Source organism: Paenibacillus sp. FSL R7-0273 (assembly GCF_000758625.1).
GTDB lineage: Bacteria > Bacillota > Bacilli > Paenibacillales > Paenibacillaceae > Paenibacillus_AQ.
In genome coordinates this window covers 817,501-875,171 of sequence record NZ_CP009283.1, presented here as the reverse complement: position 1 = coordinate 875,171, position 57,671 = coordinate 817,501, and the positions used below count along the sequence as shown (strand labels likewise).

The following is a 57,671-nucleotide window of genomic DNA, read 5'->3' as shown; positions in this document are numbered from 1 at the left end:
GCATCCTCATTGCGGGCAACAGGATTGCTGTACCAGATCTGCCCCGCCCGTTTATCCTTCACCGCTATTTCAGTCGTCTCAGCATTATAGTATAAGGACAGCTCCGCATCCTCCGCTGCCAGCAGCATGCCTGGCACACCGCCGGAGGAATCGGGCAGCGCGGCCAGCTCGCTTCCGGCCTCAAGCTCAGCCGTCACCTCCATATAGGCGGAGGCTTCAACCGCTTCCGCTCCGCGGGAGCCGGAGTATAATACAGCCGCGGCAATGATACAGAGAACTGCGGCACAGGCGAGCACCGCAGCCTTTAATTTACGTTTTTTCACAGATGCGGCCTCCTTCATGTACGGAAAATCAATTCACGGTAAATATTGATAAAGAATTCGGTAATCTGCTGAATCATGCTCAGGACAAGGGTTCCGAGGAATACAACAATGCCCATAACCACTATCGTCAGCAGCATCGTTACAACCGTTTTGAGCACAGTGTACTGATGAACGGTCATAATGCCGACGAACAGCAGCGCTATGAACCAGATGGATGCCACCGACATCATCAAATAGTAGAAGGCCGTTTCTTCCTCTGCCATAAACCGGCTGGCCACGACCATCGGGGTGTAAATAATGACAATGGGAACAAGCGCATAGCCCGTAGCCATCATGATCTCTTTGAATTTCCCCTCGCCGTCCATCAGCGTTGTTATGGCCCAGTTGGACAGGCACCACAGGAAAAACGGAAAAATAACGGTGATCAGCTGTGTAATACTGTTTAGATGGCGCGGGTCATTATAGTTGACCAGAAAACCTGCGAACTGATTCTTCAGGATCATGGAGATCACGACAAGCAGCAGAATGGTCAGTGTTACCCGCAGCTTTCCTTTGCCCTCATATTTCATATCCCAAAAGCTGTCAAACGGATGCACAATGAGGTGCAGCGGGAATTTAATGAAATCCTGCCTCATGGGCGTTCCCCTCCTTAAGGTTATGCGGAGCCTGGCTGGAAGCCCGGGATTGCCGTTTTCTTCTCCAGAAGCCGAAGATCCGGTAGGCAACCCATACGGCCACCAGCAGCATTACCGATGTCAGGAAGGTTCCGAAGTGCTCCTGCATCACTTCTCTGCGATACCGTTTGAAGGCTACGGAATAACCGTCCCGGTCCATCCCGAGCTTAAAATACTTCATCGCTTCCTTGTTGTTTTTCTCCATAAGCAGCGACTTGCCTATGCCAATATAGGCGATATCATAGTTGGCATTCAGCTTCAGGACCTCCCTCCATACGGGAACCGCCTGTACATCCTCACCGTTGTAATGATAGCCGACCGCTTCATTTACAATGCTGCCGAACCGGGTCGGCTTGAAGACCACGATATTGCCCTTCCCCCGGTCCAGCACCAGCTGGTTACCGCTGGCGTACTCAATGGCTGCCGGTGTTTTGAACGTCCCGGTCTGGTTGCCCTTGCCGCCATACACATAGAGAAGGTCGCCTTCATCGTTATAGGTGAACACCTTCCCCTGATTGGCGTCCAGCGCGCTGTACATTCCGTCAGGAAGCACCTTGATATCCGTGAACTTGGAAGGTCCCACCGATATCCGGTAACGGATATCCCCCAGAACATCGAAGTACCCGAACCGCTTCAGCACATCCTCACCGGAGGGATTAAGCCGTTTAACCGGCTCCTTCGAGCCCGGATCAATATTCGTCGCATACAGGAAGCCTTTTTCATCCACATCAATATTGGAGAACTCCGTGGGGACGAACAACGCCATCTGCGCCTTCTGCGCTTTGGTCGAGAACATCCGCCAGATATATTCGGTGTAGTCGCGCTTGACCTTGTTCGTGCCGACGTAGCCGATGAACACGCCGTTCTCATCGAACTGCATAATTCCCTCGAAAATACCCTTGGCAATAACATAGACCCGTTCCGCCTGGTCCACCGTCACCTTGACCGGGATAAACTTGAAGTCAGCCGGCAGGATATCCGACTCCGGCTGCTCAATCAAACGCAGCAGCTCCCCGTCCGGGGACAGCACGACGATACGCCCGTTGTCCGTGTCGGCCACGAACAGATTGCCTTCGTCATTAACATACAGCCCCGACGGATTCTTGAAGGTTTCTGCCTTCCCGCCGTTGTCAAAGCCGGTGATGACCTTATCTACCTTCCAGCCGCTGTCCAGGCAGATAATCCGGGCATTCCCGCTGTCTACGATATAGATTAGCCCGCTGTCCGCAACAACCATGTCGGCGGGGTCCAGAAAGTCACCCACCCCGAGATCCTTGCCTGTAAGCGTACGGTCAGGGATGTATGCTGCCGGAGCAGGCACGGCTTCCTCCCAGTAATTATAGTTATAGCTCTCATATGGCACGGCCTCGGCATTCACCGGCGCGGGAGCCGCACAACTCAGCAGCAGGGATGCCATTGTCCCCGCAAGCAGCCACTTTTTTGCAATCAACTGCCTTCCCCCCTAGTCCTTCATTCCTGAAGTAGCCATCGTCTCAATAATCCGGCTCTGTGAAAAAACAAACAGCGTAATCGGCACACTCATCAGGATAAGCGCCACTGCCGCCGCTGCACCGGAACGGGCAATGCCTCCGGCTACTACCTGGCCAGCCGCGAAATGAAGCGATTTCAGCTGTTCGCTGTAGATGAAGCCGTTGCCGTCGCTGCCCCACAGGATCTGAAACAGCAGAATAATCAGGGTCAGCCAGGCCGGCTTGACGTTAGGCATAACGATCGTCCAGAAAATGCGGTATTCGCTGGCACCGTCGATTTTGGCGGCCTCCAGCAGCACATCCGGAATCTGCTCCATGAACTGCTTCATCAGATACAGGCCCAGAGAATAGGCGAATGCCGGAATAATGACGGCCCAGTACGTGTCGATCAGCCCCAGCCAGGACATGATCATATAGTTGGGCATAGCCGTTACGGCCGGCGTGAACATCAGCGATAGAACGACGATGGTGAACAGCACTTTTTTGCCGGGAAAATGATGCTTGGCCAGCGGATATGCCGCTGCCGAGGCAAAGATGACGTGTCCGATAATACCTGCGCCTGTAATGAACACCGTGTTGAAAATATACCGGGAGAACGGTACCCACGAATTGCCGAGCAGGTTAAACAGATCCACAAAGTTATTCAGCGTCGGATTACGCACAAACAGCGTCGGCGGGAAAATAAAAATCTCATCCAGCGGCTTAAACGCATTGTTAATGGCATAAACCAGCGGCAGAATCATAAAGGCCCCGAAGAGTGTAAGCAGGGCGAATAAGGAAAATGTGCCCCAGGCTGAACGGTTCACCCGTTTTTTGGGCATCCGGACTGCGCGTCCGAGCCGCCTTCTGGTATTGGCCTGAAAGGGGATATTCAAGATTATTCGCCCACCTTTCTAAGGAGCTTTTGTACGATAAGGTTCGAGGCGACCATGATCAGGAACAGCACCGTAGCAATCGCTGACGCATATCCCATTTCAAACCGGGTGGTGCCAAAATCAATCAGATGCGTGACGATCGTCTCCGCCGCATAGTTCACACTCGGGAACCCGGCCAGGGCAATGGAGACATCGGCTACGGCAAAAGCGGTCGTAATCTGGATTACGGCGCCGAACATTAATTGCGGCCGCATCGACGGAAGCGTGATGTACCACAGCTCCTGCCAGCGGTTTTTGATTCCGTCGACCGCTCCGGCTTCATATAAAGTGCCGTCTACCGTCTGCAGGCCGGCGATGAATGCCAGGAAGCCGGTTCCCAGACTGAGCCACAGCTGCACCAGGATGATAATCGGCATAATATAGCCTTCCGTCTTCAGCCACAGGATCGGCTCCAGAATGAAGCCGAAGCGCAGCAGCAGGCCGTTCATAATTCCGTACCGGTCACCGGAGAAAATCATCAGCCAGATGAAGTATACGTTCCCCGAAATGGAGGGCGCATAGAAGACAAGCGTCATTACAGCTCTAAGCTTGGGTGACAGCTCGTTGATGATCCAGGCGAACACAAAACAGGCAATGTAGCTGATAGGCCCTGTAATCACTGCAAACAGCAGCGTATTTTTGAGGGCGATCAGAAAGACATCATCCTCCAGGAACAGGCGGGTATAGTTCTGCCAGCCGATAAACTTCGGAAATTCTAACATGTTGAAATATGTGAAGCTGAGCACAATCGACACCAGGACAGGCAACACCGTAAATACGGCGAACAGGATCATGTACGGTGCCATTAAAATATAGGAATGCTTATTGGCTCTTATCTCATGCCATTTCAGGCTCCACCAATTCTGCACGGCTTGCTCCTCCCCCTTGCTGCTATAGGCCAAACTCTCTGCGCTTGGTGCTGATCTCATCCTGGATATATTGAACGTAGTCCATGATGGATTCCCGGGCCTCCACATTGCCGACCACCGTCTTGTAGAAGGCATTGAATAAATGCCGTCCTGTGAAATATCCGCCCGGCACCTCAGGCACACCCTCGGCCCATTCGAACTGGGCTTTCAGATTATCGTAATCGGCAACCGGCCAGGGCAGACTGTCCAGCGCCTTGATGTTGGCGGTCGGATAACGTGCGGCGGCTCCCATCAGGCCTTCCATTTCGCGTCCAAACACGGTCTGCGTCTCCTCACTCGTCCACCATTTCATGAACGCCCAGGCCGAGTCCTTGTCTTCCGCCTTCTCCATCATAATGACGCCGCTCCCGCCGCTGGAGACCGTGCGGTCAATCGTACCATCCGGCTTCACGGTTCCCGGTATCGGTACGAAGCCCCACATCCCCCGGATTTCCGGAGCGAACACAGACAGCTGGTTGTAGACGGTATAATCCGCTATGCCGAAGGGCATTTCACCGGTACGGAACCGGTTCGCGAAGTCATATTCCTTTTCAAGCTTGTAATCGGTATAGAATTCCGTCCACTGCTTGAATGTTTCAATGCCGGTCCGGGAATCCAGATCCGATTCTTCCCCGCCGTTACGGTAGAACTGTCCGCCGTTCTGAAACAGCAGCGCCGCATACATGGAGTTAGGCGGAATATTCTGTCCTTGAACGGCAGACTGAATCACAACCGGCAGACCGAACTGCATGTGGTTCTTGCTGAGCACAGCCAGCAGGGTGGATACATCCTCCCAGGTCTGGGGGACCTCAAGCTGAAGCTCCTCCAGAATGTCCTTGCGGTAGAACAGCATATTGAAGGTCTGGGTCTCAGGCAGTGCATAGGCTCCGCCGTCATAGACAAACGGCACCATCGCGCTTTCGCGGAAACGGCCCTCTACCTCCGCAAAGTCTGCAAACTGCGTCAGGTCAGCCGCGGCATTACGCATAGCAAAGTTTACAGGAAGGTCCGTTCCGATCTGCATCGCAACATCGGGACCTTGCCCGGCCAGTGTGGCCGGCAGCAGCGTGGACATGTTCACCAGCTTCAGATTTACGTTGATGCCGGTTTCTGAGGTAAAGGTCTCATCGATCATCGCCTTCATCGTATTCGCCTGATCGCGTCCGCTGCCGATCCAGACCGTAACTGATTTTTGGTCATCCTCATCGGATACATTCCCGATCTGGTTGTAATCCGTGAAGAAGGAGGCCAGGAAGGTAGCTGTCTCGTGTTTGATTTTCGAGCCAAAGCCCATTCCCTTCTTCGGAAGCTTCCTATCCGGTGAGGCCACATACAGCGCATCAATCTCCAGCGGCTGCTCTCTGGCCTGCTGAACCCAGGTGCCAAGGCCCCCGGTATTCGTCTTGTAGGCGGTAAGCCTTCTCGGGATGGTATCCGGGTCCTCGATCAGCTCGCTGAGCTGCTGCGCCATCGTCTTAAGCAGCGCTTCCTGGTCACTGGACTGTCCCGACAGCTCTACCAGCCTTTTGGCGACGCTCCTCAGCCGGTCATGCTCGGTCCCGAACACCTCCAGCATATCCGGCACCTTCTTATCCAGCTGGTAATCGCGGTATTCATCCGGCTTCGTGCCGGTAATCATCAGAATTTTGCGGTACATCGAATTAAGGTTGTACAGGCTTTCCTCTACCTCACGGATCAGCGGGGCGAACTCGCCGAGGCTGACCTCAAGCCGCACCACATGCTTTCCTTGCTCGAGATTGTACAGATAGGGTTCATCTCCGCCCATAACATCCAGCCGGTAGCCGCTTTTATAGCGGAAGGGGACCATGGCCATTTCGGCAAACGGCACCTCACCATCAATGGTCAGCCTGCGGGTAGAGTAAATCCCCCTTACAAAATTTTGCTGTGTCTTAAAGGCCAGCTTATATAGCCCGGTCTCAGGAACATCGATCTCCCATTCGATCCACTGGCCGGGTATCCGCCAGTTAAAGCCGCCAATGGTGTTGATTTTTATTTTGGAAGAGCTGTAGGGATGAACAGCGGAGCTGGAACGCTCGCTGAGCGGATACAGGGTCGGCGATGATTTTGCTGCCGCCGCCTCTCCCTCAATGACCAGCAGCTGATTATCCGCAGGCTGCGCACCGGCGGCATCCAGCTGCTTTTTCAGCTCCTCGTAGGACAGCGGCTCAGGCTGCTTGTACAGCTTCAGCTGCCTGATGATAACCGGCTCCCTGGAAGACTCCAGCGCCAGCGTATGCGTGCCTTTGGAAAAATAAAATAAAAAGGGCTCATTCTCATACCCGTCAGAATCCTGAAACGGCTTCTCGCTCCAGCGGGGCTGCTCAAGCTGTCTGGGTCTCAGGTCATTCCCCTGATTATCCGTTTCCAGCTGATCCAGCTGATTCACCCAGATGCGGTCAAACTGCAGAAAGGCAGCTTCACGAAACGGGAGCTCTCCGTCAATGTACAATGCACGCTCGATGGCCGAGCTTTTGCCTGCAACCGGATAATACAGCATGGACAGATTGTAGAGACCGGCTTCAGGAACGCTGACCGTCCATTCAACCCTGCCCGACTCACCCGTGAGCAGGGATTCTCCGGACATCCCTTCATGGTCAGACAGCCTGCTGATTCCGCTGCCCTCAGCCAGGCTGTAGTCCCCAGCCTCAATAATGATTTCCTGCTCCGGTCTGGCAGCATCCTTATGCCCGGCCAGGTAAGCTGTATACTTATCCTGGTTAAAGGCTGCTGTTCCTCCCGCAGGCGATGCATCCTCCGCAGACTGTCCGGAGGATGCTGCCGCCTGCGTATTCTTTGCTGCCGGTACGGTCTGATCACTTGCATTTGCCTGTACGTTCAAGCCTGCCGGAAGCATCAGTAACAAGGCTAAAGCGGCAAGCGTTATATTCTTGGCCAGTTGAAAACGGCTAGTTTTACCGGTCACCAGAAGTCCTCCTTACAGCAGAAGCAGCAGTTCCCTTGTTCGGGAAGGCTGTCATGCCGTGGTGAAATCTTACCTGTATGCAGCAAGGGGAGCCCGCAGGCTCCCCCGCCGCAAAAGCGGCCCGGGCCGCTTCTGTTACTTGCCCAGCTTGGCAATGGAAGCCTCCGCTTCCGGTTTATACTTCTCGGCAGTCGCGGTAACCGACTGATTATCTACGATAATATCCTTCATAAAGCCGTAGGTCGGGAAATCCGGATAAGCGGTTTCCAGCAGAATCTGGCCGGTGTTGTTGATGTGATCATGCAGCATCGCTACATCCTCTTCATGGGCATAAATGCTTTCCAGCCATTCCTGGCTCGGGAAATCACCGGTCTGGGTAATGTCATACGTTTCCTCGAACGCCTGATAAGCAGCTGCCGGATCTTTTACACCCTTAGGAATAAAGAAGGCATTCTTTCCGTTATCCGCATACGTTACTTCCGGCGATCCTGACGGGCCGTTAGGGAACGGTACGATACCGAAATCAAAGGTCAGGTCGCCCAGATTCCATACCGGAGCCGGGAACATCGCCACATCGCCGTCTTTGAAGGTGTTGAACTCGTCATAGCCGACTTTGTCAGTACCTTTAACCTTCATGACATTCTCCACATTGTAGAGCCGGTTGATGAACTCCGCCGTTTCAATGACCTTTGGATCTGTCAGGCCTTGGGTGCCTGTAGCTTCATCAACAATTTTGCCTCCGTTGGCTGCAGAGAAATTACGGAGGATGTCGATAGCCCAGCCCGAGAACCCGTACGTATCGATCTTGCCGTCATTATCGGTATCCTTGGTGGCCTGCTTGGCGATTTCAATGAATTTATCCCAGGTCCATTGTCCGCTCGCATATACCTCCTGCAGATCCGGCAGGCCCAGCTTCTTGAATAAGTCGCGGTTGTAATGCAGGCCCGCGCCGCCGGTTCCCGGCTCCGCAAAAGCGTAATATTCATTGGCGATCTGCGGGGCCTTAACCAGCAGTGTCGCTTCGTTATTAATATTGGATTCAGCCGTTGTGAATTCGCTGACCTTCATCAGCTGCCCCTTGAGAATGGCCGGCCATGCCGAGTTGTACTCCATAATTACGATGTCGGCAAAGGGCTCTCCTGTAAGCGCAGTTGCTGTGAACTTGGGCATAAACTCTTCGAACGGAACATTTACAAATTCAAATTTGCAGTTGTATTTCTCCTCCACCTCAGCAATCTTGGCGAGCCGCTCCTTCTCGGAAGCAGAATTCCCCGCCGGCTTGAGGTCCCACCAGGCAGCAACCTTAATGACACGCCCGCCCATATCCACCGGTGCCGCAGTAGGCTCTGCAGTCGCTTCTGCAACCGCCTCTGTCGCAGCCGGCTCTGCAGTCGGATTATTTTTGGGACTGTTCGCCGCATTATTCCCGCCGCTGCAGGCTGTAAGCAGAAAGACCAGGCACAGCAATAAAACGGAATACCCCTTCACTCTTTTCATTCGTATAACCTCCCATGGTTTTAAAATGAAGCGCTTACAGACATGTATAAAAAAATAACAACATTCCAGGAAACCCGTTCTTTTCGGCATACCACCTTTTCTTTTGTTATTATTTTTGTTTTTATTTTGCATAACAAATATTACCACCTGTTAGGTAAACGGTCAATCACATTTTGACGGTTTTTTGGATTTAACGCGCTTTCATTTTCAATTTTATGTATCAAGACCTAATTTAATGAATAATTTATACAGTTTTTATTATTCGACAAATAACAAAAATAACATCTAACAAAACAAATAATCTTTATTCCGTTTTCCTCAGCCTCCTTTTTAGAACCTTTCGTTTCTATTTCCTGCGCAAAAAAAGATGTGTGAGTCCGGGCTTCTTCATGTAGAATTGTAAATGCGGCCTCCCATTGATGTTGACCAATCTGACTAGAGTAGGATGATTTTATGCGACGCAAAGTAACGATTCAATCTATAGCTGATTTCACCGGACTATCCAAATTTGCGGTTTCACGGGCCTTATCAAATAAACCAGGAGTCAGCACCCAGACCCGGGATACGATACTCAAAGCCGCCGGCCAGCTTGGTTATTTCAAGGACTCTCTGCCGGCGAAGGCACCGGGCGGACCGGTTGATCTGGATATGCGCAAATGGTCCGGGACCATTGTGATCCTGTTTCCTAACGTCCGCTACCAGAACCCGGAATCCTTATACTGGGGTCCGGTGTTTAACGGCATCTCCTCGAGGCTGGACCAGCGGGGCATCAACGTGGTGACATTAACCGAGCCCAAGGGTGACTCCCTGTTCTCGCTTCTGCATCCCGAGGCCATAATGGGTGTAATTACCGTCGGCTCGATCTCAACCCCCATTCTGCTGGAGATCAGGAGCCTTGGGATTCCTGTCATGATGGTAGATCATGCTGACCCCGGCTTCAAAAGCGATTCCATCTTTACCGATAACATGACTGTGATGAAGGAACTGATGGAGCTGGCCATCGGTAGGGGATATACCCGCTTCCAGTTCATCGGCAACATCCGCGATGCTGAAAGCTTCTATGAACGCTTCCTTGTCTTCCGTGCGGCACTGGAGGACAAGGGGATCAGTCTCAGCCAGATTCCTGCGCTGATCGCGCCTGAGATTGACCAGTTCAGGGAGACCTTCGCAGCTGCTGTTACCGAGCATGGCCTGCCTGATATTTTCATATGCGCCAACGATACCTATGCGCTGTTCGCGATCGAAACCATGGAATACATGGGCCTGCCTGTCCCCGCCAATCTGGCCTTCACCGGCTTTGATAACACCTATCCTTCACTGCCTCTTCTGGCTACCGTGAATGTTGATAAGGGACAGCTTGGTATGCGGGCGGTAGACCAGATGCTGTGGAGAATCCTTAATCCCGGTACAAGCTTTGAAAAAATCCTTATCCAGGCTGATCTGATCATCAAAGGCTGACACTTGGATCAGGATTCCGGTGCACCGCACAACTAAAAAACCTCTCTTTAGCAGAATGGATAGTCATACTCCATTTCACTAAAAGAGAGGTTTTGTTGCAGACAGACTCTTCTCAGGTCCCGAACCGCTGGCGGTACCCGCACTTGCGGCACAGCTCCTCCACCGCTTCCCTGCGGGAGAAGCCGTAGAACAGATTATTCGCACGCTCGCCCTCGACAATCTCGGAGAACGGCTGCTCATGCAGGTTGCCGAGGTTGATGACGCCCTCGCCGTCCAGACAGCACGGTACCACCGTGCCGTCGACCAGCACCGCTGCCTGGCTGCGCAGCGCATGGCAGAAGCCCTTGCCGTCATCCTCCGGCTCGTGCAGGGCCGGCCATCTGAACTCGTGGTCCTGGTTCAGATAGACGCGCGGCGCAATCTTGACGCCGCTGCCGGGAACCACCTTCTCTTCAATCCGGTAATCCAGATTGAAGGCCTCCTCCAGCACCACTAATGTCTCGCGGTTGCGCATCCGCGTCACGTTCGTCTGGTTGTCCTCCGTCAGATTCCACAGCCGGAAGGAGATAATGACGCCCTGCGCGGAGGCTTCGCGGACAAACGAAATAATCTCCCGCAGATAGCCCTCGCGGTTCTCCGAGCCCTCATGCCCGTCGAAGCTGTGCAGGGAGAAATTCATCTGGCGCAGCGCCGGCTTGCCGATAATCTTCGGTCCGGCTTTATGAATCAGCGTTCCGTTGGTCGTAATATTAACCTTGAAGCCTTTGGCATGCGCTGCATCCAGCAGCTCGCCGATCTTCGGATGCAGCAGCGGCTCTCCCTTAACATGAAGATAGATATGATTGCTGTGCGGCTTAATCTCATCCAGAATTTTGTTGAAGGTGTCCGGCTTCATGAAGTTTTTCTGCCGCTCCGTCGGCGGACAAAAGCTGCAGGCCAGGTTGCAGACGCTTGTAATCTCGATGTATACCTTTTTAAATGTCTTCAAGTGCTGCTCCCCATTTCCATTTCACTATAGATCACCTGCATAGCGGAGGCCGATCTGCCGTCTGGCCTCCTCCATAATCTCAGCTACGGCCAGCGAATTTCCGTGGCTGTTGATGCTGCTTTCGCGCTGGCCGTTTTTCAGCAGCTCAATGAATTCGTGCGCCTCATAATACATTGCTTCATACACCTGCGGCACCGTAAGCTCCTCAACCGTTCCGTCGCGGTAATGAATTTTGACCTGGTACGGCTGATTGATTTTATCGATGACCATCGTTCCGTTCTCCCCCTGAATTTCAGCAGGCAGATAGGAGTCGGAAATTTTGGAATGCATAATGACAGCATCCATATCCGGGTAGCTCATAACCATGCTGCCTTCACCGTCGACCCCGGAGGACAGCATATAGCCTGCCGCCTTCACCGCATCCGGCTTGCCGAACAACGCCACCATTGGATACAGGCAGTAAATCCCCAGATCCATCAGCGAGCCGTTGGAATATTCCGGATTAAAAGCATTCAGCACAGTCCCCTGGCGGTAAGCATCATAACGGGATGAGTATTGACAATAGCTCGCGAAATAACGCCGTACTGTGCCCAGCTTATACAGATTGTCTTTGATCACACTGAAATTCGGCATCATTGTCGATTTCATCGCTTCCATCAGCAGCACATCATTCGCGCGGGCCGCCTCGATCATGAGCTTCAGCTCTCTGCTGTTGGAGGCCGCCGGCTTTTCACACAGGACATGCTTGCCGTGGTTCATGCAGATGACCGCCTGCTCGGCGTGCATCGAATTGGGACTGGCTATGTACACAGCATCCACATCCTGGCTGGATACCATATCCTCCAGGTTAGTATAGATAGCGGCTCCCGCATATTTAGCGGCAAAAGCCTGGCCCTTTTCCTCTGTACGGGAGTACACCGCAGTCAGAATAAAATCCTCATTTTCCAGTCCAGCCTGAATAAAACGGTCTGTAATCCAGTTGGTGCCAACGACCCCGAAACGAATTGTCATGAGTGATCCCGTCCTTTGTCTTTTTGATCTATAACTGCTATTTTCTCATCCCATGTCAGGGATGTCCACTTTTTGAAGGTTAATTTCCGACAATTTCCGCTAGATTTTTTATGTGAAAAAAAGCACCTGCAGAACATCCGTATTTTTCCTGATAATCCCCCTCTAAAAAGCGGCTGTCAGCAGAATGCCCATCCTTTCCCAACGTTATTCAGCAGCACCTGAGCTGATCCCGGACAGTAAAAAAGCCCGCTCTTTTGAGAGCGGACCTTCTGCGTCCCTGTTATCCTTTTAGCCGAAAAAATCCTGCAGCTCGCGCACAATAGCCGCCTTGTCATGCTCCACAACTTTCATATGCTGCGGCATATCGAACAATGCGGAAATCTGCTGCGGGAATTCCTGCTTGATTCCGGTGAGGGCAATCGCCTCGTCAAATTTGGCAGGATGTGCGGTAGCGAACGTAATGGTAGCCTCATCCGGTCCGCTGAACGCCTCATAGGCGGCAATTCCGCAGGCTGTGTGCGGATCAAGCAGATAGCTGTACTCTTGTTTATATTTGCTGATGATGTCCAGACACTGCTGATTCTTCGCGCCAAGCGCGGAAAAATCAGACTGCACCTGCGCAAACAGTCCGCCGTCCACCGTAATTTTACCGTCTGCCGCAAGCCCGGCCATATACTCCGACAGCTTCACTGCATCCTCGCCCAGCAGATAATACAGATACCGCTCAAAATTGCTCGCCACCTGAATATCCATCGAAGGACTGTAGGTGCTCGTAAATTCACCCGGTTTGTATTCGCCGGTGAGGATGAAACGCTCGAGAATGTTGTTTTCGTTGGTGGCGATGATCAGCTTGTTGACCGGCAGGCCCATCTTCTTGGCCAGGAAGCCGGAGAAAATATTGCCGAAGTTGCCCGAAGGCACACTGATATTAATCTTCTTCTCACTGCTGTTCTCAATCTGCAGGTAAGCATAGAAGTAATAGACCGTCTGGGCCAGAATACGCACAAAGTTGATCGAGTTGATCGCCCGCAGGTGATATTTGCCTTTAAAGTCCAGGTCGGCGAACAGCTCCTTGATCACCTTCTGGCAGTCGTCAAAGTTACCTTCCACAGACAAATTCAGCACATTGCTGTCGTCCACGGTGGTCATCTGCAGCTCCTGCACCTTGCTCACCTTGTTATGCGGATGCAGAATACAGATTTTGATGCCTTCTTTGCCGCGTACGCCCTGAATCGCCGCTGCACCAGTATCCCCTGAGGTTGCCCCGAGAATATGAATAATCTCCCCGCGCACCTTGGCAATATAAGAGTACAGCTCGCCCATGAACTGCAGCGCCACATCCTTGAACGCAAACGTCGGCCCATGGAACAGCTCAAGCACGTAGAGAGAATCATTTAATTTATGGAGAGGCGTCACTTCCGGCGCGCGGAAATTGCCATAGCTGGTGTAGACCATTTCTTTGAGGTCATTATAAGGAATTTCATCATTGGTATAGTGTGAGAAAATCTCCAGGAACAGCTCCTGGAAGCTGAGCTTGCGCCATTCCTCCAGCGTATCCGGGGCAATTACCGGGATCTGGATAGGCACCATCAGCCCGCCGTCATCCGCCAGTCCCATCAGGACTGTATCAATAAAGCCTCTAGCTTCCACTTTTCCTCTTGTGCTTATATACTCCATACCTGTCTCATCCTCCTGGACCCCTCTTTATTTAACCCTCTAGGCCCGGTATGCTGAAAATGAAGCCAAGCTGCCGATGCCATCACACACTATATATTAACACGTTTAAGCGTTAAAGTCCGTTACTTCTGTGTCAACTTTGCCGAAAAAATATGGATGCCGCCCTTACTTCTTCTGCAGCTCTTTCCAGACGGTTTTGTTGCTGTACTTTTTCTCTGTACTTACATCTTCTCCGAACCATTCAGGAGCGGTGAAGCTCTCCGCTTCCTCCAGGGAATCGAACTCCACCTCAATTACTGTGAGCTGCAGCTGGGTGTAGACGTCGATCTCTACGGTGATGCCGTTCCATACTGCTGTGGTACGTGTTTTGACCAGGGGAACCGCCTTAACGGCCTCAATCATCTGGTTATACAGCCCTTCCGAGATGTCATATTCGATCTCCTTGCGGCTGATGCCCTTGCCGTCCTTAAACGTATGCGTAAACGTAACCTCGCCCGAGTCGAGATCGGTAATCTTGCGCACCCGCAGCTCCTGCCCGTCCTCAATCGCCAGATACGTCTGGTCAATGCTGTGCCGCGTAATTACTTTGAGCTCTCCGCCCTCAATCAGTTGCTCCGGATATTCCGGCAGCAGGAACTTGCGTTCAATCTCCATAGACATGCTGTCTCTCTCCTTCATGCGCTATACGGTACACAATATAAATGCACGATATACGATCCGCGCCGCGATGTTTTATATTATTTATCATCATAGGGGCAGGTCATACGTTAGTCAATCGGCGGGCGGGAAATTTGGGCGGACTTGCTTCGGACTTCTTCGGACGTGCTCGGACATGTTACGGACGCTATGGAGGTATTCTTACTCTCCTCCGATTTAAAAAACCTCCGCTGTCGCGCTAGTCTTTCGGGCCGAAACCCAGGAATATGCCTCGTTCTCCTGCTGGCTTCTTCAAAAATACGTCAGCTGGTTCAGCCTTGGACGGCGAAAACGAAACGAAATTCCAATCCGCTTGGTCGGCGCTCCCGGGAAGATTATCCCCCTAAACCAGGTACACAGGAATTTCAGGATAACTGCACTTTGTGCAACTAAACTGGCGGTTTTCGGCGTTTTTTTCAGAATAACTGCACTCTGTGCAGCTATTCCGGGCTGTTTCGGTGAAAAGCGGGCTTTTATGCTTTTTTAAGTGTACAAAGTGCAGCTATTCCGGAAATAAGAGGGTTTCTCCTCAATATAGCTGCAGTAAGTACACTTATTTCGTTTGACGGACAAATGTGCCCAGCCGAAAGTGTCGTATTAGCGGAGTAATGTTGTCAGGCCGGCGTTAGGGGATAAACATCAATGGCTCAGCAGCAGTAGCTCAGCAGCAGTGGCGAGATATTAACAACTCGACATTAGCAGCTCAGCATCAGCTACTCAACTTCAGCTACTCAGCATCTTCTAATCATCATCTTCTACTCATCATTAGCTACTCTACACCAGCTACTCAACACCATGCTACTCAAATTCAGCTACTTAACATCAGCTACTTAACATCAACAGCTCAGCATTAGCATCCAACTTCAGTTATTCAGCATCAGCTATTCAACATCAGCTATTCAACATCAACTATTCAACATCAACTATTCAACTTCAGCTACTCAACATCAACTACTCAACATCAACTACTCAACATCAACTACTCAACATCAATTACTCAACATCAACTACTCAACATCAGCTACTCAGCACCAGCGCTCAAGCTCAGCAATTCAGCATCTTCAAAATCAGCCTTAACAGCTCGGCATCGGCTACTAACCCTCTAAAATTAGCACTGCCAGCCCGGAATTAACGCCCAACATTGCTAATCCACCATTCCCACAAATTACGCCAAGTTACTACTGAGCAGCACAGACCCGGCAGCGGGTATGGAGCCTCTGTTACCTCTGCAATTTCTGTATTGCAAAAAGGGGCATCCCGCTTGGGACACCCCTCCTTTATCGCTCCGCCCTAATCAACGGCAGCGCCTTATCCTCACGTTTCACGCAGCGGAGCGGAAGCACCTTCCTCACTCGTCACCTAGCGGTACGCCAGCAGCTGCCCCCTCACGCTTCACCCAGCGAAACCGCCAGCAGCTGCTCCCTCACGCTTCCCCCAGCGGGAACAGCAGCGGCACTACCTTGCCCGCGACAACATCGATCAGCCCAAAGTCCGTAATCTTCAGCGCCGGACTTACCGGCAGCGAATGCGTGCTGATCGACATGATCGGGTTGTAGTGGTTGTAGCCCAGCGATTCCATCGCTGTGCGCAGCCCCAGCACGCGCTCCGCCGTCTCGGCGAGCGGAGCCTCGGTCAGGATGCCACCGACCGGCAGCGCCAGCAGGGCCAGCACTACGCCGTCACAGACGACGCAGAATCCGCCCTGCTCGGCAATAACCGTATTGGCGGCGAGCGCCATGTCCCCGGCGTTGTGTCCGACAACGAGCAGGTTGTGGTTGTCGTGCGAATACGTTGTCGCAATCGCACCGCGCTTGATCGTGTCGCCGACGATTAGGCCGTAGGCGCGGCCTCCGGTTTTGCCGTACCGCTCAAAGGTGGCGATCAGGCCGCAGCCGGTGTCCTGCCATTGCAGCAGGCCGTCCTTCACTTCGGCCTCGACATGCTTTTCTTCGGTAAACGTGGACACGTTGTTGACCGTCATCACACGGGCGCCGTAGCGGCCGTCCGGCAGCTCCGAGCGCACCGCGAAGTCACCGGCGCTAAGCGGCGCCAGCTGCACGCTCCGGTAAAAATGCGCCGGGAAGCGCGGCTCCGGCGTTGCTTGCACCTGCGGCCGGCTGCGGTCCCAGACCTGCGCGCCGCGCTTGTAAACCGCCTCAATCGTGAAGCTGCTGAGGTCAGACAGCAGCAGGTAATCGGCGGTTTTGTTCGGCGCGATCACGCCGCGGTCGTCCAGCTTCATCCGCCTGGCCGGCGTGTAGGTGGCCGCATAGACAGCGGCCTCCGGTGCCATGCCCATGGCGATGGCCTTGCGGACGAGATGATCCAGATGCCCGGTCGCTGCGAGCGAGTCAGTCATTACATCATCGGTCACGAAGCAGAAATGCTCGCTGACCGGATGCTGGATCAGGTAGTCGACAACCTCCGGTGTCATCGACTTCTCCTGAATCTCGATGAACATCCCGGCGGCAATCCGCGCAGTCAGGCCTTCAATGCTCTGATGGGTGTGATCCGAATCAATCCCGGCAAAGATCAGCTGATGCAGCTCGAGGTCGAGCAGCTTCGGCGTATGTCCTTCGATAACCAGACCGGGATACTTGCTGCGGACGTGCTGAAGAATCTGGTTGCTTTTACAATCGGGATCACGGATGACATCAACGAAGTTCATGACCTCGCCGAGGCAGATCATCTGCTCCGTCTCCATCAGCTCATCGATATCGGCAATTTCAATCGAGCCGCCCGTCGTTTCCAGGGGAGTTGCAGGCACCGAGCTCGGAATCGCATAGAACATATCCACCAGACAGTCCTTGCTGGCCCGGATCATCTCATGCACACCTTCAACGCCGAACACATTGGCCATCTCATGCGGCTCGGGAACAATCGTCGTTACGCCATGCTGCAGAATACCATAGGAGAACGTCTCCGGTGTAATCATCGTGCTCTCAATATGCAGGTGGATATCAATCAGTCCGGGCACCAGATACTGCCCCTTAGCATCAATCGTCTCTCTAGCTGCGAACGTTTCCGCACCAAGCTGGCCGACATAGAGAAAACGCCCGTCTTTTACCGCAACATTCGCTGTCTCAAACCGTTTATAGTAACTGTTGTACACTTTAGCGTTCAGTATAAGTTGATCTGTAATCATCATGTCTGCTCCTTATGAAGCGCTACTGCACCAGCACCAGCTTCTCTTTTGGAAAATAAACCGTAACCCGCTGTCCCTGCACGAATGGCTGCTCCATCTCCTGATTCACCGTGAATACACCCAGCTCCGTCTCCACCTGATACTGGTAGCTGCGGCCCAGATACGTGCTAATCTGCACCGTTCCCGGCAAAATATTACTGGCCGTGCCCGGCTCCGGGCTGGCTGCAAACAGCTGCAGATCATCAGGGCGGATCGCTCCAAGCAATCCTGTGTTACCGAGGCCCTCCGGCCGTTTGGCCGCCTGAAACTTCAGCGCTCCTCTGCTAAGCTCAATATCCGAACCCTCATCATTCCGTCCGTCAAAAGCGATAAAGTTCCCGAACCCGATAAACCGGGCCACGAACTCGCTGGCCGGGTATTTGAAGATGGCCGACGGCTTGTCTAGCTGCTCGATTTTGCCATTGTTCATCACCGCCACCTGATCGGAGATCGAGAAACACTCCTCCTGGTCATGGGAGACATATACGGTCGTGATGCCCAGCTCCTGCTGGATGCGGCGGATTTCCACGCGCATGTTCACCCGCAGGTTCGCGTCGAGGTTGCTCAGAGGTTCGTCGAACAGCAGCAGATCCGGCTCAATGACGAGCGCCCGGGCAATCGCGACCCGCTGGCGCTGTCCGCCGGACAGGGCTGCCGGAAGTCTTTTTTCAAAGCCGCCCAGACTGACAATCTCCAGCATCCGGGTTACCCGCTTCTTCACTTCCGCTTCCTTCAGCTTGCGCAGTCGCAGGCCGAACGCCACATTATCAAACACCGACAGATGCGGGAACAGCGCATAGCTCTGGAACACGAAGCCGAAATTACGCTTTTCGACCGGAACCTTGGTGTAATCCTTTCCCCCGAACATAAAAGCTCCCGCTTCCGCATTCAGAAATCCGGCGATCAGGCGCAGGGTCGTTGTTTTGCCGCAGCCGCTGGGGCCGAGCAGGGAAAGCAGTTGCCCTTTGGCCAGCGACAGATTGAAATCCTCCAGTATCAGACGGTTGTCATAAGCAACCGATACCTGCTCAAGACTTAAAAGTGACATTGCGTTATGCCTCCGTTATCCTTTAATTGGCTATCTTTTGGTGAAATAAGCGAATCCCATCAGCCGCTCGATGACGAACATCAGCGCTGCCGTCAGCACCATCAGAATGACGGAGATCGCGGCAATTGTAGGATCGAAGTAATTTTGCACATAGGTCAGCATTTGAATCGGCAGGGTACTGATCCCCGGACCGGTCATGAAGACGGAAATATCGACGTTGTTGAACGACTCCAGAAAAGCGATCAGAATCGCCGCCAGAATCCCCGAGCGGATGTTGGGCAGTACGATTTTGAAGAACGTGTACAGTCTCGAAGCTCCCAGGCTCTGAGCCGCCTCCTCCACCGCAAAATCGAAATTCTCCAGGCTTGAAGCAATGACCCGGATAATAAACGGCAGCATAATGACCGTATGGCCAATCAGCAGTCCGGCGTAAATCGGCAGCCCGTAGACGACAATCAGGTAGCGCAGCAGCGTGAAGCCCAGCACAATCCCGGGAATCAGCACCGGCGACAGGAAAATCGCATTCAGCGTATCCCGCCCGCGGAACCGGTAACGGCTCAGCGCATAGGCCGCAGGCACACCCAGCAGGAGCGCCAGCAGATTGCCGAGCAGCGAGATGATAATGGAGGTTTTGAAGGTGTCCATAAAGGCGCTGACCTCAAAAATATTCCGGTACCATTTCAGCGAAAAGCCCTCAGGGGGGAATTTCAGGACCGTGCCCGGCTCAAAGGAAGTAATCGAGATGATTACGAGCGGACCCAGCAAAAATATAAAGACCAGCAGTGTGTACAAGGACAGCACGCGGTTGCCTTCCTTCATGTTCTCACCCCTTCGGATTCAGGCGGTTGGCCCAGGCATTCATCAGCCCCACCACCACAAATGTAATAACAATCATAATGACCGCGATGACCGAGGCCGCCTGCCAGTCGTTCAGCGTCATAGCGTTCTGGTACAGGAAGGTGGAGACCACCCGTTCCTTACCGCCGAGCAGTGCAGGCGTTGTATACGCCGTAAGGCTGCCGACAAAGACGAGAATGCCGCCGATGATCAGGCCCGGCACCGTCAGCGGGAAGGTGATTTTGCGGAATGCGGCAAACGGGGAAGCCCCCAGACTGCGCGCCGCCCGCACCAGCTCGTGATCCAGATTCTCCATAACCCCGAGCAGCGTGATGATGATCAGCGGCAGGAACAGATGCACAAGCCCGATCATCATCGCAGTCGGCGTATAGAGAATATCCAGCGGCTTATCGATCAGTCCTATGTTGACCAGGAAGGAGTTGATCAGCCCTTTTTTGCCGAGGATAATCATCCAGCTAAACGAACGTACAACAGGGCTCGTCAGCAGCGGAAAAATCGACAGTGCCAGCAAAATGCTCTTCTTGCGGGCGCTTGCCCGTGAGATATAATAAGCTGCCGGATAGCCGAGCAGCATGCAGACCAGCGTCGTCACCACACTCACCCGGAGCGTAGTCAGCAGGATGCGGTTAAAATACCCGTCCCGGAAAAAGTGCAGATACCCTTCCAGCGTCAGCTTCCCGTCCTGCACAAAAGTCGAGGCAACCGTCAGCGTAATCGGGACCAGCATGAAGGCCGCCAGGAACAACAGGCCCGGCAGCAGCAGGTACAATGCTTTTTTATTCATTCTAATGACTCCCGTCCTTCTTCGGCTCTTGGTTCAAGCTGTTAATGAAGCATTCCAGAAAAGCGGGCGCATCCACCTCCAGGCAGACACCGGCATTCGCCGGCCGTCCCAGCCGGTTCTGGAAATCGCAGACGGTCTGGCCGTCGCAAAGGTCACTTCTTGTCTCAACATCCACATAATAATCACGCACAGTAACGAATGAGCGGTTCAGTGCCACACCCACCGCCAGCGGATCATGCAGCGCACAGGCCTGCACACCGTTCCGTTCCCAATATCGCGTGCGGTAATCTGCCGTACTCTTCTCCACATAATCGCGGATGACCGGATTCTGCAGCCTCGTTATATCGTCTGCGCTTAGCAGCGCCTTGCGTGTCACATCCAGCCCGACCAGCGTCAGCCGGGGGAACCCGGCCGCCAGCACCAACTTGGCCGCCTCCGGATCGACGTACATGTTGTATTCGGCCGTCGGCGTAATGTTGCCGAAGCCCTGCACCACACCGCCCATCACGATCACCTCGGCGGCATGCTGGGTCAGCTCCGGGCATTTGTGCAGCGCACGTGCCAGGTTGGTCAGCGGCGCGGTCATAATCAGCGTGACCTCACCGGGCTGTTCCAGCACCTGGCGGATGATGAAATCCTCCGCTCGCTCTGCTTCAGATTGCTTCGTTACCGTCATAGCGGTAAGCGCGCCGCCAATCCCGTCTGAGCCGTGTACACGATGCTCGAACACGCTATCCCGGACCAGCGGCTGGTCCGCCCCCCGGAAGACCGGAATCTGCCCGGACACGCCGAGCAGCTCCAGAATCTTGCAGGTATTCAGAGTCGCCTGGTTCAGCGAGACATTGCCGCTGACCGTGGTGATTCCGAGAATATCGAGCTGTCCGCTCGTTACAGCCAGCATAATGGCCAGCGCATCGTCCACTCCTGTATCGACATCCAGAATGACCTTTTTACGCGCTGTCATCCTTAGCCGCCGATCTCACGGTTGAAGCGGTCGGTCCACTCGGTAATGTGCTGGTTCACGAACGACATGTCCAGCTTGCGCAGCTGGCCGATAACATCCGCACCGTAAGTCACGCCTACCGCTTCTTCAGGTGTCAGCATTACGTTCATGTTAACCGGGGAATCCACCTTTGCTTTGGCGGAGGCATCCTGGACTTCCTCGCTCAGCTGCCAGTTGATGAACTCTTCAGCCAGCTCTTTATTGTCAGTGCCTTTAACTACGTTAACGGTGTTCATTACGGCATAAGCGCCTTCGGAAGGTGCAACGAATTTGGCATCAGGCACAGCCGCCTGAAGATCCTTGAAGTACATTTCCATGATCGGGCCGCCGGCGATTTCCTCCTGGCCGAACATGTTCACATACTCGGAGGTCTGGCCGTAGTATTTCACAACATTGCTGTCCAGCTCCTTCAGCTTCGTGAATGCTGTATCTTCATTGAAGTCTGCGTTGCCTGCAGCTAGGGATGCCGCATCAACGATCATCGGGCCTGCTGTAGCGGTAATCGCCGGCATCGCCAGGTTTTTATCAAATTTGGTCCACAGGTCACTCCATGCTGTTACTTCGCCTGAGGTCAGAGCCGGATTGTAGGCAATGCCCAGACGTCCGATTGTGTAGGCCGGGCCATAATCTGCGCCAAGCGGTGCTTTTGCGATATCATAAATGTTCTGGAGATTCGGGATCTTGCTGCTGTCGATCGTTTCAAATAAACCTTCATTGATCGCCTGCTGCGCGTAATAATCGGACAGGTAGACTACATCGACGTTGGAGCTGCCTTGACGGATTTTGTTCAGGCGCTCGGCGTTGTTGCCGATTTCCACGACGATTTTGACATTATGCTCTTTCTCAAAAGGCGCATAGACCGCTTCCTTGAAGAAATCCTCCGAGAAGCCCCAAGTGGAAATGACCAGCTCCGCCGGCTCTCCGGACGCTGTGTTTCCTGTTGCCGCATTGTCAGTACCTGTGTTGTTCGTTGCCGCATTGTTGGAACCGCAAGCCGCCAGCATTGAAGTCAGGGCCAGTGCAAGGCCGGTAGTCATGATCTTTTTCATTAGTAAAAACCTCCTGAGAATATAGTTGTGATCTATTTTTCCATAAAAAAAAGAAAGCATTCTTGTAGGAACAAGAACACTTTCCTTTGTGTAAACAAAGTTAAGAGCTACCCGTTATAGAAGGACGGTCTTCGCTTAAGATAGATCAAAAGCAAAAATCCGCAGATATGATGAAGCTGTTATTCGCCGGCCAGTATCATATTCGTAAAGGCCCACTGGGTCGGTGCATCGTAATCTCTGAGCAGAACCTCAATCGTCAGGCCCATCTCTTCTTCAAGCCGTTCTTTGAATCTTTTCTTAAACAGCAGCGACATCCGGAAGTCCACTTCCTGCTTAAGCTCCGGCGCCTCGCCCTCCAGGGCGGTTGACCGGGGAGATCTGCGGTGCTTGGCGTGAAAGGTAATGACCCGCTGATCGACAGTTACGCGGAGCAGGGTCGTCCCGAAACCAAACAATTCCTTGGAGATCTCATTGTAGATCTGGCACATCTTCTTCTTCTGCTCGCTGTTCTCCAGTTCTGCCATGGAACCACCTTCGAAAACCAGAATATCGTACAATCACATCGAGATTAATTGCTATTATACATAGTTAATGTATTTTCGGCAACAAAAAAACTAAAACTAACATGAAAGTAACGCTAAACACGAACAATGACTTGTTGGTGAGTGTTTATCATTACTCATTTTGCTAATTAGGCCATTTCGGCCGGGCGGGCTGAAATCAAAGGCATTTTTGCCTTTGATTTTGCCATTTTGGCCGGGTGGGCCAGAATCAGAGGCATTTTTGCCTTTGATTCGGCCATTTCGGCCGCGTGAGCTGGAATCAGAGGCATTTTTGCCTTTGATTTTATTGTTCCCAAGTAAAATTAAAAAAAGCCAGGTTTCCCTGGCTCATTCATAGCTATTCATTTAATTATTCATTTAATTAATCATGTTGTTTATTAAACTCATTAATCCTGTGCCTTCAAGTGGAAGCAGCCGCTCACATAGTCACGCTGGATGTCCGGCAGCGCCAGCCCGGCCTGCATCAGCCTGTCACCGCCGAAGACCTCACCGCTGTCCAGCACCGTGTAGTCGAGATCCGGGTTCAAGCCGCGGACCTTCAGGGTCCGGCGTGCCGGATATGGCACAGCCATTACGCGGAAGTAATAGACCAGCGCCTCGCGCTGATCGTCCGAGACGAACATCCACGCCGTTTCATTCCCCTCGAACGGGCTCTGCAGGCGGTACAGGTTACCTTGTTGTACTAGACTCCGGATTTCCTTGTAATTCGCAACCTGCTGCTTCACCAGTTCCTTCTCCTCGTCGGTGAACTTAGTCAGATCGAGCTCATAGCCGAAGTTACCGGACATAGCCACATCCCCGCGGAACGACAGCGGTGTAACCCGGCCGACCTGATGGTTTGGCACCGCCGAGACATGTGCGCCCATCGCGCTTATCGGGTACACCAGACTGGTGCCGTATTGAATCTTCAGGCGTTCCGCCGCATCGGTGTCATCGCTGGTCCAGGTCTGCGGCATGTAATAGAGCATCCCCGGATCAAAGCGGCCGCCGCCGCTGGAGCAGCTTTCGAACAGAATGTGCGGGAAATCACCCGTCAGGCGGTCGATCAGCTCATACAGCCCCAGCACATAGCGGTGGGCAGTTTCAGCCTGGCGCTCTGCTGGCAGCTCAGCCGAGCCGATCTCCGTCAGGTTACGGTTCATATCCCATTTTACATATGCGATAGGCACGCTGGAGAAAATTTTACTAAGCGCATTATACACATAATCCCGCACTTCAGCACGCGTCAGATCAAGCACCAGCTGCCAGCGTGCTTCCGTCCGCCGGCGTCCGGGTACATGCAGACACCAGTCCGGATGCGCGCGGTACAGGTCGCTGTCCGGCGAGATCATCTCCGGCTCGACCCACAGGCCGAACTGCATGCCCAGGTCATTGACCCGTTTGGCCACATCGGCCAGTCCGCCAGGAAGCTTGCGCAGATCCTCGGTCCAGTCGCCTAGTGAGGAGTTGTCAGCATCACGCTTGCCAAACCAGCCGTCATCGAGTACAAACAGCTCAATGCCAAGCTTCGAGCCTTCGGCAGCAATATCTACCAGCTTGTCAGCATTGAAATTGAAGTAGGTTGCTTCCCAGTTATTCACGAGAATCGGACGCTCTTTATCCCGGAAGGTTCCTCTCACAAGGCGGGTGCGGTACAGCCGGTGATACGTCCGCGACATACCGCCGAGACCTTCAGCGGAGTAGACCATTACCGCTTCCGGTGTCTGGAAGCTTTCTCCCGGGGCCAGCCGCCAGGAGAAATCAAACGGGTTCAGGCCAATGCCCAGCCGGGTATGGCTGAACGCATCCACCTCGGCTTCAATAGCGAAGCCGCCGCTGTATACCAGGGAGAAGCCATATACTTCTCCCTGGTGCTCGTCTGTTCCCGGCTTAGCCAGCGCGGCAAACGGATTGTGCTGATGGCTGCTCATGCCGCGGCGGGACTGCAGCGCTGTCGTGCCTTGCTCCAGCCGTCTGCGGGTGAGGTTTCCTTCCCGCGACCAGCCGCCGGACAGATAGATCAGGTCGAACTGTCCGTCTTCCGGGAAGTCGACGGAAGCACTCAGCGCGCGCAGAAGATCCAGCGGGGCCTGACCGTCATTGACCAGCTCCACCGAGCGGGCAATAACATCCGTGTCACGGTACACGGTATACCGCAGGATTACATTCAGCGATGCATAATCATCGCGCAGCGTAATCTCCAGCGTATCCGCTTCTTCCGGTAACTCCACATATACAGACGGAAGTCCGGCGAGCTGCGGCTTGCCTGCCAGCACACGGTATCCGGTGTACTGCAGCTCTGTAATTCGCGTGCCATCTTCGAGCTTCACTTGGTAAGCAGGCACACGGTAATCCCCTGTACCGTACTGCGGATATTCCTGCGGAAGCCGGTCAAGCGCAGTGCCCACACCCAGATGCGGCAGTCCTTCCAAATTGCCGTCATGGCGCAGCTTTTTTCCCCAGTATACGTGCATAGGATAGTTATTATAAAGGCCGATGATATAGCTCATGCCCTTGCTCTGCAGATGAAAGATTCCCTTGTCTTCCTGTACCCAAATCGCCATTTTCCGGCTCCTTCTCCCTAAACGTTAGGTTTATTTTCTCTCACTCAGCCAATATGCCCGTTCCAGAATTTAGTGAAAAATAGAGGGAATTTCCCCTCTAATCCGCCTCCGACAGCCTCCTTCGGCCCCTATCAGAGGGATTTTTCCCTCTATTTCGCCTCCGGCAGCTCCCTTCGGCCTCAATTAGAGGGATTTTTCCCTCTATTCTGCCTCCAACAGCCTCCTTCGGCCCCTATCAGAGGGATTTTTCCCTCTATTCCGCCTCCGACAGTCTCCTTCGGCCTCAATCAGAGGGATTTTCCCCTCTATTGAGACCCACAGCCGCATCTTCTACTTGGCGGGACTCTTACTAATTCCGCCAACACCCCCGCTCTGGTCAGCCACCTTGGCTCCCTGAGCGTTGTATCAGATTACTTTAAATAATCCGCCATTGAGCATACTTCCAGTCCTTGTGGAACAGCCGGAGTGAAGTCCGCCGTGCTTACTCCAGCACTTGTTCCAGCACTTGTTCCAGCTCCTGCTACTGTTCTAGCTCCAACTCCTGCTACCGCTCCAGCCCCAGCACTTACTCCAGCACCCGTAGCCGTAACTCCAGCGCCAGCAGCCCCACCTGCCGCAGCACCCCCGTGCTGCAGGAACTGCACCGTCTTCGCCTCGCCCGGAAGCAGGTCGAAGAAGTTGTCGGAGAAGATGCCCTCCTGCTCCGCCGTCAGGTAGACGCCTCTGGCCAGCACGTCGCTGCTGACAGTGAAGCTCACGCCGCCGCTGCCCGGTACCTCAGCCACCGTCAGAGCCGGCTGCTCCAGCTTCAGCTCCTTCGCCGCTGCGAAGTAGTGCTCCTTGCGCTCAAGCAGCGAACCGTCCGCCGCCTCCAGAGCAGCTACCAGAACCACTTGCTCCGCAGCACAGCCCGCCAGCAGCTCTGCCACCGGGACAGCGAACACCACCGCTGACGAATCAGCGGCCAGCTGGACAGGCTGCTTCCACTCCTTCAGCACCGCTCCGCTGAAGTTATGCAGCCGGACCACCAGCTCCCCGGCCAGCACTTCCCGCAGGTCAGACACTGCATGAACCTGCAGCTTTTCACCGTCCATCGCCTCAACAGAAAGCAGGACATCCTTGAAGCTCCGGCGCGCAGTATACTGCAGCGCCTTCCAGCGGCCGTAATAGTCCATCCCCGCCCAGGAGGCCACCGGCCAGCAGTCATTCATCTGCCAGTACAGAGTGCCCATGCAATACGGCTTGTTCCGGCGGTGGCTCTCGATCGCCATCCGCATGGCCTCAGCCTGCAGAATCTGGCTCATGTACAGGAACGATCTGAAATCCTTCGGCTCCGGCAGATAAATGTCCATATATTCTTTGATAATCTGATTACCGCGGCCGTTCTTCTGGTGGGCCAGCATCACCTCTGACTCCAGCTCCATATCCGCTTCCACCGCATAGGTCAGCACCGACTTCAGCTCAGGGAAGGACTGGAAGCCGTATTCGCTCATGAAGCGGCCAACCTTCACATTGTAATTCTCAAACGGCTCGATTCCGTGCCAGACGCCCCAGTAATGAATATCCCCGTCGCCTGCAATCCGTACAGAGTGCTGGTCGATATCATTAGTGAGCTCCCGGAGCGGAGAGGACGGCCAGTATACGATGCCCGGATGATGAGCTGCTACCGCTTCCGGCAGAATCCGGTGGAAAATATCTTCATAGGCAGTCCACAGCGTCTCCCGGATTTCCGCGCTCAGCTTCTCCTTCCAGCCCCAGCCCTTATTCTCCTCGAATTGCGCCCAGGCGGAGTCGATTTCATTGTTGCCGCACCACAGTGCAATGCAAGGATGATTGCGCAGCCGGCGCACATTATACGCTGCTTCCTTCCGCACATTCTCCAGGAACGCTTCATCTCCCGGGTACATGCTGCAGGCAAACATGAAGTCCTGCCACACCAGCAGGCCGTATTCGTCACACAGCCGGTAAAAAGCCTCTTCCTCATAAAAGCCGCCGCCCCACACCCGCAGCATGTTCATGTTCGACTCCACTGCTGAGGCAATCTCATGCCGGTAGCGCTCCTCTGTTACCTCTGTAATAAAGCTGTCGTTCGGAATATGGTTCGCCCCTTTGGCGAATACCGGCACACCGTTCAGCTCGAACCGGAAGGAGGCGCCTTTGGCATCCGGCTTACGGATCAGCTTAATCTCCCGCAGACCGGTCTTCACTTCTGCGCCGGACACCGCTGCCCCGTTCTCCAGCAGCTCTGCCCGGAACGACGTTAACTCCGGCGCTCCCAGCCCGTTGCACCACCAGAGTCGCGGCTGATTAATCACCAGCTCCAGCTCTGCCGTCTGCGTGCCTGCCACAAGCGATACCGCCCGCGTCCACTCCTGCCCTTCCGCAGTAAGCCGCAGCGTTCCTTCCCATGCTTCCGGTGCATCCACCTCCACAATTGCCGTCAGACGCGCTTCTTCCTGCTTAATGACATCCTGCCGGATGTACAGATCGGCAATTGCCGCAGCACCCCGTCCGGTAAGCACCGCTTCACGCCAGATGCCGCTGGTCAGAAAGCGCGGGCCCCAGTCCCAGCCGTAATGATAAGGCGCTTTGCGGGCAAACACGCTGATCCGCTGCTCCTGCAGGCCGCCCAGCTCAGACTGGTCATTCGGCGCAGGCAGGTCATAGCCGAGGCGCTCCAGCTTCGGCAGGTCCTCTTTTACGACAGAGCGGAATTTCACCAGAATTTCATTCTCACCGGTCCGCAGCAGGCCTTTAACATCCACCGTCCACGCCAGGAACATATTGTCTGCGGAAAGTGCATGCACATTGTTCACATATACATCAGCATAGGTGTCCAGTCCGGCAAAATTCAGCTCGGTAACCGTCAGGCTCTGCCAATCCTCATCCAGCTGAAGCACAGCTCTGTACTCCCAGTCCTTTTTATCAATCCACTGCAGCTCATGCTCGTTCTTTCCATAAAAGGGCTGCGGAATCAGCCCGTTGCGCAAGAGATCCGTATGCACCGTACCGGGCACGATTGCCGGAAACCATTTGTCCTCACCGCAGGCCCTGAATTCCCAATCTGTTAAAGCAAGCTGTTTGTGTGTCATGAGTCCTCCTAAAAGTTTTGTGAGCATACACTCCATTGATTTCACCTCGTACAAACTCACTCCGGAAGCATACGCTTAAGTTTTGTTAGCATACACTCCATTGATTTCGCTTCGTACAAAACTCACTCTGGAAGCATGCTCTTGAGTTTTGTAAGCGTACGCTTAAGTTTGTTGGCTGAAAGATAAAGGCTTTTTTCCAAACCCGTTCGATAACATTGTATTTTGTTATTAATTTGTTAGCAACACACTAATTATAATCCTAGAAAGAGAACAAATAAAGACAATAAATAATAATTCAATACATTTATCAGGCCGCTAAATCGCGCTATAATATCCATGTAAACGCTAACAATAATACGAAAAGGGGACATCACAATGAGAAATAAGTTATTTTCGTTATCTTTTGTTATCATTATGACTTTATCTTTATCCCTAACCGGCTGCGGTTCAAACAACAATAACAACAATACCGCCACAGCCACAGACGAACCGGCAGCAACTGCTGCTCCTGCTAACACCGGCGGAGAGGCAGCAGCAACCACTGAACCGGCAGCGCCAAGCGGTGCAGATATCAGCGGAAAAATCACCTTCCTGACCAACAGAACCGACATGATCGGCAAAGAGTACGACGAATATGTTAAGCGCTTTAATGAGAAATATCCGAACATCAAGGTTGAATTCGAAGCATCCCAGACTGACTACAATCAGCAGGCAAAGGTCAGAATGGCGAGCGGCGAGCTCCCTGATGTCATGTTCGTTCCGACCATCCCTAACTCCGATCTACCAAAATATTTTGCTTCCCTTGACGATCTTGGCCTGACCGACCAGATTACCTTTAAAGATTTCAAATCCTATGAAGGCCAGCTGTACGGCATCACCACAGGTAACTCTACTACAGGGGTTGTCTACAATAAAAAAGCGTTCGCCGATGCCGGCATCACCGAAATTCCTAAGACCTGGGATGAATTCCTCGCTGCCTGCGAAAAGCTGAAGGCTGCCGGAGTAGTCCCGCTCGCTTCCAACTTCAAAGACAAGTGGCCGCTTAACGACTGGGTATATTCTGTTCCCCGGATTATCGACGGCGACCCTAATTTCCCGAATGAAAAGCTGACCTCCGATACCCCTTTTACAATGGACAACGGTTACGGCAAATCGCTGAGCCTGCTTAGAGAGCTGAATGAAAAAGGCTACTTGGAAAAAGACATCAACTCCACCAACTGGGAACAATCGAAGAAAGACATCGCATCCGGCAAATTCGCCATGTACTACCTGGGCAACTGGGTTATCAACCAGGTTATCGGCGCAGGCACAACCTCTGACAATGTAGGCTTCTTCCCGCTTCCATACGACAACTCAGGCACAATCACAGCTCCGCTGAGCCCTGACTTCTTCTATGCCGTAGCCAAGAACAGCAAGAATGTAGACGCTGCCAAAGCCTTCGTCAAATGGATGATCGAGGAATCCGGTTATGAGGATTTTGCCGGCTTTATCTCCCCGCTCAAGGGCAGAGAATCCAAGCTCACCCAGTTAAAAGAATTCCAGGCAACCGGCGTAGTGCTGCAGGAAGGTACTGTAGATGACGCCCAGGTTACTGAAATCACCAACAAAGCACAGCTCGACCTGCCGGCTATGGCTCAAGAGTTCGTCCTGGCCAAAGATCCGCAAACCGTCTTCGACAAATGGAACAAAGCGTGGGCTAAAGCCAAAAAAGACCTCGGCTATTAATCCTGTAGACACGCTGCAGCTTAACTCTGTATAAACTTCGGCGCAAAATGGATTATGCCTTCTCTGGATAATCCATTTTGTCGTCATGGCAAAGAAACGCTTTTACGGAAAGAAGGTTGAAGACATGTTCGGCACATTATCCTATAACAAACAAAAGTTGATTATCATCATTTCCTTTCTGACCATTCCGCTGCTGCTTCTGGCAACGTTCACCTACTACCCTGCCCTTAAGCTGATCTATTACAGCTTCACCAACTGGGACGGCTACAGCCCGGAGAAACCGTGGGTCGGCCTGGACAATTACCGCGAGGTGTTCGGCAATCCGGATATTTTCAAGGTGTTCACACATAACTTTGCCTACTTTGTGATGGGGATTGTCCAGAATATCGTCGCCATCTACTTCGCTGTTGTACTGAGCAGTAAGCTGCGCGGCAAAAATGCCTTCCGCATCCTGCTCTTCCTCCCCTACATTATGAACGGCGTTGCGGTGGCCTTTATGTTCGGCTATGTTTTTGACACCACCAATGGTTCCCTGAACCTGTTCCTGAACAGCATCGGGCTTACCGGACTCGGCCAGACCAGCTGGCTCGGTACTGAAGGGCTTGTTAACTATTCGCTCGCCTCCACCGGCTTCTGGCGGTTCATGGGCTACAACATGGTAATTTATATCGCTTCTTTGCAGGCTATCCCGAAGGACATTTATGAAGCAGCCAAAATCGATGGTGCCGGCTCCTTCCAGACGCTATGGAGAATCACCCTGCCCAACATGAAGCCGGTTATTCAGTTGAACCTGTTCCTGACCGTTACCGGCGCGCTTGAAGTATTCGATCTGCCGTTCGTGCTGACCAAAGGCGGTCCGGCCGGCGCCAGCGAAACTTATGTGCAGAAGGTGGTCGACACAGCTTTTGCTTTTAACAATTACGGGCTGGCCTCGGCAATGAGCATTATCCTGCTCTTCTTTGTTGTCATAGTGCTGCTAGTGCAGCAGTTAGTGCTTAGCCGGGGAGGAGACAAATAACCATGACTCACAGCAAATTCCGCTCTGTCGATGTTTTTAAATACGTTACACTCCTGATTGGCGTGTTCGTCGTCCTTTTCCCACCTTATGTCGTTATCGTCAATGCGTTTAAGTCTACAGAAGAATTTAATTCCAGCAGCTCCATGGCTCTTCCGCAGAGCTTTCTGAATTTTGACAACTTTATCGCCGTGTTCCAGCGCGGAGGTCTGCTCAGCGGCTTCGGCAACGTGCTCGTGATCATCATAATTACATTGACCCTGAACATTCTGTTTGGCACAATGGTTGCATACGTGCTTGGCCGCTTCAATTTCAAACTGAAACCGCTTGTATTCGGAGCTTACCTGGTAGCCACCATCATTCCGAGCATCACCACTCAGGTTGCCACCTTCGGCATTATCAAAAGCCTGGGACTTTACAACACGCTCGGCGCTCCCATTGTGCTCTACATCGGTGCCGACGTCATCCAGATCATTCTGTATCTGCAGTTTATCCGCAATATTCCATTTGATCTCGATGAAAGCGCCATGGTGGAAGGGGCTTCCCTGTTCAAAATCTACCGCTCGATCATCTTCCCGCTGCTGACCCCGGCTACAGCCACACTGGTCATTCTGAAGACGATCAGCATCTACAATGACATGTACATCCCTTACCTTTATATGCCCAAGCAGAGCCTCGGCGTTGTTACAACAATCCTGATGCGGTTCCAGGGGGTCAACTCGGGCGAATGGAATCTGATCTGTGCTGCAATTCTGCTCATTCTGCTGCCGACGGTCATTTTGTACTTTTTCCTGCAGCGTTTTATTTTTGAAGGGGTTACGAGCGGCGCTGTAAAATAGGGGTGTACGGAAAGGAACAACGTTAGTGGTTTCCTATATCCTGAGAATTCCGCGCAGACTCTGGCTGTTCCTGGCCAACCTGCCGATGGAGCGCAAGCTGATCGTTGTCTTTATCTTTGTGCTTTCCCTGCCGATTACTTATGTCAGCTACCTGTCCTCGCGCTCCACCTTCCATTCGGTGCTCCAGAGCTCCACGAAGAGTGCCGGACAGATGGCGGGCAGCGCCTCGGACACCATCGACCGATATATCGCCGACTTAAAAAGATACACCGCCTTGCCGCTGTACAATACCGATGTTCAGTTTTATCTGGAGCAGCAGAACGCCGACTGGGAAAAGAACACCAGCATGTCGATGTTCCTAAGCTATTTGATCCATACCAAGGAAGAGATGACTGCAGTATACCTTGTGGATAAATACGGTTACGTTTTCTATGACCGGGCACCCGGGATTAATGAGCTGTTCCCGGCAGAACGGATGGCGCAGTGGCGGAGCCTGACGGAAGAGGCCGGGGTCGCTCCCGTTGTGCAAGGCCGGCACACCATCCGGGTGAATCCAGGCGAACAGCGGGAGGTGTTCAGCGTAATGCGTACAGTCTCCTCAGTCAGCATGCTGAAGCCAATCGGCATGATCATTTTTGATATCGACATTAAGCTGTTCAAGGGCATCGCCGATCCTGTAAATGCCGTCACTCAGGGCAATACAATCATTGTGGATGAATCCGGCGGACTGGTCTACGGCAGTGAAGCGGAGGATTCGCCGCTCATAGACAAGGATACGCAGAATGTCTCCCTGCTCCTGCAGAAGACCGCCGGGCCGGAGGGGAATTTTCAGATCCGGCTGGGGGCTCAGGATTATCTGGCTGTCTATACTGTATCTCAGCAGACCGGCTGGACGACCCTGGTCACGATTCCGCTGGAACGCATCCTCACTCCGGTGCAGAAAACCCGCAATACCCTGATTTTGACTACACTGGCGATTGTCGCCTTTGCTTTGGTGGTAGCCACCTTTATATCCCATGCGCTGACCAAGCCGCTGAAATCACTGGTCCGTCTGATGAAGCAGGTGCAGCACGGCAATCTCGATGTATGGCTGTCCCCTAAATATAACGATGAGATCGGAATGATCGGCAGCCACTTCAACCGGATGATCATCCGGGTCAAGGATCTGCTCCAGGAAGTGTCGCTGACGGAGAAACGCAAGCAGAAGGCCGATATGCGGGCTTTGCAGAACCAGATCAACCCTCATTTTATCTACAATACACTGGAGTCCATCCGGATGCTGGCTGAAGGGAGTGATGAGCCTCGTGTAGCGGAGCTGACCTATCTGCTCGGCCTGCAGATGCGCTACGGTATTGTCCGCAGCGAAGAGATGGTAACAATCCGCCATGAGCTGGATCATGTCCGCAATTATCTTAACCTGCTGCAGATCCGCTTCCCGGATAAATTCAGGCTGGACATTAATGTACCGGAGGAGCTCCTGCCGCTCCCGGTGCTTAAGCTGGTATTCCAGCCGGTTGTAGAAAACGCTGTTTTTCACGGGCTTGAGGCAAAAGATGGCCCGGGTACCCTCAGCATTACCGCGTGGAGCGAGGACGGCAAAACAGTATTTTGTGTTGAGGATGACGGTATCGGCATGGATGCTGAAACCCTGCGGCTGCTGAACAGTAACCTGCTGAACAGCAGCGACAGCGAAAAGTTCGGCATCGGGCTGCGGAATGTAAATGAACGGCTCCGCCTTCATTACGGCAGCTCCTCCGGACTTCAGGTCCATAGCGAGCCAGAGCGCGGCACCCGCGTTATTCTGAGGATTGAAGACCTCCCGGATGAACGCGGCGGGGAGTAACGCTGACGAACCAGGCTGAGGCGGGGCACGAAGGACAAAACCGTTGAGGAAAAAGGATGCCAGGAGAGGGGGAGACCGGAAATTGCTGCGTATTGTAATTGTAGATGATGAGGTTCTGATCCGCGAAGGTCTGGCCCGGATGATCAGCAAAGAGAGCAGTGCCTTCTGCGTTACCGGAATATATGCGGATGGCAGACAGCTGCTGGATGAGGTGTCTGCCCTGCAGCTGGATGTTGTCATCACCGATATCCGTATGCCGCAGATCGGCGGCCTGGAGCTGATTAAACAGCTGAAGGCCACTCACCCGCAGATCCGCACGCTGCTCATGAGCGGATTCACGGAATTCAATTATGCCCGGGAGGCGATCCGCAGCTCAGCTGTGGACTACCTGCTGAAGCCGATTAACAAGGAGCAGCTCTTTGAGGTGCTCTATTCGCTTGAGCAGGAGCGGAAGCAGCAGCTGGACAAAGAAAACCGCCAGCGTGCCGGCGTGCTGCTCTCCCTGCTGCAGATTGAAGAGCCTTCGGCAGCGCTTATTGGCGGTATTCTTCTGCCCCTGCCCTATTTCACAGTCACTGTTGTGAAGGGAGGACGCCCAGAAGGCGCTGCCGCTTATGCAGACCGCCTTCGCGAAGATCAGGGCATTATCTCTGATCTGCTTGAGGTTCATAAAGGCCTGCTGGCCTGGGTCCGCTATTCACGGGAGCCGCTCTCCCTGGCAGAGCGCCGGGAGCCGGCCAGCGGGATCGGGGCGGCTTGCCCGCAGCAGCGGCTGCATCTGGGTGTCAGCCGTTCTTATGATGATCCGGGCAGGCTGAATACCGCCTTTCTTGAAGCCAAGCTGGCCTGCGATGCCGGTATCTATAACCCCCGGCTGCTGCATTATGCTACTATTGAGGAATTGGAGACCGGCACTGGCACTGCAGCCGCAGCAGATCCCTTCCTTCCGGTCCGCGAGTCGCTCATTCATGAGCTGCAGATTCTGAATATTCCCGGAGTGCGGGAATGGATTCACAGGCTATTCATCGCCTTTGAGGCACAGCAGGCCTACCCGGAGCTTATCATCCGCTGCCTGCAGCAGGTTGAGGAAACGGTGCGCAATGAGCTGCAGGAATTTGAAGCGGCGCGCAAGCAGAAGACCCTTCCGCGGCTGGAGGAGCGAATCCGTGCCTGCATGAGCCTAGGCGAGATTGAAGAGCTGTTCACGTCCACTCTCATTGCTGTGCTGGAGGATATCCGCTCCCACCGGCTGGAGCTGGCCGGAACTGCGGTCGAAACCATAAAACGCTGGCTGACCGCCAACTATAAGCTTCATGCCGATTTGAATATGCTTGCGGGAATGGTGTTTTTGACACCCAGCTATCTAAGCAAGCTGTTCAAGCAGGAGACGGGGCTGACGCTGACCGATTATGTTACCGAAATCCGTATCCGCAAGGCCAAGCAGCTGCTCAAAAACGCCCCTGACCTGAAGGTGCACGAAATCGGCACCGAGGTCGGCTATCCCGACCCCGCCTATTTCAACAAGCTGTTCAAAAAAACCGTCGGTGTCACGCCGAACGAATACAAACGAATCTCCCACGTGTAAGGAGTCCTTTACTTGCAGCCACAGAATGACAACGATGAAATTCAGGTGTACGAAACCACCGAGCTCTATGGTGAAAAAGGGCGCTTCCGCGTCCTCCAGTTCTCCGGCGAAGCTATTCAGGGCGCGCTTGATCTGGAGCAGCCGAAACGGATTGTATTTGAATACCCGCGGGCGATGATTCACTTAATGGAATATAACAGGCCGCTGTTTCAGGATGTCTTCCTGATCGGGCATGGAATCGGTACGATTGCCGGTTATTTTGCGGAGAAGCGCTTTAAGGTGGCCGAGGTGAATGCTGAGGTCGTCCGTTACAGCAGATCCCATTTCGGCTACACTCAGGACAACGTTATAATCGGCGACGGCCGGAGCCTGCTTGAGGGAGAGCGGGACGGCCAGTATGATTACATTCTGCTGGACGCCTTCACCTCAGCCGGTACGCCGCAGCACTTGGTCTCCAGCGGATTTTTCGGCCTCACCCGCGCTAAGCTCCATTCCGGCGGCTCCATCCTCATGAACCTGATGGGCAAAAGCGACAACGACCACCTGATGAACGCCATTCACACCACACTAAGCGAGCACTTTCCTTATGTTGAAGCCTTCGCCCTGCCGGCTGAAGGTGCTGCGGATGTCCGCAACATCCTTCTGATGGGCAGCGCCCGTCCGATCCGCTACCAGGCCCGCCAGCTGGCCGGCTTCATCCCGGTCACCCTGGGCCAGGGGCATGTGATTTGGGATTGAGGGGCGGGAGGATTTGCCCATTCCGCCCGCGATCGGCGGAATCAGAGGCCTTTTTGCCCTTGGTTTGACCATTCCGCCTACAATCGGCGGAATCAGAGGCACTTTTGCCTTTGATTTGCCCATTCCGCCCGCAATCGGCGGAATCAGAGGCACTTTTGCCCTTGGTTTGACCATTCCGCCCACGACCAGCGGAATCAGAGGCACTTTTGCTCTTTACTTTGCCCATTCCGCCCGCCGCCTCCTCCCTTACCATACTCCCATTCCCACCATCACCTACGCCGAAACCAAAAAATGACTCCCGGCCATCCGGGAGTCAGCTCCAAATCCAATCTCTATCTCTATCTCTATCTCTATTTCTATCTCTATTTCTATCTCTATTTCTATTTCAATCTCGATCTTGATCTCTTACTCCAAACCTCTAAGAGGTTTGACCACCACTTGTGCAGAGCACCGCGGTTTGCCCATTCCGCCCACAATCGGCGGAATGGGAGGCGCTGCGCCGGAAGGCATACACGGCGCGAAAAACCCTCACACTAGCCCCGCAGCTGCGACAGAATCGAAGGATCCTTGATCTTCGTATCCTCCGCCAGCAGCACTACCTTGGACAGAATCTCTGCGGTCCGTGGGTCCTCGTCCAGGAACGGCAGGAACAGCCGGCCGCGGTGCTGGGAATGCACCGGAATAATGTGCAGCGCGCCGCTAGCCTGCTTATAGACCTGGCCGCTGCCCAAGTGTACGGCATATTCGCCCAGCTTGCCGTCGATCCGCGCGTAATTCCCCTCAAGCCGCACGTTTTCGATCTTCAGGAGACGCAGCGACTCATTGACGATCACCCGGCGCATTTCAACGGTCGTCAGGCTGGCCTCAGGATCTACTCCGCCTACGTGGGCAACGCTGACCACGAGATCTACATCGCGCATGACCTCGGAGAATATCAGCGGCGGCACCTGGGCCAGCGGAACATTTTTGTACGTTTTTCGGTCGATGAACTCCACGCTTTCCAACGCCGGCGCTTCCGTATCCGCCGGCGAGAACCAGTCCGCCATCGCATACAGCCGCACGATCAGATTGGCGCCGTAGTAGACCTTTTGCAGCCCTTCTTCGTAGCTGACCGTCCACTGCCGCTCGCGGAGCAGCGCCACTGTCTTGCGCGGCTGCACCTGATGACCGGCATAACGCTGAGACACCGTCGCGCTGGCCAGCTCATCTGCGTTCGGCAGGTACAGCTCGCGGAACACCTGCTTGAACGGCTGTCTGAGCTGCCGGTCGAACAGATCCCTCTGGTACTCGCTCCACTGCCCGCTTGTGTACAGATCCAGCGGATGCGCGATGTACAGCTCCGCATCCGGAGCGATTACCGCCTCCTCACCCGAAGGAGCGGCAAGTGTACCCGCCTCGGGCTTGAAGTAGCCGAGCGCCGTACCGCTGCGGAGAACCAGTGTCCGCAGCAGCGGTGCCAGCACCGGGTTACGGCTGAGCGAGCTGATCTCCTGCAGCGTGAAGCTGCTGCCGGCTTCCATCGACCGCTCCAGCTCCACCCGGGCGCGCCGGTACTGGCCGGTGAGCTCGCTGCGCGTTTCCTTAAGCGCTTCTATATATTCATGCTTCTTGAAGCGGGTTGGCACGGACTTCAGCTGCTTGCCTTTACTGATGACTTCCAGCTCGCTTTGCCCCTGATCGTCAATGGCCAGCCGGACAGAGGTATCCTCATCCAGCATATGCGCCTCGAAATAGGACCCCAGCTCATCCAGCTTCCGGGCTTCAATATCCCACATCAGCCGGGTAACATCGGCGTATCCGGCTGTGCGGGCCAGATTGCCAAGGGCAATCCGGGCAGCCAGCCCTTCGCTGGCCCGGCGCTGTGCACCGAAGGTTTTGCTCTCGGCCAGGAAGCGCTGGATCAGCTCGTACCGTTCCCGGACATCCTGCTCCCGGTCTTTCCCGAGCGGGATCAGGCTGTAGCTAAGCAGATGATCCTTATTCCGCTTCCCGGTTACCGATGCCTTCATATCCGCAAGGTTTAGCTTGCCGAGCGCCGCATCGGCGAACAGCTGGGACCGGCGGTGGTTGGAGCCGGCTGAGATATATTTGGCGCAATCATAGAGCAGCGCAAAACGCTTTTCCCCCAGTGTGTTATAAGCAGACAGGAACCAGTTGCCGTCAAACGCCCCGTCATTGAAATCCTGCGCCGTGATAGGGGAATAGTGGGCGACCACCGTTTCTTTTTCTGCCGAGAAGCTCTCATTGATGTGGGCATGGAAGTACCAGGCGGCACTCCGCAATCCTTCCCATCCAAGATGCTCAGCCACAAGCTCAAGCCACTGCGGGGCATACATCGCCGCTTCGAGCAGCCTTTTTTCCGAGATACCGCTCTCTTTCACCATCTTTCCAAGCATAGCTGCATCCTCGCCCTCACGCGGGTGGCAGTTTTTCAGCAAATGGCTGAACGTTTCCTTCTTGGTGATACTCCGGCCATAGCCATAAATATATCCCCGTACAAAGGTCTCCTTATCGAGCCCGGTCAGAATCCGTATAAAATACTCCATACCGCTGATCCGCTGCAGCCCCATCACGAGTGGAGTTACTTCTGTCGGCAGGTCGCCGCGGGCCAGCTCAATCTCCATCAGGCGGTCAATCAGCCGGCTGCGGAGCGAAGTAATGCTGAGACTATCCTCGATCCAGGCCAGATTCCGGTGAGAGGACGTCAGATTCTGCATATGCTGCTTACTGCCCTCGCTGGCAAGCAGCTCCTTGTAGAGCTCGTTCTCGCCGATCCATTCCGCTTCAAATGCCCGCAAATAATCATCAAGCGACAATTTGACGTTCCACCAGTTCTGCGCAGGAGGTGTCATTTTGTCAAACGTATACAGGGTGCGGAACATGGTCTTAAAATCCTCCTGATCCGCCACTCTGCCCCTGATCATCATCAGCCAAGGCTCGGCTAGTACATTCAGCAGCGGCGCTTCGGTTGCCATCTTCTCCTCCGGCATAGCTGCCAGCAGCGCATTCAACGCCCGGTTTACCAGCCGGAAGCCCTCTTTCTTGGCGCTGTCGGCATAAAAAGCACGGATAAGAGTATCCACATGCTGGCCATACTTCAGCTTCCCGAGCAGCCGGTCTACTTCACTGATCCGCTGCAGCGGATAGACCGAGGCGGCAAATTCGCCCCTCCAGCCTTCCAGCAGCTTATGCTTCCTTAGCTCGTTGTAATCCATCTCGCTGCTATAAAAACCATGATAATCATTCAGTGTCTTATTCAGATCCTCCAGCTGCAGATAGAAGTGGAGCTCAAGCAGACCGGCAGCATCCCAGCCCCGCTCCTTCAAATAAGCAGACCAAACCTCATGCAGCGGATACTGCTCCAGCTGGGAAGTATTCTCCTTATCCTCCTGATCCCACAGGCTGTTCCATTTCAGCGGCTTCAGCATGGTTCCGAGCAGCAGTGTTTCTTTCCGGTCCGAGTAGTCCTCATGCTCGTATTCCGTGTCCCGATGCTCATGGATCAGCTGATCCAGCCCCTGCAGAAACCTTTCAATATCCTCCAGGCTGCTGCCGAACACCTCATCCCATTTAAAATCACCCGGCTGAGGCCCTTGAGTCAGCCATTCTTCTGTTTCAGCAGGATTAAACAAGCCAAAGCCGTTTGCTGCCGTATACTCGTTCCGGCGCTCCAGCTTGGCCAGCAGCTCCCTTTCCTTGGCCGACGGTCTGTCCATGGCCTCTACCAGCGGCTTCACCTGCTGGGCCAGGGCACTCCGCTGCTCATCCTCGAACAGCACGGTTGCAATCTCCAGCCCGGCCAGCCGCTGCAGGCTGTTCTTCTCCTGTAGCAGCCGGCTAACGGATTCCTGCAGGGAGGAATCCGGCTGGCTGAGCAGCAGCAGCGTTACGCTCTGGCGAAGCGAGCCGGTCTTCAGCTTCAGCAGCCCCTCGGCCTGCAGCAGTTCCTGCGGTGTGAGCGTTAATCCGCTGGCTTCGTTCAGCGCCAGCTCCCGGTTCTTCATGCTCTTATCCGACAGGCTGGCGAACAGGAACTCCCGCTGGACTTCACTTAACGGATGATCCATGAAGCAGGACAGCAGCTCTCCGCGCAGATCGCTGCTTAACTGATCCTTGAGCTCAATTAGCCCGTCAATCCAATCATTGTCCATATCATAGGCAATGAGATACAGCATTTTATAGACAGGGAAGGCAGAGGTGTAGTTGACCTGAATGAAATCCAGCACCTTGGACGGCCCTGTTAGTTCGCGGCGGGACGGGTTCAGGACCATCGCCTTAAGCAGCTCAAAATCCTTCCTGCGCTCCTCCTTGTCCTCCAGCTGCGGACTGCGGATCAGGCTGATCTTGGGTTCGTCCTTTTCCGGCCTCCACAGGCGGTTATAGCCGTAGCAGTAGTTCAGCAGAACCCAGTACTGCAGCTCATTATCCTGCTCATGCAGATTTTCTCTTGCCAGCCGCAGCCGCAGCTCGGTCTCCTGGCTGTTCGCTAGCAGGTAGAGGGCTATAATCTTCTGGTAGACCTGGCCTGTGGCCATCAGTGTCTTAATCTTATCGTACAGATTCGCTTCCTCATGTGCCGCCGTTGCCCACAGGCTGATATATACCCGGTTTGCATTAACATCTGACAGCCACTGTTCCCGCAGCCCGGCATCCTGCAGCGCCTGATAAGCATCTTCAATCAATGCTTTGGCTACCCGCTGATTCTGCGCTTCAAGCCCCATGCCCGTCCAGACGCCAAGCGCCCGGACAACAGAGCTGTAGCGGATAAAATCATTCTCAATAATGATCTGCAGCATGTACAGATTGTTCGCCAGCGTCCCCTCATCCATCCGTTCCACCAGGGACTGGCGCAGGCCCTCCTGCAAACGGGCGGCAATCAGCAGCTCACCCATCATGGCCACAGCCTCCTGGCGGTGGCTCATAAATACGCCTTTGATTATCTCATGGCTCAGCAGAGCCCCCTGATTATCCCCGTAGACGATGGTCCGGATCTGCTCCAGCATATCGCCATCCTTCCGGTCCAGCTCATATGCAATAACATCACTCAGCACAAGGTTAATCCGGTGCTTCCGGCTGTAATCCGAGCCGCTCTCCGGATTTTCAGCACTCTGCATATAAGCGCTGAGCAGCAGCCCTTCGCGGTCCATGAGGATGAGTGAGCCCATTTTACTGAGAACCGTGAACAGATGAAGCTCCGGATTAGCCGACCGGAACGGTCTGCGGGCATAACCCCTGCTGTAGGGATACTCCGTGCAATGCTCTGTAATATACTGCATAACATCAGCCGTGTATGGACTGAACAACTGCCGGACTGTGGCAACCAGCGGATCGAATAAAGACTGCTGTGCGTTACCGGCAAGCTTTTTCAGCACATTGATGCACTCCCGGCACTCCTCTTCTTCTCCGCCTATGTACTGTATTCTGCTTATACTGAGAATGAGGGAAGCCAGCCCGCTTACCTCAGCGTCCAATTTCTGCGCCTCTGCCTGCTTATCCGCATACCACTGCTTCTCCCGTTCTTCCGCATTCAACAATTCCATCACTCCGCCTCCTCTTTTACCATAGTCTTCCCGCCAGCATCGTGAACCGGATGAATACGAGCTCATCCCCCTCATTCAGCACCAGCGGCTCCTGCAGCTGATCACATGCCTCCTCACGCAAAAACACCTTATACAGCCCGTCCTCAAAAGCCAGCAGCGCAGCCTCCACCGCTTGACTGAGCTCAGGCAGATTATCGTTATAGACCGTCCCGAAGCCGATTTTTCCGCTATCCCGCTGGTCGTTAATGGCATCCCCCGTCAAAAAAGGAATCAGCTCGCCGCGTCCCTGCTTATCCGTAAGCTCCTTCACCTGCAGAGCCACAACCGCAGTAATCAGCTCCTTCAGATTGCCCGGGGTCTGCTCAAGAATCAATTCCCGGCGTCCCAGCACCGGCTTGCGCTTCCCTACGCTTTTCACTGTGACATACAGCAGCATACGCATTCCTCCCTCTGTTGCTCGTAGCAGCCGCTCTTCTGAACGGATGAACAGAGCATTTAAATTCATTACCCAAAATTCACCAGGTCTACCCTGAGCCGGGCTGTTCAAAACCGAAATAGCGCTCCATCCAATTACGGAACGCCTGTTCCGGTTTTTCCGTCCTTTGCAGGATACCCTGAATCCATGTCCGCTTGCTATAGTGCTCCAGTTGGAATTGTATCGCCGGTATGGCCCATATGGCCCGGTCTGTCCGGGTCCTCCTGCTGAATATCCGGGGTTCCACGGAGTTTCTCCCTTTTGTCTGCATTTTTTGCTAAAATAGAAAGGTCGGCGCATTCTTCTCCTTTTAAGCGCCAGTCAATGAAAACGGAGGCATCACCTGTGGATTATATTATTCTGGACATCGAATTCAACGGCCGTAAATTTGCCAGCGAGCATCCTATGGAGGTCATTGAGATTGGAGCTGTCCGGTTAGACGCTTCACTGCAGTTTAAGGATGAGTTCAGCGCCTTAATCAAGCCTATATATTTCTCTACCCTCAATTCGTTCATTAAGAAAAAAACCGGCATCCCGCAGGAGGACATCGACGTTGCCGCCCGGTTCCCCAAGGTTATTACCGCCTTCCGGAGCTGGCTCGATCAAAGCCCTGACGGCGTGCTGCTGCTGACCTGGGGCGGCGAGGACATGAAGCGGATCATCCAGGACGTGCGCATGCACAAAATGGACGAGGCCTACTGGATGGAGGCCACTTATTTCGATCTGCTGAAAGGGCTGCTGCGCGCCCGCGGACTTACCAACGATATCAGCGTGGAAGGCGCGATGGCGCTGCTCGGGCTTGAGCCTTCCGGCTCTGCCCACCGGGCGCTTGACGATGCGCGGATGACAGCTGAGATTTTCCGTGCGGTATTTGAAGAGCTGGACTTCTCACGGTCCCAGCATTTTGTAGATACCTTCTCCAACGCCAGAGAACGCAAAACGGTCAAAATCGCCATCAAAGCGATGACCTCCCAAAAAATCGTACCTACCTGGGAGCTGGTAGCCGAGCATTACTTCAAGGGCGAGGGTGCCTTGGCTGATCCGCGGAAGGCCGCGGAGCTGCAGGCGTACTTTACAGCCCAGCTCGGCAAGAAATAGTGATCTGAAGCGCCGCTGGAATGCGGCAAGAATACAGGCTTTTAGCAGCAGCGGCAATTTTCCGTCCAGGATATCCTGAGGGAGATTGCCGCTCTTTTTGTATGACTGCTTTACTCTCCGGTTACGCTAAATTAGCGTTTGACATTGCCGTTACGTCAAGGTGTACAGTTGGTTTTGTAAGCAGGAGCTTACAGACGTAAAGCACAAGCATCCAGTGAATGAACTGAGGAGGTGGCGCACATGGAATATACCGTGCAAAAGCTGGGGGCGCTGGCGGGCATCAGTCCGCGGACACTGCGTTATTACGATGAATTTGGTCTTCTGAGGCCGGCGAGAATCAATTCCTCGGGGTACCGCATCTACGGCCAGGCTGAGGTTAATCTGCTGCAGCAGATTTTATTTTACCGTGAGCTTGGTCTTACACTGGAGGCGATCCGGGATATCGTGACCTCCCCGTCCTTTGACGGCGCCCGGGCGCTGCGGGAACACCATGAGCAGTTGCTTCAGCGCCGGAAACAGCTGGATGAGCTGATCGCTAACGTCGAGCAAACACTGGCCCAGTCCGAAGGGAGAATAACCATGAGCAATGAAGAGAAATTTGCAGGCTTTAAGCAGAAGCTGATTGAGGATAATGAGCAGAAATACGGGCAGGAGATCCGCGAGAAATACGGCGAGGAGGCCGTGGAAAAGTCTAACCGCAAGCTGAGAAATATGACGGAGGAGCAGTATGCCGCCTGCCAGCAGCTGGAGGAGGACCTATTTGCCGCACTTGAGCAGGCGATGGAGGAGGGCGATTCAGCAAGTGAGCTGGCGCAAAAGGCTGCCGGTCTGCACCGCCAGTGGCTCGGCTTCTCCTGGGACACCTATACGAAGGAAGCCCACGCCGGATTAGCGCAAATGTATGTGGAGGATGAGCGCTTCACCGCTTATTATGACAAGCGCCGTCCCGGTATGGCCGCCTTTCTGCGGGACGCCGTCCATATCTATACAGGGGCAAAGCAGTAGGATACACGCCCATGAAAAAGGCAGCCGGTTTCCGGCTGCCTCTCTTGTGCTGTTTTAATCATCATATCCATCGTTATCGTCATCATCGTCATCGGAATCCACATCCGTGTACAGCACCTTGCCTGTGTAAGCATCAACGCCGACTTCGGTTGAAGTCCGTCCGTTTCTGATTTCCACCTCATAGACAGCAGTTCCGTCATCCCGGTCAAGGTCTACATCGGTTACTTTACCCTTTACTGCCGCATTTGCCGCTGCTGCTGCCTTGGCTGCGGTAATCAGCTTGGCTTCCGATGCTGCTCCGGCTGATGTGTAGTTATAGTCGTCGTCATCATTGTCGGCTTCTTTCCGCACACTCACAACCTTACCGGTATACGCATCGACCCGGACATCAACCTCCTGGTTTTTCTGCTGGATATCAATGTCGTAATAAGTACCGCTTAATTTCTTTTCCAGATCGATGCTCTCCACCTGACCCGGTGCCGCTTTGAGGGCAATCTCCTCGGCCTTGGCTATTCCGATCAGCGTCTTACTCTGGCTCTGCTGCACCGCCGGTGCCGCTGCTGCCGTTCCGCTCCGGACCTCATTGATGCCGTAGGCACCCCCAAGAATAATGGCCGCTGCTGCTACACTGCTGAGTAGTTGTTTTTTCATCTTTTTCCGCCTCCTGAATGTAATCTGTTCTGCTCATGTATTTAATATAAGCCTTCAATATGAGAGGACAGCGGCAGCAAGATTAGAATTTGATGAGAAAACACTTTGCTTCTGCTCATTCATTATCATCATCCGGCTCTTCCCAGGTTACAGAGCGGATAGTTCCCGATATCGCATCAACCTGTACTACCGCTTCACGGTCGTCAGGAGTTTTAATCTCCACCAGATAAAAGGCACCGGCTTCATTGATTCCGGTATCCACATCATCAGCCTCTCCCGGTACCTCCTGCAAGGCCAGCTTAATTGCTTCGGCTTCGGATACCACCCGCTGCGGCGGGGAGGGTGAAGGAACCGCCGGAGATGCTGAAGCAGCTCCTGCCGATGGGGCTGCGGAGACCACAGGTGCTCCTGAAGCCGCGGGCGTCGGCTGGACCTCCGGCGTAGGTGCAGGCGTAGGAACCGCCTGCACCTGCACTATGGAGATGATCCCGCCGGTAGCACCGTCCAGCTTAACCTCGTACAATCCTTGGGCAGTCTGCAGCTCAGCCATATAGTTACCAGACTGCTGGCTCAGGTACTCTATCTTTCCGGGATACTCCTGCAGCAATGCCTGCTCTACCTCTTCCCTGCTTAGCAGCGGGTCTGTTTCTTTCCGGAGAAACCATAGGCAGGCTATTGCCAGCAGGAGGACGGCAGCGGCAATCAGTATTGTTTTATATTGATTTTTCAGGTTTATTCGTGGTCGGCTCATGATCTCCCCCTGCTTTCAGCGGCGATCCGGATGGTCACCGCGGTTCCCCTGCCGGGAGTACTGTGCATGGACAGCTCTGCACCGATTGCTCCGGCAATCTCGGCAGCCAGCGCCAGTCCCAGGCCTGCTCCTCCGCCCTGGCGGCTTCTTGCCGCATCTACCCGGTAGAAACGGTCGAATACCTTGGGCAGCTCTTCCGGAGAAATTCCGATCCCCCGGTCGGTTATCACGATTATACTGTTCCGCCCCTCAGCCTCAAGATTGACGGTTATCCCTTCGTCACTGTACTTGCGGGCGTTATCCAGGAAAATAAACAGCAGCTGACGCAGCTTGGCCTCATCCGTATAGGCTTCGACCCGCCCCCCGGACTGAACCTCTACTTCTCTGCCGTAAGCATTGTGAAATACCTTGGCCGAGGTGCGGACCAGCTCTTCCAGGTCCAGATGCTTCATAGACAGCACCCACTGCTCCTGATGCTTTGCCAGCAGAAGCAGCTGCTCCGTCAGCTCCTTCATCCGGACGGCCTCTGAGTGAATAGCCTCCACCGATTCATTGAACAGCTCCGGATGGGCCAGACCTCTGCGTTTAAGCAGGCTGGCATAGCTCTCAATGACTGTCAGCGGTGTACGCAGCTCATGGGACGCATCAGACACAAACTTCTCCTGCTTCAGATAATTGCTCTCGAGTAGGGCAATCATCCCGTTGAACGTATCCCCCATCTCAACCAGCTCATCCTTGGCATTGTCCTGAAGCGTAAGCCTGCGGAACTTTCCGCTGTCCTTAATCTCCCGCATCGTGGCGGTCATCTGGACAATCGGCCGCATAATCAGCCCGGACAGCAGCCTGCTGGACAGCAGCAGCGGAATCAGTGCAACGGCCGTGGCTCCGGCAAGCACCAGCCGCAGTACCCTTAGCGTTCCCATTGTACTCTCCAGGCTTTTGGTCATTTGCACGTTCATCACCGTACCGTCAGCCCAGATAACCGGGACTGTCACAAAGGCATAGGAATGCCCTCCTGAACGGAGCATTTCGGTCTGCCGCATCTCATAATAATCCGGCTTCAGCCGGCTAAGCTCCTGCTCCGATACGGAGGTTACGGGAGCAGGGCCGCTTCCGTCTGCGGCCACCAGGCGCAGCATTCCCTCAACCGGCACATAAGCGCGGAGAAGCTCAGCCGGAGTAACCTCGCCTGCGGCTCTGCGCATAGCAGCAGCGATTTTGGCTGTCTCGGCTGCTGCCTGCTCCAGCTCATTGTCTGTCAGCATCCGGCTAAACAGCGCGTAGATGAACAGATTCATGATCACCAGAAGCACAGCGAACAGCACGCTGGAGTATAGATATATTTTACTGCGCAGCTTCATTGGGCATCCTTCAGCACATAGCCGATGCCGCGCACCGTATGGATAAGCTCGTTTTCGTTCTCGAGCGCAATTTTTTTACGGACATAACGGATATAGACATCCACCACATTGGTGTCACCGTAATAATCATAACCCCAGACGGCTGTCATGATCTGCTCCCTGTTCAGTACCTGCCGCTTGTTCTTCATCAGGTACACGAGCAGGTCGAACTCCCTCGGAGTCAGCTCAATGCTCCGGCCTGCACGGATTACCTCACGGGTTGTCTCACTCAGCTCCAGATCGTCTGCCCGCAGCCAGGAGTCTGTGCCTGTTTCCGCCTCCGCCGACTTGCGGCTTGAAGCCAGCCGCAGCGCAGCACGGACACGGGCCAGCACCTCCTCGATCTGAAACGGCTTCGTAATATAATCATTGGCGCCCAGATCCAGGCCGGATACCTTATCCTCGACAGAGCTTTTGGCAGTCAGCAGCAGAACCGGAGTATGCGCATCGCTCACCCGGATGCGCCGCAGCAGCTCAATTCCGCTGAAGCCGGGCAGCATAACATCCAGCAGCAGCAGATCCGGCTGGTGCTCCTGATACATTTCAAGCCCGCCGGGTCCGCTGCCTGCGATGGACACGCGGTATCCCTCGCACTCCAGCTCAATCTGCAGCAGGCGGGCGATTTTTTCCTCATCCTCAACAACCAGAATGGATTCCGTCATGGGCTTTCATCCTTTCCATCTACGCACTTGGTGTATGCGTATGTTTGACATACATCTGCCTACATTGTAGGTTATCTGCAGGTGCCGATACAAACAGCCGGGATGATTAATTTAATAAATTCCCGCATTGGCTAATATTAACGGGACTTTTACCGTTATTTCTGCCAATCCGCCCGTCCGCGCCTATAACAACGGGTCTTTTACCGTTATTTCCGCCAATCCGCCCGTCCGCGCCTGAAACAACGGGACTTTTACCGTTATTTCCGCCAATCCGCCCGTCCGCGCCTGAAACAACGGGACTTTTACCGTTATTCCGCCAATCCGCCCGTCCGCGCCTGAAACACCGGGACTTTTACCTTTATTTCCGACAATCTACTCGTCCGCGCCTGAAACAACGGGACTTTTACTGTTATTTCCGACAATCTACCCGTCTGCACCTATAACAACGGGACTTTTACCGTTCTTTCCACCAATCTACCCGTCCGCGCCTGAAACAACGGGACTTTTACCGTTATTTCCGACAATCCGCCTGTCCGCACCTATAACAACGGGAATTTTACTTTTATTTCCACCAATTCGCCCGTCCGCGCCTGAAACAACGGGACTTTTACCGTTATTTCCGCCAATCCGCCCGTCCGCGCCTGAAACAACGGGACTTTTACCGTTATTTCCGCCAATCTACTCGTCCGCGCCTATAACAACGGGACTTTTACCGTTATTTCCGACAATCCACCCGTCCGCACCTGAAACAACGGGACTTTTACCGTTATTTCCGACAATCCCAACGTCCGCGCCTATAACAACGGGACTTTTACCGTTATTTCCGCCAATCCGCCCGTCCGCGCCTGAAACAACGGGACTTTTACCGTTATTTCCGCCAATCCGCCCGTTCGCGCCTGAAACAACGGGACTTTTACCGTTATTTCCGCCAATCCGCCCGTCCGCGCCTGAAACAACGGGACTTTTACCGTTATTTCCGCCAATCTACTCGTCCGCGCCTGAAACAACGGGACTTTTACCGCCGGCACGGGCGCATACATTCAAAAGGCGCTCCGGCCACTGGCCGGAACGCCCCTTTAAATTTCATAGTCCTGCTCTACAAGCTCCTATGCAGCAGCTCCAGCACCGTACGCAGCTCAGCAGCTGCCACCTGCCCCGGGGCCGAAGGCTTATGCGCCGCACCAAAGGTCAGCGCCGATCCAAAAATCTCCCCGGCCAGCCGGCTGATCACACCCTCCCCGCCCATCGACATCGTAATGATGGGACGGTCCGCGTATAGCTCCTGCATTTTTACAGTTGCCGCCAGCAGGGTCAGCACATCTCCGGCACTGTTTGGCATAACAGCAATCTTCGGCAGATCACCGCCCAGCTCCTGGGCTCTGCGCAGCCGGGAAATGATCTCCTCTTCGGCAGGCGTCCCTGCGAAATCATGATTAGACACGATAACAAAAACACCGCAGGCATGCGCCGCTGCAATCAGTCCGCGGACCTCCTCTTCCCGGCCGGACAGCTCTACATCAATAATGTCAACCCAGCCGCTCCCGGCAGCAGCCTTATTAAGCTGAACATAATAGTCTGCGGAAATTTCCTTCTCTCCGCCTTCCCTCGCACTGCGGAACGTAAAGATCAGCGGAATATCAGGCAGTATGCCCTGAATCCGCTCCAGTGCTGCCTTAACGGCCGCAATATCTTCGACTTCTGCAAAATAATCACTCCGCCACTCCACCACATCCGGAGCCAGAGCCTTCACCGCAGCAGCTTCAGCCTCAAGCTCTGCCAGCGTGGTACTGACCAGAGGTACGCAAATCTTGGGCATACCTTCGCCCAGTGTTACATTTTTAACGGTTACCGTGCCGCTCATCTATGTTCTGCCCCCTATACATCTGTTCTAGTAATCCCTTAAGCCTCCGCAGCTGCCTTAATAAACTGCTCAACCTCTGCCAGCTTAGGCAGCGACGGAATTGCCCCCTGTCTGCCGACTGCCAGCGCCCCAACCGCATTGGCGAAACGGACAGCAGCTGCCAGCGGCTTCCCGGAGGTCAGCTGATAAGCCAGCGCCCCGTTAAAAGAATCCCCCGCAGCCACTGTATCCACAGCCTTCACCGGAAATCCCTGAACATGCTCGCAGTGGGCTCCATTTACAATCAGCGCCCCTTTGGAGCCGAGAGTGATGATCACGTTCTGCACCCCTTTTTGCAGCAAAATACGTGCCGCCTGCTCCGCCGACTCCATACCGCTCACTTCAACGCCCGAAAGAATGCCTGCCTCTGTCTCATTCGGAGTGAGGTAGGTGACATAGCTCAGCATTTCATTGCTCAGCTCACGTGCCGGCGCCGGATTAAGAATCACCGGTATCTGGTGCTTGCCCGCTATCCGTGCTGCTTCCTCGCACATCGCAAGATCCGTTTCCAGCTGCATGACAATCATATCCGCACCGGAAATAACCGTCTCCAGTGCTTGAATATCCGCTACACCCAGCTCAAGGTTCGCACCCGGGACCACAATGATCCGGTTCTCCCCCTCGCCGTCAACGACGATCGAAGCAACCCCAGTGCCGAGCTTCTCGCTTTGTGTAAGATGCTCCGTGTGAATGCCTTCTCCGCGCATAATTTCCAGCAGCTCACTCCCGAAGCCGTCCCGGCCGACGCTGCCGATCATCGTGACCTCCGCGCCGAGCCGAGCCGCCGCTACAGCCTGGTTGGCACCTTTCCCGCCGGGCGACAGGGCAAAATCCTGCCCGAACAGCGTCTCTCCCGCCTCCGGTGCACGCTGCGTGCGCACAACCATGTCCATGTTTAAGCTTCCGATTACTACTATACTCAAGCTTGTACACCACCATTAGTTTATTTTGACAGAGCTGCTTCATCATGCTGCAGTCCCGGTTACCGCTCCGGCCTTTCATGCCGTTAATTCTTTAATCATCCAAAACAATCATTCCCTCTATATCTTATGGCCTCAAGCCGGGTTAATCAAACTATTCTGGCTGATGCCATGAATTCCGCTGATAGCTTCCCTTTTTCCTTCATGTCCTGAAAGGTTTATCCGGTGAATTTATATCCGCTGCTTCACGAAAACTTCGCTGTGCTTTTTTGGAATAAATGTGCTAGAATAAGTGTGCAATCGCTTCCAGGGAAGTTTTCGCCATTTTGAGCAAACGTTTGCACCTTAGATGTAGCCTGCAGTAACACCTGATTCCAATCCAATTCATATTTAGGAGGCTTATCAAGTGAACCAGAACAAATTACCGTCTGTCGCTTATTTCAGCATGGAGTATGGCCTGCATTCCGACTTCAAAATGTACGCCGGCGGCCTGGGCATTCTTGCTGGAGATTACATCAAAGGTGCAAAGGACATCGGCGCCCCCATCATCCCGATCGGGCTGAAATGGAAGCAGGGCTATACCGACCAGAAGATTGATGCGAACGGCAATCCTTATGACTCCTACCACAATTATGTCTATGATTTTCTTGAAGATACAGGCGTTAAGGTTACTGTAAAGGTTAGAAAAACAGATGTAGTCTGCAAAGTATGGAAAACAGACAAGTTCGGCAATAACCCCCTCTACCTGCTCGATACGGACATTCCGGAGAACAGTGACGCCTGGATTACCGGCCAGCTGTACGGCTGGTTTGGTGAGGAACGGATTGCCCAGGAGATCGTGCTCGGAATCGGCGGGGTAAAAGCGATGCGTGCGCTGGAGATTCCAATCGACGTCTACCATTTCAATGAAGGCCATGCAGCGCTGGCTGCCGTTGAGCTGATCCGTGAGAAGATGTCCGGAGGCAGCACCTTTGAAGAGGCCTGGAAGGCTACGCGCGAAGAAGTAGTGTTCACCACCCATACTCCGATAAAAGAGGGCAACGAAACCCATCCGCTGGACCGTCTTGAGTACATGGGCGCTTTTAACGGCCTGACCCGTGCGCAGATGGAGCGGATCGGCGGCGAGCCGTTTAATATGACGGTGGCCGGTCTGCGCCTGTCCCGCATCTCTAACGGCGTGGCCCAGCTGCATGCGGATACAGCGGGCAAAATGTGGAAGGAAGTTGCCGGCAGATCGGAAATCATCGGCATCACCAATGCTATCCATACCCCTACCTGGGTGGACGAGCGGATTACGCGTGCTTATGAGGAAGACGGCGACCTGTGGGGCGCGCACAAGGAGATCAAGAATGAGCTGATCGGCTTTATCGAGGACCGTTCCGGCATCGCACTGAATCCCGACAACCTGCTGATTGGCTTCTCCCGCCGGGCCGCGCCGTACAAGCGCAGTGATCTTATTTTCTCCCAGCCGGAGATTATTGAGCCTTATCTGAAGGATGGCAAAATCCAGATCGTCTTCTCGGGCAAGGCCCATCCGCTGGATGACAACGGCAAAAAAATCGTCAGCAACCTCGTTGCCATGATGAAAAAATATCCGAAGAGCGTAGTTTTCCTGGAAAACTACGATATGACGATCGGCGCTCAGCTGACCCGCGGCTCGGACATCTGGCTCAACAACCCGCGCCGTCCGCTGGAAGCCAGCGGCACCTCCGGCATGAAGGCTGCGATGAACGGTGTGCTGAACTGCTCCATCCTTGACGGCTGGTGGCCCGAAGCCTGCATTGACGGGGAGAATGGCTGGCAGATTGGGGAAGGCTTCGAGACTACTGACTTTGCTGTGCTCGACAAGCATGACAGCGATGCCTTATACGATACCCTGCTGAACCGTGTGCTTCCGACCTTCTATGAGAACCGGGATACCTGGGTGAAAATGATGCGTAAGAGCATTGAGACCACCCGCGAGGAATTCGCCACCAAACGGATGCTGGATGAGTATTACAGCAGAATGTATATTAAGGAGTAGCCCTCTAGGCTCTCCCTCCGCTATAGTGTAACAATATTAAGCTCCTGTCTGCTTCTCGCGGACGGGGGTTTTTTTATGAAGAACAGCCATTTTAGATGTACAGAGTGCAGTTAAAGTAAAAATCCCCCTCCTCTTCAATCACATAACACTATTAAAAACAACTCAACACACTTCACCACAATTCAATACATTTCAATATACTTAATCTGCTCCCTCCGCTTTTCCTCCGATCCTCCCCACCATACCTTTAGTCAACCTCATCTCGCCCGCCCCTGTCTTTCATCAGCAGCCTGCACCAGCTCATAATCAACCCTATTTCCGCATATTGTTAATTATAATAATTATAAAAAAGGATTGATTTCTCTAAAATTTTTGTTAATATAAAACTTATACTAATTCTAAATTTAAATCCTATACCGAGGTGAATGTATTCATGAGTCAAGGCAATAACAAATTAACCACAAGCTGGGGCGCCCCCGTCGGAGACAATCAGCATTCAATGACCGCAGGCTCACGCGGACCTACTTTGCTGCAGGATGTTCATCTGCTTGAAAAGCTGGCCCATTTTAATAGAGAGCGTGTTCCAGAACGGGTTGTCCATGCCAAGGGAGCTGGTGCTCATGGATATTTTGAGGTTACACAGGATTTGTCCCAATATACCAAGGCGGCCTTTTTGTCTGAAGTAGGCAAGCGTACGCCGATGTTCATCCGCTTCTCAACTGTAGCCGGCGAGCTCGGTTCAGCTGATACGGTTCGTGATCCGCGCGGTTTTGCCGTTAAATTTTATACGGAGGAAGGCAATTATGATCTGGTGGGCAACAATACGCCGGTCTTCTTCATCCGCGATGCCATTAAGTTCCCGGACTTCATCCATACCCAGAAGCGCCATCCGCAGACTCACCTGAAGAATCCGAACGCCGTCTGGGATTTCTGGTCCCTATCGCCTGAATCACTGCACCAGGTTACTATTCTCATGTCTGACCGCGGCATTCCGGCGACACTCCGTCATATGCACGGGTTCGGTAGCCATACGTTTAAATGGGTTAATGCTGAGGGTAAGGTGGTATGGGTAAAGTATCATTTTAAAACAGAACAGGGCGTCAAGAATCTGGATGTAAAGCTCGCGGCACAGCTGGCGGGTGAGAACCCGGATTATCATACTGAGGATTTGTTCAACGCGATCGATAAAGGGGATTTCCCGGCCTGGAAGCTGTGTGTCCAGATTATGCCGGAGGAGGATGCGGATACGTACCGGTTCGACCCGTTTGACGTAACCAAGGTCTGGTCGCAGAAGGATTACCCGCTGATTGAAGTCGGCCGGATGGTGCTGGACCGTAACCCGGAGAATTATTTTGCCGAGGTTGAGCAGGCTACCTTCTCTCCAGGTTCATTCGTGCCCGGCATAGAAGCCTCTCCTGACAAAATGCTGCAGGGCCGCCTGTTCGCATACGCCGATGCCCATCGCTACCGGGTCGGAGCCAACCACAACCAGCTGCCAATCAACCGTCCGGTTGCCGAAGTGAACAATAACCAGCGCGACGGTGCGATGAACGCTACCCGTAACGGCGGCGGTTCCGTCTATTATGAGCCTAACAGCTTTGGCGGCGCTAAGGAGTCTCCACAGGATAAGCCTGCTCCATTTCAGGTAACCGGTCAGGCTGACAGCGTTGCTTACGATCACAATGATCACTACACACAAGCCGGTGATTTGTACCGCCTGCTGAGTGAAGAGGAGCGTGCACGCCTGGTAGAAAATATCGTAGGTGCGATGACTCCAGTTGAATACGATGAGATCAAAATCCGCCAGATCGGTCACTTCTTCAAGGCTGATCCTGAGTTTGGACAGCGTATAGCTGCAGGGCTTGGGCTGCCGGCTCCACTGGATGCAGATCAGACTGAGTAATCCTTTTTCATAAAATAATACGTCATGCTGCGGCACAACTCCTATTCTCTATGAATCAGGGAGTTGTGCCTTTGTCTACTGATACATCCTTATCCATCTCTCCAGCTTCTGCTTCATCTCCAGCCTGGCCGATGCCGGCTCCAGGATCTCCGCGTCCGGACCATATTGCAGAATCCACTTCATGAATTCCTTGGCGTTATTAACAGTCACTTCAAACAGCAGGCTGCCGTCCTGCTCATCGCTCATCCACGGATGCACGAACAGCTCCTCTTCCTTAATGTAACGTGCCACCTCACGGGAGAAACGGACCTTAAAGCGGATATTTTTGCTGCCGCGGTCGATGGACCAGGTATTTTTAAGATAATGCTTAATGTTAAACCCGCTCTTGTCAAAAGCGTTACCGGTTACCTCCACCTGTTGAAAACGGCTGATGCGGAAGGTACGGATATCCTGCTTAAGATGGCAGTAGCCGACGAGATAAAAGCGCTGGTCGCGCGGAATCAGATAATAGGGGTCGATCTCGCGTTCAGTTGTAGCATTGCGTGCCTGGGAGTGGTAAACCGTACGGATGCTCTGCTGCTCCAGGATAGCGCCGATAATCGGCTGCAAAAAATTACGGCTTTCTTTGCGGTATGCGGGAGTTCCCATCTGGATAATATCAGCAATATTCTCCAGCACTCCGTTCAACTTGGACTTTTCTTTGAGGTGGGTTCCCATTACCTTATCATAGGCGGTGTGGAAGCCTGGAGGGATTTTGTCCTCATGCAGCACAGACGGCAGCAGCGAAAAAGCCAGTGCCTCCTGCTCCGAGAAATCAAGCGGATACTGAAAAAAGTTCCCCAGGAACCTGTACCCGGTCCCCCTGCCCTCGTTCGTAACCGGCGCGAAATGGCTGATCACATCAAGATCCCTGTAAATCGTCCTGATATTCACATCGCATCGGAAGGCGAGATCGGCGGCGGTAATCCCCGGGTTGGACTGGATGGCATTGATGATTTTAAAAATTCGGATTACTTTGTCTGTCATTCCTTATACTCCTTAGCTTCCTATCAATCATAAAAGGTACCTATGTACATAGCTTCAACTATATCAGAATTCTGCGCTTTTCCGCTGTCATCTAACACACGTCCGTCCGGATAAGAAGTATACAAAAAAAGCAAGAACCGCAGATTAACTGCAGTTCTTGCTTTGTGTGAAGCGGGTGATGGGAATCGAACCCACGCTATTAGCTTGGAAGGCTAAAGTTCTACCATTGAACTACACCCGCAAAATATAAAATCGGGATGACACGATTTGAACATGCGACCCCCTGGTCCCAAACCAGGTGCTCTACCAAGCTGAGCTACATCCCGTAATAAAGTAGTTCGTACTGCTTAAAAAAATAAATGGCGCGCCCTAAGAGATTCGAACTCCTGACCTTTTGATTCGTAGTCAAACGCTCTATCCAGCTGAGCTAAGGGCGCACAATCTATATGGAGCGGACGACGGGAATCGAACCCGCGACCCTCGCCTTGGCAAGGCGATGCTCTACCGCTGAGCCACGTCCGCATAAACATGGTGCGCGTGAAGGGACTTGAACCCCCACGTCGTGAAACGCCAGATCCTAAGTCTGGTGCGTCTGCCATTCCGCCACACGCGCACACTTTGTAAATAATGGTGAGCCATGAAGGACTCGAACCTTCGACACCCTGATTAAAAGTCAGGTGCTCTACCAACTGAGCTAATGGCTCTCAAGGAAAAAGTAATGGCTGGGGATATAGGATTTGAACCTATGCATGACGGAGTCAAAGTCCGTTGCCTTACCGCTTGGCTAATCCCCAACAATAATAATTAGCAAATGCTACGGAATCGGATGGTACTCTATACTTCGAGATATAGGATGCTCAATTCCTGTTACCTTCATACCAGAAGCAATAAAGATGGCGGAACCGACGGGATTCGAACCCGCGATCTCCTGCGTGACAGGCAGGCATGTTAGGCCAACTACACCACGGTTCCAGGATAAAGATTTTGGGGTCCCCGGAAAGTAATCGGAATATGCTACAAAGCATTTCTTCACTTTTTGGGGATGTATTGCGGGGGCAGGATTTGAACCTGCGGCCTTCGGGTTATGAGCCCGACGAGCTACCGGGCTGCTCCACCCCGCGTCAGTAAAAAGTATATATTCCGTTATCAGGAATGTTTATGGTGGAGGCTGAGGGGATCGAACCCCCGACCCTCTGCTTGTAAGGCAGATGCTCTCCCAGCTGAGCTAAGCCTCCATCTTATGACCCGTAGGGGATTCGAACCCCTGTTACCTCCGTGAAAGGGAGGTGTCTTAACCCCTTGACCAACGGGCCATGCTACTATTACTGCTGTTCTACAACCCATTAAAGGGAGGTAACGCAACGGAGAGAGAGGGATTCGAACCCTCGAGACGCTTGTGGCGCCTACACGATTTCCAATCGTGCTCCTTCGGCCAAACTCGGACACCTCTCCAGATGGCTCCCCGAACAGGACTCGAACCTGTGACAACTCGATTAACAGTCGAGTGCTCTACCAACTGAGCTATCAGGGAAAATGGTGGGCCTTAGTGGACTCGAACCACTGACCTCACCCTTATCAGAGGTGCGCTCTAACCAGCTGAGCTAAAGGCCCTTTTTACACCTATTTAACTAATAAGGGCAAAAAAAATACCACAAAGTGTGTGGATTGTCCGCTTGGCGGCGTCCTACTCTCCCAGGACCCTTCGGTCCAAGTACCATCGGCGCTGGAGGACTTAACGGTCGTGTTCGGGATGGGTACGCGTGGAACCCCTCCGCCATCGCCACCAAACGGGCATTTACAGCGAAAATGCTTCAGGAACTTGATTCCTGAAAACTGAATCCGAAACGAATCTGCGTGTATAGATATTG

General features: G+C 53.6%; 41 protein-coding genes, 14 tRNA genes and 2 rRNA genes (2 of these 57 only partly in view). 12 read left to right on the top strand and 45 right to left on the bottom strand.

Annotated elements, in window-relative coordinates:
• The 7 genes from R70723_RS03825 to R70723_RS03795 form a co-directional block, all read right to left on the bottom strand.
• Positions 1–323 carry the start of a DUF5696 domain-containing protein gene (locus R70723_RS03825; protein ID WP_039869935.1) on the bottom strand. 2,257 nt of this gene lie to the left of the window's left edge, so only the first 323 of its 2,580 coding nucleotides appear in the window; the start codon lies at positions 321–323; its stop codon lies off the left edge, out of view.
• Positions 324–337: 14 nt separating this feature from the next.
• Entirely contained in the window at positions 338–958 is a 621-nt protein-coding gene (locus tag R70723_RS03820; RefSeq protein WP_039869933.1) for a Yip1 family protein, read from the bottom strand.
• Entirely contained in the window at positions 939–2,447 is a 1,509-nt protein-coding gene (locus R70723_RS03815; protein ID WP_063837751.1) for an NHL repeat-containing protein, read from the bottom strand. Before R70723_RS03815 ends, R70723_RS03820 begins: the two co-directional genes overlap by 20 nt.
• A gap of 12 nt (positions 2,448–2,459) precedes the next feature.
• Complete coding sequence (locus R70723_RS03810; protein WP_039878213.1) at positions 2,460–3,308, bottom strand: carbohydrate ABC transporter permease; 849 nt, start codon at positions 3,306–3,308, stop codon at positions 2,460–2,462.
• A 56-nt stretch (positions 3,309–3,364) separates the two neighbouring features.
• Positions 3,365–4,270, bottom strand: coding sequence for a carbohydrate ABC transporter permease (locus R70723_RS03805; RefSeq protein WP_231574819.1), 906 nt, complete (start codon positions 4,268–4,270; stop codon positions 3,365–3,367).
• 22 nt (positions 4,271–4,292) lie between these two features.
• The gene (locus R70723_RS03800; RefSeq protein ID WP_047171320.1) at positions 4,293–7,184 is read right to left on the bottom strand and encodes an extracellular solute-binding protein; all 2,892 of its coding nucleotides are present in this window, start codon (positions 7,182–7,184) and stop codon (positions 4,293–4,295) included.
• 204 nt (positions 7,185–7,388) lie between these two features.
• On the bottom strand, positions 7,389–8,750 hold the full coding sequence (locus tag R70723_RS03795) for an ABC transporter substrate-binding protein (protein WP_039869927.1): 1,362 nt from the start codon (positions 8,748–8,750) through the stop codon (positions 7,389–7,391).
• A gap of 453 nt (positions 8,751–9,203) precedes the next feature.
• Here R70723_RS03795 and R70723_RS03790 point away from each other — a divergent pair, with 453 nt between their 5' ends.
• A complete protein-coding gene (locus R70723_RS03790; protein WP_039869925.1) occupies positions 9,204–10,208 on the top strand; it encodes a LacI family DNA-binding transcriptional regulator in 1,005 nt (334 codons plus the stop codon).
• Between the two features lie 112 nt (positions 10,209–10,320).
• Here the strand turns inward: R70723_RS03790 and R70723_RS03785 are convergent, their stop codons facing one another.
• From R70723_RS03785 to R70723_RS03725, 13 genes are all read right to left on the bottom strand, one after another.
• On the bottom strand, positions 10,321–11,196 hold the full coding sequence (locus R70723_RS03785; protein ID WP_039869923.1) for a radical SAM/SPASM domain-containing protein: 876 nt from the start codon (positions 11,194–11,196) through the stop codon (positions 10,321–10,323).
• A gap of 24 nt (positions 11,197–11,220) precedes the next feature.
• Positions 11,221–12,207: a Gfo/Idh/MocA family protein gene (locus R70723_RS03780; protein ID WP_039869921.1), complete on the bottom strand. Its 987-nt coding sequence runs from the start codon at positions 12,205–12,207 to the stop codon at positions 11,221–11,223.
• Positions 12,208–12,495: 288 nt separating this feature from the next.
• Entirely contained in the window at positions 12,496–13,884 is a 1,389-nt protein-coding gene (thrC, locus tag R70723_RS03775; RefSeq protein ID WP_039869919.1) for a threonine synthase, read from the bottom strand.
• Between the two features lie 165 nt (positions 13,885–14,049).
• Entirely contained in the window at positions 14,050–14,544 is a 495-nt protein-coding gene (locus R70723_RS03770; RefSeq protein ID WP_039869916.1) for a CYTH domain-containing protein, read from the bottom strand.
• A gap of 1,459 nt (positions 14,545–16,003) precedes the next feature.
• Positions 16,004–17,725 (bottom strand): adenine deaminase, encoded by a 1,722-nt coding sequence (locus R70723_RS03765; RefSeq protein WP_039869915.1) that lies wholly within the window; start codon positions 17,723–17,725, stop codon positions 16,004–16,006.
• Between the two features lie 22 nt (positions 17,726–17,747).
• Positions 17,748–18,812, bottom strand: coding sequence for an ABC transporter ATP-binding protein (locus R70723_RS03760; protein ID WP_039869914.1), 1,065 nt, complete (start codon positions 18,810–18,812; stop codon positions 17,748–17,750).
• Between the two features lie 30 nt (positions 18,813–18,842).
• The gene (locus tag R70723_RS03755; protein ID WP_039869912.1) at positions 18,843–19,631 is read right to left on the bottom strand and encodes an ABC transporter permease; all 789 of its coding nucleotides are present in this window, start codon (positions 19,629–19,631) and stop codon (positions 18,843–18,845) included.
• Between the two features lie 4 nt (positions 19,632–19,635).
• A complete protein-coding gene (locus R70723_RS03750; RefSeq protein ID WP_039869910.1) occupies positions 19,636–20,454 on the bottom strand; it encodes an ABC transporter permease in 819 nt (272 codons plus the stop codon).
• Between the two features lies 1 nt (position 20,455).
• Positions 20,456–21,418: a nucleoside hydrolase gene (locus R70723_RS03745; RefSeq protein ID WP_039869909.1), complete on the bottom strand. Its 963-nt coding sequence runs from the start codon at positions 21,416–21,418 to the stop codon at positions 20,456–20,458.
• 2 nt (positions 21,419–21,420) lie between these two features.
• Complete coding sequence (locus R70723_RS03740; protein ID WP_039869908.1) at positions 21,421–22,506, bottom strand: ABC transporter substrate-binding protein; 1,086 nt, start codon at positions 22,504–22,506, stop codon at positions 21,421–21,423.
• Between the two features lie 179 nt (positions 22,507–22,685).
• Positions 22,686–23,030: a hypothetical protein gene (locus R70723_RS03735; RefSeq protein ID WP_039869907.1), complete on the bottom strand. Its 345-nt coding sequence runs from the start codon at positions 23,028–23,030 to the stop codon at positions 22,686–22,688.
• Between the two features lie 425 nt (positions 23,031–23,455).
• Entirely contained in the window at positions 23,456–25,612 is a 2,157-nt protein-coding gene (locus R70723_RS03730) for an alpha-galactosidase (RefSeq protein ID WP_039869906.1), read from the bottom strand.
• A 410-nt stretch (positions 25,613–26,022) separates the two neighbouring features.
• Positions 26,023–28,704, bottom strand: coding sequence for a beta-mannosidase (locus tag R70723_RS03725; protein WP_081957186.1), 2,682 nt, complete (start codon positions 28,702–28,704; stop codon positions 26,023–26,025).
• A gap of 375 nt (positions 28,705–29,079) precedes the next feature.
• On the opposite strand from R70723_RS03725, the gene R70723_RS03720 reads away from it, so the two are divergent.
• From R70723_RS03720 to R70723_RS03690, 7 genes are all read left to right on the top strand, one after another.
• Entirely contained in the window at positions 29,080–30,429 is a 1,350-nt protein-coding gene (locus R70723_RS03720) for an ABC transporter substrate-binding protein (RefSeq protein WP_039869905.1), read from the top strand.
• A 124-nt stretch (positions 30,430–30,553) separates the two neighbouring features.
• Entirely contained in the window at positions 30,554–31,447 is an 894-nt protein-coding gene (locus R70723_RS03715) for a carbohydrate ABC transporter permease (RefSeq protein ID WP_039869903.1), read from the top strand.
• Between the two features lie 2 nt (positions 31,448–31,449).
• Positions 31,450–32,283 carry a carbohydrate ABC transporter permease gene (locus tag R70723_RS03710; protein ID WP_039869900.1) on the top strand — a complete coding sequence of 278 codons (834 nt, stop codon included), beginning with the start codon at positions 31,450–31,452 and terminating at the stop codon, positions 32,281–32,283.
• Positions 32,284–32,308: 25 nt separating this feature from the next.
• Positions 32,309–34,126: a cache domain-containing sensor histidine kinase gene (locus R70723_RS03705; protein WP_039869897.1), complete on the top strand. Its 1,818-nt coding sequence runs from the start codon at positions 32,309–32,311 to the stop codon at positions 34,124–34,126.
• An 82-nt stretch (positions 34,127–34,208) separates the two neighbouring features.
• Positions 34,209–35,711, top strand: a complete 1,503-nt coding sequence (locus tag R70723_RS33700) for a response regulator (RefSeq protein WP_039869895.1) — start codon at positions 34,209–34,211, stop codon at positions 35,709–35,711.
• A 12-nt stretch (positions 35,712–35,723) separates the two neighbouring features.
• Positions 35,724–36,449: a spermidine synthase gene (locus R70723_RS33230; protein ID WP_039869893.1), complete on the top strand. Its 726-nt coding sequence runs from the start codon at positions 35,724–35,726 to the stop codon at positions 36,447–36,449.
• A 13-nt stretch (positions 36,450–36,462) separates the two neighbouring features.
• Positions 36,463–36,744, top strand: coding sequence for a hypothetical protein (locus R70723_RS03690; RefSeq protein WP_039869890.1), 282 nt, complete (start codon positions 36,463–36,465; stop codon positions 36,742–36,744).
• 238 nt (positions 36,745–36,982) lie between these two features.
• On the opposite strand, the gene R70723_RS03685 is transcribed toward R70723_RS03690, so the two are convergent.
• A complete protein-coding gene (locus R70723_RS03685) occupies positions 36,983–41,980 on the bottom strand; it encodes a DUF4132 domain-containing protein (RefSeq protein WP_039878211.1) in 4,998 nt (1,665 codons plus the stop codon).
• Between the two features lie 25 nt (positions 41,981–42,005).
• Positions 42,006–42,425 (bottom strand): hypothetical protein, encoded by a 420-nt coding sequence (locus tag R70723_RS03680; protein WP_039869887.1) that lies wholly within the window; start codon positions 42,423–42,425, stop codon positions 42,006–42,008.
• Positions 42,426–42,809: 384 nt separating this feature from the next.
• Between R70723_RS03680 and R70723_RS03670 the strand changes: the two genes are divergently transcribed.
• Positions 42,810–43,562: a 3'-5' exonuclease gene (locus tag R70723_RS03670; RefSeq protein WP_039869882.1), complete on the top strand. Its 753-nt coding sequence runs from the start codon at positions 42,810–42,812 to the stop codon at positions 43,560–43,562.
• A gap of 240 nt (positions 43,563–43,802) precedes the next feature.
• Entirely contained in the window at positions 43,803–44,567 is a 765-nt protein-coding gene (locus R70723_RS03665) for a MerR family transcriptional regulator (RefSeq protein WP_039869879.1), read from the top strand.
• A gap of 54 nt (positions 44,568–44,621) precedes the next feature.
• Here the strand turns inward: R70723_RS03665 and R70723_RS03660 are convergent, their stop codons facing one another.
• The 6 genes from R70723_RS03660 to rbsK all read right to left on the bottom strand — a co-directional run bounded on the left by R70723_RS03660 (position 44,622) and on the right by rbsK (position 50,854).
• Positions 44,622–45,218: a PepSY domain-containing protein gene (locus R70723_RS03660; protein WP_039869876.1), complete on the bottom strand. Its 597-nt coding sequence runs from the start codon at positions 45,216–45,218 to the stop codon at positions 44,622–44,624.
• A gap of 115 nt (positions 45,219–45,333) precedes the next feature.
• Positions 45,334–45,969: a PepSY domain-containing protein gene (locus tag R70723_RS31860; RefSeq protein ID WP_052421173.1), complete on the bottom strand. Its 636-nt coding sequence runs from the start codon at positions 45,967–45,969 to the stop codon at positions 45,334–45,336.
• Positions 45,966–47,330 (bottom strand): sensor histidine kinase, encoded by a 1,365-nt coding sequence (locus tag R70723_RS03650; RefSeq protein ID WP_039869874.1) that lies wholly within the window; start codon positions 47,328–47,330, stop codon positions 45,966–45,968. Before R70723_RS03650 ends, R70723_RS31860 begins: the two co-directional genes overlap by 4 nt.
• Positions 47,327–48,031 carry a response regulator transcription factor gene (locus R70723_RS03645; RefSeq protein WP_039869870.1) on the bottom strand — a complete coding sequence of 235 codons (705 nt, stop codon included), beginning with the start codon at positions 48,029–48,031 and terminating at the stop codon, positions 47,327–47,329. The genes R70723_RS03650 and R70723_RS03645 overlap by 4 nt, the downstream gene beginning before the upstream one ends.
• A gap of 1,096 nt (positions 48,032–49,127) precedes the next feature.
• Complete coding sequence (gene aroD / locus R70723_RS03635; RefSeq protein ID WP_039869867.1) at positions 49,128–49,892, bottom strand: type I 3-dehydroquinate dehydratase; 765 nt, start codon at positions 49,890–49,892, stop codon at positions 49,128–49,130.
• 38 nt (positions 49,893–49,930) lie between these two features.
• Positions 49,931–50,854: a ribokinase gene (rbsK, locus tag R70723_RS03630; protein WP_076418590.1), complete on the bottom strand. Its 924-nt coding sequence runs from the start codon at positions 50,852–50,854 to the stop codon at positions 49,931–49,933.
• A 403-nt stretch (positions 50,855–51,257) separates the two neighbouring features.
• Between rbsK and glgP the strand changes: the two genes are divergently transcribed.
• Positions 51,258–52,874 (top strand): alpha-glucan family phosphorylase, encoded by a 1,617-nt coding sequence (gene glgP, locus R70723_RS03625; protein ID WP_039869864.1) that lies wholly within the window; start codon positions 51,258–51,260, stop codon positions 52,872–52,874.
• 433 nt (positions 52,875–53,307) lie between these two features.
• The gene (gene katA / locus R70723_RS03620) at positions 53,308–54,777 is read left to right on the top strand and encodes a catalase KatA (RefSeq protein WP_039869861.1); all 1,470 of its coding nucleotides are present in this window, start codon (positions 53,308–53,310) and stop codon (positions 54,775–54,777) included.
• A 75-nt stretch (positions 54,778–54,852) separates the two neighbouring features.
• Here the strand turns inward: katA and R70723_RS03615 are convergent, their stop codons facing one another.
• From R70723_RS03615 to R70723_RS03535, 17 genes are all read right to left on the bottom strand, one after another.
• A complete protein-coding gene (locus R70723_RS03615; protein ID WP_039869860.1) occupies positions 54,853–55,803 on the bottom strand; it encodes a helix-turn-helix transcriptional regulator in 951 nt (316 codons plus the stop codon).
• Between the two features lie 170 nt (positions 55,804–55,973).
• Positions 55,974–56,044, bottom strand: a tRNA-Gly gene (locus R70723_RS03610).
• An 11-nt stretch (positions 56,045–56,055) separates the two neighbouring features.
• A tRNA-Pro gene (locus R70723_RS03605) sits at positions 56,056–56,129 on the bottom strand.
• Between the two features lie 34 nt (positions 56,130–56,163).
• Positions 56,164–56,240, bottom strand: a tRNA-Arg gene (locus R70723_RS03600).
• A 10-nt stretch (positions 56,241–56,250) separates the two neighbouring features.
• Positions 56,251–56,325 (bottom strand) — tRNA-Gly (locus tag R70723_RS03595).
• A 7-nt stretch (positions 56,326–56,332) separates the two neighbouring features.
• Positions 56,333–56,416: transfer RNA gene (locus tag R70723_RS03590), tRNA-Leu, on the bottom strand.
• 15 nt (positions 56,417–56,431) lie between these two features.
• Positions 56,432–56,507 (bottom strand) — tRNA-Lys (locus R70723_RS03585).
• 15 nt (positions 56,508–56,522) lie between these two features.
• Positions 56,523–56,597, bottom strand: a tRNA-Gln gene (locus R70723_RS03580).
• A 100-nt stretch (positions 56,598–56,697) separates the two neighbouring features.
• Positions 56,698–56,775, bottom strand: a tRNA-Asp gene (locus tag R70723_RS03575).
• Positions 56,776–56,850: 75 nt separating this feature from the next.
• A tRNA-Met gene (locus R70723_RS03570) sits at positions 56,851–56,924 on the bottom strand.
• Positions 56,925–56,962: 38 nt separating this feature from the next.
• Positions 56,963–57,038: transfer RNA gene (locus R70723_RS03565), tRNA-Val, on the bottom strand.
• Between the two features lie 6 nt (positions 57,039–57,044).
• Positions 57,045–57,116 (bottom strand) — tRNA-Glu (locus R70723_RS03560).
• Between the two features lie 49 nt (positions 57,117–57,165).
• A tRNA-Ser gene (locus R70723_RS03555) sits at positions 57,166–57,255 on the bottom strand.
• A 3-nt stretch (positions 57,256–57,258) separates the two neighbouring features.
• Positions 57,259–57,334: transfer RNA gene (locus R70723_RS03550), tRNA-Asn, on the bottom strand.
• Between the two features lie 3 nt (positions 57,335–57,337).
• A tRNA-Ile gene (locus tag R70723_RS03545) sits at positions 57,338–57,414 on the bottom strand.
• A gap of 60 nt (positions 57,415–57,474) precedes the next feature.
• Positions 57,475–57,591 (bottom strand): 5S ribosomal RNA (rrf, locus tag R70723_RS03540).
• A gap of 77 nt (positions 57,592–57,668) precedes the next feature.
• Positions 57,669–57,671, bottom strand: a 23S ribosomal RNA gene (locus R70723_RS03535) (it continues 2,923 nt past the right edge of the window).

Excerpts from the sequence above, each read along its gene's own strand:
- R70723_RS03790 (WP_039869925.1), top strand. The coding sequence starts at position 9,204 with ATGCGACGCAAAGTAACGATTCAATCTATAGCTGATTTCACCGGACTA.
- R70723_RS31860 (WP_052421173.1), bottom strand. The coding sequence starts at position 45,969 with ATGAGCCGACCACGAATAAACCTGAAAAATCAATATAAAACAATACTG.
- R70723_RS03760 (WP_039869914.1), bottom strand. The coding sequence starts at position 18,812 with ATGTCACTTTTAAGTCTTGAGCAGGTATCGGTTGCTTATGACAACCGT.
- R70723_RS03615 (WP_039869860.1), bottom strand. The coding sequence starts at position 55,803 with ATGACAGACAAAGTAATCCGAATTTTTAAAATCATCAATGCCATCCAG.
- R70723_RS03665 (WP_039869879.1), top strand. The coding sequence starts at position 43,803 with ATGGAATATACCGTGCAAAAGCTGGGGGCGCTGGCGGGCATCAGTCCG.
- R70723_RS03745 (WP_039869909.1), bottom strand. The coding sequence starts at position 21,418 with ATGACAGCGCGTAAAAAGGTCATTCTGGATGTCGATACAGGAGTGGAC.
- katA (WP_039869861.1), top strand. The coding sequence starts at position 53,308 with ATGAGTCAAGGCAATAACAAATTAACCACAAGCTGGGGCGCCCCCGTC.
- R70723_RS03720 (WP_039869905.1), top strand. The coding sequence starts at position 29,080 with ATGAGAAATAAGTTATTTTCGTTATCTTTTGTTATCATTATGACTTTA.
- R70723_RS03820 (WP_039869933.1), bottom strand. The coding sequence starts at position 958 with ATGAGGCAGGATTTCATTAAATTCCCGCTGCACCTCATTGTGCATCCG.
- R70723_RS03650 (WP_039869874.1), bottom strand. The coding sequence starts at position 47,330 with ATGAAGCTGCGCAGTAAAATATATCTATACTCCAGCGTGCTGTTCGCT.
- R70723_RS03710 (WP_039869900.1), top strand. The coding sequence starts at position 31,450 with ATGACTCACAGCAAATTCCGCTCTGTCGATGTTTTTAAATACGTTACA.
- R70723_RS03735 (WP_039869907.1), bottom strand. The coding sequence starts at position 23,030 with ATGGCAGAACTGGAGAACAGCGAGCAGAAGAAGAAGATGTGCCAGATC.
- R70723_RS03765 (WP_039869915.1), bottom strand. The coding sequence starts at position 17,725 with ATGATTACAGATCAACTTATACTGAACGCTAAAGTGTACAACAGTTAC.
- R70723_RS03740 (WP_039869908.1), bottom strand. The coding sequence starts at position 22,506 with ATGAAAAAGATCATGACTACCGGCCTTGCACTGGCCCTGACTTCAATG.
- R70723_RS03680 (WP_039869887.1), bottom strand. The coding sequence starts at position 42,425 with ATGCTGCTGTATGTCACAGTGAAAAGCGTAGGGAAGCGCAAGCCGGTG.
- R70723_RS03800 (WP_047171320.1), bottom strand. The coding sequence starts at position 7,184 with ATGCTTCCGGCAGGCTTGAACGTACAGGCAAATGCAAGTGATCAGACC.
- thrC (WP_039869919.1), bottom strand. The coding sequence starts at position 13,884 with ATGGAGTATATAAGCACAAGAGGAAAAGTGGAAGCTAGAGGCTTTATT.
- R70723_RS03755 (WP_039869912.1), bottom strand. The coding sequence starts at position 19,631 with ATGAAGGAAGGCAACCGCGTGCTGTCCTTGTACACACTGCTGGTCTTT.
- R70723_RS03725 (WP_081957186.1), bottom strand. The coding sequence starts at position 28,704 with ATGACACACAAACAGCTTGCTTTAACAGATTGGGAATTCAGGGCCTGC.
- R70723_RS03750 (WP_039869910.1), bottom strand. The coding sequence starts at position 20,454 with ATGAATAAAAAAGCATTGTACCTGCTGCTGCCGGGCCTGTTGTTCCTG.
- R70723_RS03810 (WP_039878213.1), bottom strand. The coding sequence starts at position 3,308 with ATGCCCAAAAAACGGGTGAACCGTTCAGCCTGGGGCACATTTTCCTTA.
- R70723_RS03795 (WP_039869927.1), bottom strand. The coding sequence starts at position 8,750 with ATGAAAAGAGTGAAGGGGTATTCCGTTTTATTGCTGTGCCTGGTCTTT.
- R70723_RS03780 (WP_039869921.1), bottom strand. The coding sequence starts at position 12,207 with ATGACAATTCGTTTCGGGGTCGTTGGCACCAACTGGATTACAGACCGT.
- R70723_RS03645 (WP_039869870.1), bottom strand. The coding sequence starts at position 48,031 with ATGACGGAATCCATTCTGGTTGTTGAGGATGAGGAAAAAATCGCCCGC.
- aroD (WP_039869867.1), bottom strand. The coding sequence starts at position 49,892 with ATGAGCGGCACGGTAACCGTTAAAAATGTAACACTGGGCGAAGGTATG.
- R70723_RS03660 (WP_039869876.1), bottom strand. The coding sequence starts at position 45,218 with ATGAAAAAACAACTACTCAGCAGTGTAGCAGCAGCGGCCATTATTCTT.
- R70723_RS03715 (WP_039869903.1), top strand. The coding sequence starts at position 30,554 with ATGTTCGGCACATTATCCTATAACAAACAAAAGTTGATTATCATCATT.
- R70723_RS03730 (WP_039869906.1), bottom strand. The coding sequence starts at position 25,612 with ATGGCGATTTGGGTACAGGAAGACAAGGGAATCTTTCATCTGCAGAGC.
- R70723_RS03770 (WP_039869916.1), bottom strand. The coding sequence starts at position 14,544 with ATGTCTATGGAGATTGAACGCAAGTTCCTGCTGCCGGAATATCCGGAG.